The organism is Pseudarthrobacter sp. YAF2 (assembly GCF_052113345.1).
Lineage (GTDB): Bacteria > Actinomycetota > Actinomycetes > Actinomycetales > Micrococcaceae > Arthrobacter.
The window spans coordinates 282,142-338,384 of record NZ_JBFRDA010000001.1 but is presented as its reverse complement, the minus strand read 5'-3'; the positions used below and the strand labels follow the sequence as shown (position 1 = coordinate 338,384).

General features: G+C 66.3%; 52 protein-coding genes (1 of these 52 running past the window's edge). 33 read left to right on the top strand and 19 right to left on the bottom strand.

The features are described from left to right. The first annotated feature begins 269 nt into the window (after positions 1-269). Positions 270-611: a hypothetical protein gene (locus AB4Y79_RS01595; protein ID WP_308930137.1), complete on the top strand. Its 342-nt coding sequence runs from the start codon at positions 270-272 to the stop codon at positions 609-611. Between the two features lie 29 nt (positions 612-640). Here AB4Y79_RS01595 and trxB read toward each other — a convergent pair whose 3' ends face one another. Next, positions 641-1,618: a thioredoxin-disulfide reductase gene (trxB, locus tag AB4Y79_RS01590; RefSeq protein ID WP_441858143.1), complete on the bottom strand. Its 978-nt coding sequence runs from the start codon at positions 1,616-1,618 to the stop codon at positions 641-643. Between the two features lie 205 nt (positions 1,619-1,823). Here trxB and AB4Y79_RS01585 point away from each other — a divergent pair, with 205 nt between their 5' ends. After that, positions 1,824-2,147 (top strand): hypothetical protein, encoded by a 324-nt coding sequence (locus tag AB4Y79_RS01585; protein ID WP_441858141.1) that lies wholly within the window; start codon positions 1,824-1,826, stop codon positions 2,145-2,147. Between the two features lie 180 nt (positions 2,148-2,327). On the opposite strand, the gene AB4Y79_RS01580 is transcribed toward AB4Y79_RS01585, so the two are convergent. Both AB4Y79_RS01580 and AB4Y79_RS01575 read right to left on the bottom strand, forming a co-directional pair. Further along, positions 2,328-2,777, bottom strand: coding sequence for a hypothetical protein (locus tag AB4Y79_RS01580; protein WP_441858140.1), 450 nt, complete (start codon positions 2,775-2,777; stop codon positions 2,328-2,330). 62 nt (positions 2,778-2,839) lie between these two features. Beyond that, positions 2,840-3,358: a MarR family winged helix-turn-helix transcriptional regulator gene (locus AB4Y79_RS01575; RefSeq protein ID WP_441858138.1), complete on the bottom strand. Its 519-nt coding sequence runs from the start codon at positions 3,356-3,358 to the stop codon at positions 2,840-2,842. A 217-nt stretch (positions 3,359-3,575) separates the two neighbouring features. Here AB4Y79_RS01575 and AB4Y79_RS01570 point away from each other — a divergent pair, with 217 nt between their 5' ends. After that, positions 3,576-4,334, top strand: a complete 759-nt coding sequence (locus AB4Y79_RS01570; RefSeq protein ID WP_441858136.1) for an ANTAR domain-containing protein — start codon at positions 3,576-3,578, stop codon at positions 4,332-4,334. A 328-nt stretch (positions 4,335-4,662) separates the two neighbouring features. Next, on the top strand, positions 4,663-4,809 hold the full coding sequence (locus AB4Y79_RS01565; RefSeq protein WP_308930133.1) for a hypothetical protein: 147 nt from the start codon (positions 4,663-4,665) through the stop codon (positions 4,807-4,809). Between the two features lie 27 nt (positions 4,810-4,836). Here AB4Y79_RS01565 and AB4Y79_RS01560 read toward each other — a convergent pair whose 3' ends face one another. Together AB4Y79_RS01560 and ftsW are read right to left on the bottom strand one after the other, a co-directional pair. After that, the gene (locus AB4Y79_RS01560; protein WP_441858307.1) at positions 4,837-6,036 is read right to left on the bottom strand and encodes an MFS transporter; all 1,200 of its coding nucleotides are present in this window, start codon (positions 6,034-6,036) and stop codon (positions 4,837-4,839) included. 28 nt (positions 6,037-6,064) lie between these two features. Continuing rightward, the gene (gene ftsW, locus AB4Y79_RS01555; protein WP_441858134.1) at positions 6,065-7,309 is read right to left on the bottom strand and encodes a putative lipid II flippase FtsW; all 1,245 of its coding nucleotides are present in this window, start codon (positions 7,307-7,309) and stop codon (positions 6,065-6,067) included. Between the two features lie 199 nt (positions 7,310-7,508). On the opposite strand from ftsW, the gene AB4Y79_RS01550 reads away from it, so the two are divergent. The 4 genes from AB4Y79_RS01550 to AB4Y79_RS01535 all read left to right on the top strand — a co-directional run bounded on the left by AB4Y79_RS01550 (position 7,509) and on the right by AB4Y79_RS01535 (position 11,133). After that, entirely contained in the window at positions 7,509-9,041 is a 1,533-nt protein-coding gene (locus tag AB4Y79_RS01550; RefSeq protein ID WP_441858132.1) for an LCP family protein, read from the top strand. Between the two features lie 131 nt (positions 9,042-9,172). Next, positions 9,173-9,499, top strand: coding sequence for an ArsR/SmtB family transcription factor (locus AB4Y79_RS01545; protein ID WP_441858130.1), 327 nt, complete (start codon positions 9,173-9,175; stop codon positions 9,497-9,499). Continuing rightward, a complete protein-coding gene (locus AB4Y79_RS01540; RefSeq protein ID WP_441858305.1) occupies positions 9,499-10,206 on the top strand; it encodes a cation diffusion facilitator family transporter in 708 nt (235 codons plus the stop codon). The genes AB4Y79_RS01545 and AB4Y79_RS01540 overlap by 1 nt, the downstream gene beginning before the upstream one ends. A 3-nt stretch (positions 10,207-10,209) precedes the next feature. Further along, entirely contained in the window at positions 10,210-11,133 is a 924-nt protein-coding gene (locus tag AB4Y79_RS01535; protein WP_441858128.1) for a cation diffusion facilitator family transporter, read from the top strand. 58 nt (positions 11,134-11,191) lie between these two features. Here AB4Y79_RS01535 and AB4Y79_RS01530 read toward each other — a convergent pair whose 3' ends face one another. After that, positions 11,192-12,364 (bottom strand): acyltransferase family protein, encoded by a 1,173-nt coding sequence (locus AB4Y79_RS01530; RefSeq protein ID WP_441858126.1) that lies wholly within the window; start codon positions 12,362-12,364, stop codon positions 11,192-11,194. A gap of 139 nt (positions 12,365-12,503) precedes the next feature. Here AB4Y79_RS01530 and AB4Y79_RS01525 point away from each other — a divergent pair, with 139 nt between their 5' ends. Beyond that, positions 12,504-13,241, top strand: a complete 738-nt coding sequence (locus tag AB4Y79_RS01525) for an ANTAR domain-containing protein (RefSeq protein WP_441858124.1) — start codon at positions 12,504-12,506, stop codon at positions 13,239-13,241. Positions 13,242-13,552: 311 nt separating this feature from the next. On the opposite strand, the gene AB4Y79_RS01520 is transcribed toward AB4Y79_RS01525, so the two are convergent. Beyond that, positions 13,553-15,025: an FAD-dependent monooxygenase gene (locus AB4Y79_RS01520; protein ID WP_441858122.1), complete on the bottom strand. Its 1,473-nt coding sequence runs from the start codon at positions 15,023-15,025 to the stop codon at positions 13,553-13,555. A 453-nt stretch (positions 15,026-15,478) separates the two neighbouring features. Between AB4Y79_RS01520 and AB4Y79_RS01515 the strand changes: the two genes are divergently transcribed. The 4 genes from AB4Y79_RS01515 to AB4Y79_RS01500 all read left to right on the top strand — a co-directional run bounded on the left by AB4Y79_RS01515 (position 15,479) and on the right by AB4Y79_RS01500 (position 18,633). After that, on the top strand, positions 15,479-15,973 hold the full coding sequence (locus AB4Y79_RS01515; RefSeq protein WP_441858120.1) for a hypothetical protein: 495 nt from the start codon (positions 15,479-15,481) through the stop codon (positions 15,971-15,973). A 145-nt stretch (positions 15,974-16,118) separates the two neighbouring features. After that, positions 16,119-16,454: a YciI family protein gene (locus tag AB4Y79_RS01510; protein WP_308930123.1), complete on the top strand. Its 336-nt coding sequence runs from the start codon at positions 16,119-16,121 to the stop codon at positions 16,452-16,454. Then, the gene (locus AB4Y79_RS01505) at positions 16,454-17,701 is read left to right on the top strand and encodes an RNA polymerase sigma factor (protein WP_441858118.1); all 1,248 of its coding nucleotides are present in this window, start codon (positions 16,454-16,456) and stop codon (positions 17,699-17,701) included. Before AB4Y79_RS01510 ends, AB4Y79_RS01505 begins: the two co-directional genes overlap by 1 nt. Positions 17,702-18,003: 302 nt before the next feature. Continuing rightward, the gene (locus tag AB4Y79_RS01500) at positions 18,004-18,633 is read left to right on the top strand and encodes a TMEM175 family protein (protein ID WP_441858116.1); all 630 of its coding nucleotides are present in this window, start codon (positions 18,004-18,006) and stop codon (positions 18,631-18,633) included. Between the two features lie 12 nt (positions 18,634-18,645). Here the strand turns inward: AB4Y79_RS01500 and AB4Y79_RS01495 are convergent, their stop codons facing one another. Genes AB4Y79_RS01495 through pdhA form a run of 3 tightly spaced genes read right to left on the bottom strand, consistent with a single transcriptional unit; the run spans position 18,646 to position 22,477 of the window. Beyond that, the gene (locus AB4Y79_RS01495) at positions 18,646-20,139 is read right to left on the bottom strand and encodes a dihydrolipoamide acetyltransferase family protein (RefSeq protein ID WP_441858114.1); all 1,494 of its coding nucleotides are present in this window, start codon (positions 20,137-20,139) and stop codon (positions 18,646-18,648) included. A 2-nt stretch (positions 20,140-20,141) separates the two neighbouring features. After that, complete coding sequence (locus tag AB4Y79_RS01490; protein ID WP_441858112.1) at positions 20,142-21,254, bottom strand: alpha-ketoacid dehydrogenase subunit beta; 1,113 nt, start codon at positions 21,252-21,254, stop codon at positions 20,142-20,144. Next, positions 21,251-22,477, bottom strand: coding sequence for a pyruvate dehydrogenase (acetyl-transferring) E1 component subunit alpha (pdhA, locus tag AB4Y79_RS01485; RefSeq protein ID WP_441858111.1), 1,227 nt, complete (start codon positions 22,475-22,477; stop codon positions 21,251-21,253). Before pdhA ends, AB4Y79_RS01490 begins: the two co-directional genes overlap by 4 nt. A 159-nt stretch (positions 22,478-22,636) precedes the next feature. Here pdhA and AB4Y79_RS01480 point away from each other — a divergent pair, with 159 nt between their 5' ends. The 5 genes from AB4Y79_RS01480 (at position 22,637) to AB4Y79_RS01460 (ending at position 27,759) form a co-directional block, all read left to right on the top strand. After that, entirely contained in the window at positions 22,637-23,098 is a 462-nt protein-coding gene (locus AB4Y79_RS01480) for an Lrp/AsnC family transcriptional regulator (protein WP_441858304.1), read from the top strand. A 399-nt stretch (positions 23,099-23,497) separates the two neighbouring features. After that, positions 23,498-23,944 (top strand): hypothetical protein, encoded by a 447-nt coding sequence (locus tag AB4Y79_RS01475; RefSeq protein WP_441858303.1) that lies wholly within the window; start codon positions 23,498-23,500, stop codon positions 23,942-23,944. 77 nt (positions 23,945-24,021) lie between these two features. Further along, a complete protein-coding gene (locus AB4Y79_RS01470) occupies positions 24,022-25,158 on the top strand; it encodes a COG1470 family protein (protein ID WP_441858109.1) in 1,137 nt (378 codons plus the stop codon). A 1-nt stretch (position 25,159) separates the two neighbouring features. Then, positions 25,160-25,648, top strand: a complete 489-nt coding sequence (locus AB4Y79_RS01465) for a hypothetical protein (protein WP_441858107.1) — start codon at positions 25,160-25,162, stop codon at positions 25,646-25,648. Then, entirely contained in the window at positions 25,645-27,759 is a 2,115-nt protein-coding gene (locus AB4Y79_RS01460) for a beta strand repeat-containing protein (protein ID WP_441858105.1), read from the top strand. Before AB4Y79_RS01465 ends, AB4Y79_RS01460 begins: the two co-directional genes overlap by 4 nt. Before the next feature lie 307 nt (positions 27,760-28,066). On the opposite strand, the gene AB4Y79_RS01455 is transcribed toward AB4Y79_RS01460, so the two are convergent. Then, entirely contained in the window at positions 28,067-30,199 is a 2,133-nt protein-coding gene (locus tag AB4Y79_RS01455; protein WP_441858103.1) for a transglycosylase domain-containing protein, read from the bottom strand. A gap of 325 nt (positions 30,200-30,524) precedes the next feature. Here AB4Y79_RS01455 and AB4Y79_RS01450 point away from each other — a divergent pair, with 325 nt between their 5' ends. Both AB4Y79_RS01450 and AB4Y79_RS01445 read left to right on the top strand, forming a co-directional pair. After that, on the top strand, positions 30,525-31,598 hold the full coding sequence (locus tag AB4Y79_RS01450; protein WP_441858101.1) for a glucose 1-dehydrogenase: 1,074 nt from the start codon (positions 30,525-30,527) through the stop codon (positions 31,596-31,598). Further along, a complete protein-coding gene (locus AB4Y79_RS01445) occupies positions 31,595-32,596 on the top strand; it encodes an aldose 1-epimerase family protein (RefSeq protein ID WP_441858099.1) in 1,002 nt (333 codons plus the stop codon). The genes AB4Y79_RS01450 and AB4Y79_RS01445 overlap by 4 nt, the downstream gene beginning before the upstream one ends. Here AB4Y79_RS01445 and AB4Y79_RS01440 read toward each other — a convergent pair. Then, positions 32,574-33,056: a MarR family winged helix-turn-helix transcriptional regulator gene (locus tag AB4Y79_RS01440; RefSeq protein WP_441858097.1), complete on the bottom strand. Its 483-nt coding sequence runs from the start codon at positions 33,054-33,056 to the stop codon at positions 32,574-32,576. The genes AB4Y79_RS01445 and AB4Y79_RS01440 overlap by 23 nt on opposite strands. A gap of 87 nt (positions 33,057-33,143) precedes the next feature. Here AB4Y79_RS01440 and AB4Y79_RS01435 point away from each other — a divergent pair, with 87 nt between their 5' ends. Genes AB4Y79_RS01435 through AB4Y79_RS01405 form a run of 7 tightly spaced genes read left to right on the top strand, consistent with a single transcriptional unit; the run spans position 33,144 to position 41,218 of the window. Beyond that, complete coding sequence (locus AB4Y79_RS01435) at positions 33,144-33,611, top strand: hypothetical protein (protein WP_308930102.1); 468 nt, start codon at positions 33,144-33,146, stop codon at positions 33,609-33,611. After that, complete coding sequence (locus tag AB4Y79_RS01430) at positions 33,608-34,261, top strand: gluconate 2-dehydrogenase subunit 3 family protein (RefSeq protein ID WP_441858095.1); 654 nt, start codon at positions 33,608-33,610, stop codon at positions 34,259-34,261. The genes AB4Y79_RS01435 and AB4Y79_RS01430 overlap by 4 nt, the downstream gene beginning before the upstream one ends. Next, positions 34,258-35,910 carry a GMC family oxidoreductase gene (locus AB4Y79_RS01425; RefSeq protein WP_441858093.1) on the top strand — a complete coding sequence of 551 codons (1,653 nt, stop codon included), beginning with the start codon at positions 34,258-34,260 and terminating at the stop codon, positions 35,908-35,910. The genes AB4Y79_RS01430 and AB4Y79_RS01425 overlap by 4 nt, the downstream gene beginning before the upstream one ends. A 2-nt stretch (positions 35,911-35,912) precedes the next feature. Next, positions 35,913-37,703, top strand: a complete 1,791-nt coding sequence (locus AB4Y79_RS01420; RefSeq protein WP_441858091.1) for a thiamine pyrophosphate-requiring protein — start codon at positions 35,913-35,915, stop codon at positions 37,701-37,703. Between the two features lie 3 nt (positions 37,704-37,706). Continuing rightward, positions 37,707-38,813: an enolase C-terminal domain-like protein gene (locus AB4Y79_RS01415; RefSeq protein WP_441858089.1), complete on the top strand. Its 1,107-nt coding sequence runs from the start codon at positions 37,707-37,709 to the stop codon at positions 38,811-38,813. Between the two features lie 25 nt (positions 38,814-38,838). Beyond that, positions 38,839-39,435, top strand: a complete 597-nt coding sequence (locus AB4Y79_RS01410; RefSeq protein WP_441858087.1) for a hypothetical protein — start codon at positions 38,839-38,841, stop codon at positions 39,433-39,435. Beyond that, positions 39,422-41,218 carry a glycoside hydrolase family 15 protein gene (locus tag AB4Y79_RS01405; protein WP_441858085.1) on the top strand — a complete coding sequence of 599 codons (1,797 nt, stop codon included), beginning with the start codon at positions 39,422-39,424 and terminating at the stop codon, positions 41,216-41,218. The genes AB4Y79_RS01410 and AB4Y79_RS01405 overlap by 14 nt, the downstream gene beginning before the upstream one ends. A gap of 114 nt (positions 41,219-41,332) precedes the next feature. Here AB4Y79_RS01405 and AB4Y79_RS01400 read toward each other — a convergent pair whose 3' ends face one another. Together AB4Y79_RS01400 and AB4Y79_RS01395 are read right to left on the bottom strand one after the other, a co-directional pair. Beyond that, entirely contained in the window at positions 41,333-41,629 is a 297-nt protein-coding gene (locus AB4Y79_RS01400) for an ArsR/SmtB family transcription factor (RefSeq protein ID WP_441858083.1), read from the bottom strand. Then, on the bottom strand, positions 41,581-42,147 hold the full coding sequence (locus tag AB4Y79_RS01395) for an SRPBCC family protein (protein ID WP_441858081.1): 567 nt from the start codon (positions 42,145-42,147) through the stop codon (positions 41,581-41,583). Before AB4Y79_RS01395 ends, AB4Y79_RS01400 begins: the two co-directional genes overlap by 49 nt. Before the next feature lie 443 nt (positions 42,148-42,590). On the opposite strand from AB4Y79_RS01395, the gene AB4Y79_RS01390 reads away from it, so the two are divergent. Then, positions 42,591-43,865, top strand: a complete 1,275-nt coding sequence (locus AB4Y79_RS01390) for a S1C family serine protease (RefSeq protein WP_441858079.1) — start codon at positions 42,591-42,593, stop codon at positions 43,863-43,865. A 196-nt stretch (positions 43,866-44,061) separates the two neighbouring features. Here the strand turns inward: AB4Y79_RS01390 and AB4Y79_RS01385 are convergent, their stop codons facing one another. Further along, a complete protein-coding gene (locus AB4Y79_RS01385; protein WP_441858077.1) occupies positions 44,062-44,271 on the bottom strand; it encodes a hypothetical protein in 210 nt (69 codons plus the stop codon). A 237-nt stretch (positions 44,272-44,508) separates the two neighbouring features. On the opposite strand from AB4Y79_RS01385, the gene AB4Y79_RS01380 reads away from it, so the two are divergent. Further along, positions 44,509-46,962, top strand: coding sequence for a hypothetical protein (locus AB4Y79_RS01380; protein WP_441858076.1), 2,454 nt, complete (start codon positions 44,509-44,511; stop codon positions 46,960-46,962). A 101-nt stretch (positions 46,963-47,063) separates the two neighbouring features. Here AB4Y79_RS01380 and AB4Y79_RS01375 read toward each other — a convergent pair whose 3' ends face one another. Together AB4Y79_RS01375 and AB4Y79_RS01370 are read right to left on the bottom strand one after the other, a co-directional pair. Next, positions 47,064-49,532: a hypothetical protein gene (locus tag AB4Y79_RS01375; protein WP_441858074.1), complete on the bottom strand. Its 2,469-nt coding sequence runs from the start codon at positions 49,530-49,532 to the stop codon at positions 47,064-47,066. A 6-nt stretch (positions 49,533-49,538) separates the two neighbouring features. After that, the gene (locus tag AB4Y79_RS01370; protein WP_441858072.1) at positions 49,539-50,225 is read right to left on the bottom strand and encodes a peptidoglycan-binding protein; all 687 of its coding nucleotides are present in this window, start codon (positions 50,223-50,225) and stop codon (positions 49,539-49,541) included. 419 nt (positions 50,226-50,644) lie between these two features. Here AB4Y79_RS01370 and AB4Y79_RS01365 point away from each other — a divergent pair, with 419 nt between their 5' ends. The 4 genes from AB4Y79_RS01365 (at position 50,645) to AB4Y79_RS01350 (ending at position 55,606) form a co-directional block, all read left to right on the top strand. Continuing rightward, the gene (locus AB4Y79_RS01365; protein WP_441858070.1) at positions 50,645-51,412 is read left to right on the top strand and encodes a VOC family protein; all 768 of its coding nucleotides are present in this window, start codon (positions 50,645-50,647) and stop codon (positions 51,410-51,412) included. A 249-nt stretch (positions 51,413-51,661) separates the two neighbouring features. Beyond that, positions 51,662-52,726, top strand: coding sequence for a sodium:calcium antiporter (locus tag AB4Y79_RS01360; protein ID WP_441858068.1), 1,065 nt, complete (start codon positions 51,662-51,664; stop codon positions 52,724-52,726). A gap of 51 nt (positions 52,727-52,777) precedes the next feature. After that, positions 52,778-53,692 carry a DMT family transporter gene (locus AB4Y79_RS01355; protein WP_441858066.1) on the top strand — a complete coding sequence of 305 codons (915 nt, stop codon included), beginning with the start codon at positions 52,778-52,780 and terminating at the stop codon, positions 53,690-53,692. 117 nt (positions 53,693-53,809) lie between these two features. Then, positions 53,810-55,606, top strand: coding sequence for a molybdopterin-dependent oxidoreductase (locus AB4Y79_RS01350; protein WP_441858065.1), 1,797 nt, complete (start codon positions 53,810-53,812; stop codon positions 55,604-55,606). Positions 55,607-55,632: 26 nt separating this feature from the next. Here the strand turns inward: AB4Y79_RS01350 and AB4Y79_RS01345 are convergent, their stop codons facing one another. Together AB4Y79_RS01345 and AB4Y79_RS01340 are read right to left on the bottom strand one after the other, a co-directional pair. Beyond that, complete coding sequence (locus tag AB4Y79_RS01345) at positions 55,633-55,995, bottom strand: DUF488 domain-containing protein (protein ID WP_441858063.1); 363 nt, start codon at positions 55,993-55,995, stop codon at positions 55,633-55,635. A gap of 159 nt (positions 55,996-56,154) precedes the next feature. After that, a protein-coding gene (locus AB4Y79_RS01340) for a hemerythrin domain-containing protein (protein ID WP_441858061.1) crosses the window boundary here: on the bottom strand, positions 56,155-56,243 show its 3' portion. 424 nt of this gene lie beyond the right edge of the window; only the last 89 of its 513 coding nucleotides appear in the window; its start codon lies beyond the right edge, outside the window; it ends in the stop codon at positions 56,155-56,157.

The window sequence follows — 56,243 nt, the reverse complement described above, 5'->3', positions numbered from 1 at the left end:
TGGCAACATCAAGCTCAAACGTGCCTGACGGGCACTTTGTCCCGGGGCTGAGCGGAAAAAGGTAGCTTTCCAGCGTTGACCACATGTCTTTCTCCACGTCTGCTATCGACCCCCAGCCGGCTCTCGGCATCACAGTATCCGAACTTCTTTCCATCCGGGCCGGCAATGGTCCCGGCGGCAAAAATACAGGGGTCACAAAAGGCCCGGCGAGGAGTAGCGTTCGCCTTATGGGGCGCTGATCCGTGCCCACAGCCAAGGGGAGGTCATTCATGGGTGAAGTGTGGGTCCGCACGCTGGGCAACGGGCTGGTCCGGGCAGATCGAGTCACCGAGATTTCGTCCACCCGGGGTTCCTTGCACGAGGACCGCGGGTATTCGCTGAAGGTCATTGTGGACGGCAAGGGCCACGTGCTGGTTGACGACGCCGGGCTGCAGGGCTCCCTGCCGGAGCGGCTGGAATATGCCCGGCACATGGAGGACGCCCTGTTGCTGGCCATCGACGAAGCGCGCGAGAACGACGCGTCGATGGTGATCTCCTACGAGCCTGAACGCGAACGCTGGTCCTCGGCCCCGGTCTCTGTATTAACAGGCAGGCTCCCCGAAGTGGTCTGACCCCGGGGTTCCGGCCGCCGGACTGCCCGTCAGTTGTGCGTCGGTTCCTCCACCAGCGCAGTGGCGATACTGGCTGCGTCCTCCAGCGCGGCCAGGAAACGCTCCGCGTCCAGGGCGGCCGCGCAACCCGTGCCGGCGGCGGTGATGGCCTGCCGGTACCGGTGGTCCACAGCATCGCCGCAGGCAAAAACCCCGGAGAGGTTGGTGCAGGTGGTGGGGGCTTCCACCTTGATGTAGCCTTCCTCGTCCAGATCCACCTGGCCGGCCACGAGTTCGGTGCGGGGCAGGTGCCCGATGGCCACGAAAATGCCGGTGGCGTCATGGTGCCGGGTTTCACCGGTGCGGGTATCCGTGAGGGTGACACCGGTGACCTTGCCGTCGCCGTGGATGGCGGTGACGGCGGAGTTCCAGGCGAAGCGGATCTTGGGGTTGTCCTTTGCCCGTTGTGCCATGATGCGGGACGCCCGCAGTTCGCCCTTGCGGACGACGACGGTGACGGTCTTTCCGAAACGGGTCAGGAAGGTTGCTTCCTCCATGGCGGAGTCGCCGCCGCCAACGACGATGATGTCCTGGTCCCGGAAGAAAAACCCGTCGCAGGTGGCGCACCAGGAGACGCCGTGGCCGCTGAACTTCTTCTCCTCGGGCAGGCCGAGTTCCTTGTAGGCCGAACCGGTGGCCAGGATGACGGCCTGGGCCTCATAGGTTTCCCCGCCGCCGGTGACCACGCGCTTGACGGGACCTTTCAGGTCAACGGACGTGGCGTCGTCGTACTCAATGCGCGCGCCGAACTTTTCCGCCTGCTGCTGCAGCCCGTCCATCAGCTCCGGACCCTGGATGCCGCCCGGGAATCCGGGGAAGTTTTCCACCTCGGTGGTGTTCATCAGGGCACCGCCGGCCGTGACGGAACCGGCCAGGACCAGGGGGTTCAGCCCGGCGCGGGCGGCATAGATGGCAGCGGTGTAGCCGGACGGGCCGGAACCGATAATGATCAGCTGTTCTTTGCTCATGGAATGTCCTTAAGGGGCGGTATGTCTTGGTGCGTGCCTTGATCACATCACGGATCGGAGCGGGAGGGCCAACACTCACTTCGATGTAATAAAGGGCGCGGTGTTGCGCACATCACATTCAGTCCCTAATCTGGTTGAGGCTTAAGCAAACAGGCCATGCAAGAAGCTGCAGCGTCGCAGCCAATGCCGGGGAAGGCTCTACAACTTGAACTCCAAGCTCAACATCATGGTCCGGATTGATCTGGATCGCAGCAAGGCCCAGGTGATTGCAAAGGGGCATATCACCATCCACAGCATCAACGCACTCTACGTAGTGGCAAAACGTGCCAACTCCCTGAAGGGAGGCCTGGACCTGGAGCTCGATATCTCCGGCGCCTGGGTGGACGAGGACGCACTGGAGATGCTCCGGTCCGCGGCCCAGGCCAGGCACCTGCCCACGAAAATCGATCCCGAACAGGCGCCGTGCACCATTAGCGTCCTGGCCAGCCGGCGACATCCTTCCGCAGCGGCCGCCCGACTGGCCGCATAGCGAATTCCGGCCGCTCGCTGCGCCCCCGATTCGGGCCAGAGCCGGCCGGCCACACTCTTCTCCATCGCTTTAAACCAACGAAGTGCAGCTGCACCCGAATAGACGGGTGGCTGCACTTCGGGGCCCTCAGGGCCAACGACTCATGTCCCGGAAAAGGGTCCGGCCGGCAACAACCTGGACCTACAGCAACCGGGCGCTGCCGGCCAGGAATTCCTGGAGTTCCACTTCGGTCAAGCCCGCCGCGCCCCCAAGGGCGTCCTGCGCGGCACCGAGCCCTGCAGCGGTCCGGACGGCGTTCGCGAACCCCTCCTGCGCGGCGTCCAGTTCCCACTGCAGGCTTTCCACCCTTGCGGATGCCAGCCGCACCAATTCCAGCGGATCACCAGCGGGCTCGCCGCCCATCCTGTACCCGCAGGCACAGGACCATTCGGAAGAACCGAGCTCGAGCGGCGCCCAGCCCAGCGAAGCAATGGGGATTGGGGTGGCCGTCATTGCCACCCCACAGTGCATGGGGGCGGCGGGCTCCTTGACGTCCAGCGCAGGGCTTTTCACGGGCTTGCCGGGAATTTCGGTGTTGATCCGCACCGGGATCGAATGCCCGGCGGCTTGGGGTTCAAGTACTGCAGTCATTCGATCCACCATCCGATAGTCCACTAACAATGTAGCTAGTCTAACTAGTATTACGAGGTTGTCTACCGCGCTCCGACTTGCTGAGCCAGGTTTACGGCGTCCACCGCCTCGCGCATGCGCACGAGGAAGTGCATTACCGCCTTGATTTCGTCCGGAGACAAGGACTCGGCGGCCTCGAGCATGCGTTTGTGCATCTGATTGAGGTTGTGCCGGACTTCCTCGTCGGCGCCGGGCGAGGGCCGGAGGATGATGGCGCGACGGTCCGACGGGTGGCGTTCGCGCGTGAGGTGGCCGCCGGCAACCAGCCGGTCCACGAGGGTGGTCATGGACGCCGAGGTGATGCCCAGCCGGCCGGCCAGTTCCGTGGGGCGGACGCCCACGCCGGCGGCCTCTGCGTCGATGAGGTACCGCAGTGCCAGGAGGTCGGTCTCCCCCATCGCCGGCGAAGACCGGGTCCGTCGTCGCATTGCGGTCTCTGAGGTGCGGAACTCACGCAGGGCGTTGATCACATCAACGGGCCCGGGTTCTGCCTCTTCCAGGGTGGGGTACGAGTAGCCTTCGCTTGCACCGTGCGGGTTCATGCGAATTCCTTCGATATCCTATTTGCTTGGCTGTCTAACCAATATCGTAGCCCATGGATCGGACGTCGGCCGGAAGCGGCCGAGGGCAAGTAGCTTCGCGGGGGGCCGGGAAAAGTAGAGTACCGGCTACTCGTGCGCCGGCCCGGGCAGCCCAATAAATTTCATACAAACCTGCGGCGGCCGATGCCACTGGGTACGACTTGGATGGGGGTGCGGGGTGGCGGTTGGCCCGGCGCATAACAGGGGACCCGAACGGCAAGGGTTCCTGCTGGACCTGGTAACAGATGCCGACGACGATGCCGGGTCCCTGCAGAAACTCGCCGATGCAGGGGCCAGGTGGCTGAGTACGACGGCCGGCTCAAAGATTGAGTGCGGCGCCGTGCTGTACAGGCAGCGAACCTACGCCGCAGGTGCCGGAAGCACGCCGGACGCGGCCCACCTCGCAGCAACGGAGGAAGAGCACGGAGACGGGCCCACCGCACTGGGGGTGACGCTGTCAGGTCCCGCGGTGGTCAACCCCACGGGCTCCCCCGCCCGCTGGCAGGCGTACCGGAACCGGCTGCTGGACAGCGGATACGGAGCGGCGCTGGTCCTCCCCCTTGAGCTGCGGCCCGGATCGTCGGGAGCCCTGGTGTTCCTGGCCCAAGGCAACTACGCCTTTATCACCAGGATCACCACCGAGGCGGCCTGGTTTGCCGGGGTGGCCTCACAGAGCCTGAAGCTGGCGCTGGACGTCCATGGCGTCATCCGCTCCGGGGACAACCTGAAACAGGTCCTGGAAAGCAGGACCTCCATCGATGTGGCCTGCGGCGTGCTGATGGCCCAAAACCGGTGCTCCTATCCCGAGGCTTTCAGCAAGCTCGCCGGCGCCTCGCGCCACCGCAACCTCAAGGTCCGCAGCGTTGCGGACAGCATCCTGAGCACCATGCCCAGCGGCGCAGCAGGTACCCGGCTCGAACCCCCGGCGTTTGCCTGAGGACTGCTGCGGAAACAAGGACCGCTGCGGAAGAAGCCTAGTGGCGCGCCCGCGCCCGGATGAGCCCGGCCGCCACGAGCCCCGCACCTCCGAGTGAAGCCAACATGCCGCCAAGTGCCACGAAGTAATCGGTAATGGTCATTGCTTTGCGCTCCGTCCGTGCCGCTGTGAAACCTGCCTGATGAGCCCAAGCTACGCGCCGAATCTCAGCGTTGGCTGAAGGATCGCCAGCATGTTTGGTCAAGATCCGGTTAAGGACAGTTGCGGGCATCCACATAGTTGAGGTCCCCGATGTTCCCTTTGCCGGGGCGTTCCGTATTATTCATGCATGTGGACAAAACAAAGCCAGAGCTACTGCCCCACCTGCGGCAGGGCCACTAAACACGTCACCCATTTCCGCAAGGACGACGCCGGCTCCCTGGTTGCCGACGTCCGTTGCAGTGAATGCCCCGAGATTGAGAGTGCCGTCGCCTGAATCCCGGCGGCGCCTCGTCAGGGCGGTTCAGGGCCTGCCGGCCTGCGGACGGACGACGACGAAGATCACCATGGCAACTGCCTGCACCACGGTGATGGTCACGGCCAAAGCAAGGATCGATTGTTCGTACAGCAGGCCGATGAGGAAGCTCCCGGCAAGCCAGGCCAGGCCGTAGCAGGCGGTGAACATCCCATATGCACTCCCCCGCCGGGCTGCGGGTGCCAACCCTGCGACGCCGGCCCGCATGGTGCTTTCCTGGACCCCCATGGCGGCTCCCCACACCAGGACCCCGGCCACGGCGAGCGCTGTGTTGTTGCTGAACCCCAGCCATGGGACCGCCGCCGCCAGGACCGGCAGGACCAGGAGAACTTTCAAGCCCACCCGGTCAAAGAGCCAGCCGGAGGCCAGGGCCGCCACGGCGTCAACGCCCATGGCCACGGCGTACAGGACCGGGACCAGCGCCGGTGGCAGCAGACCGGCATCCACCAGGTGGTATGAGAGCAGCCCGAACGTCGCATAGCCAAACATGGTCAGGCTGCTGAACGCGGCATAGAGCCAGTATTGCCGGGGCAAGGGAGCAACCCGGTCAGAAGATGCCGCATGGCCCTCAGGGCCGCCGGCCCCCGCTGCCGGCGGCTGAACCGGAACGGTCTCGTACGCAGCCGGGTTGGGCACCCGCCTCTTCAGCCAGAGAAGCACCAGCATGGCGGCCACCCCGGGAACGGCAAGCAGCAGGAATCCCGGCCCGTAGCTTCCCGTCAGGGCAAGGGCCGCACCCACCAGGAGCGGCCCCACCAGTGCCCCCACCTGGTCCAGCGCTTCGTGCAGGGCAAAGGCCTTCCCCTGCCCGAGCGTGGAACCGGCCTCCGCAAGCATGGTGTCCTTTGCCGGGCTCCGCACGGCCTTGCCCAGCCGCTCGGCCAGGACAAGGAGGCAGGCGATCCACAGTGCGTTGCTGATGCCCAGGAGCGGAACGGACAAAGCGGTGAGGGCGTAGCCGGAGATGGCCAGCGCCCACCGCAGCCCTGGCCGGTCCGCGAGGCGCCCGAACACGAGGCGGAGGACCAGGGCAACGGCTTCACCCGCGCCGGTGACCACGCTGACCAGGAGGGCCGACGCGCCCAGGGCGCCAAGGTAGGGCCCGGTGACACTCCGCGCGCCCTCGTACACCATGTCCATCAGGGCACTGACAATCCCGAACGCCACGATGAAGCGGACGGCCGTCATGGGCACGGCCGGAACAGTCCTCCCGGCGCTACCGCTGGTGCGCGTGTTCCCTCACCTGCTTTGCCGGGGCCGCGGCTTTAGCCGGGGATTTAGTGCCGGGACGTTCCGGCCGGGTCACGGCCAGGATCACGCCGATGCCGGCCAGGGAGGAGACCATGGCCGAGCCGCCATAGGAAATGAAGGGCAGCGGGACACCGATTACCGGCAGCAGTCCGCTCACCATGGCGATGTTGATCACCGCCTGGCCCAGGATCCAGGTGATCACGCTGCAGGCCACGATCCGCGAGAAGGTGTCCGTGGTGCGGGCAATGGTCTTGAAGACGGTGATGGCAAGGATCGCGAACAGGCCCAGGACCAGGAGGGTTCCGGCCAGCCCGAGTTCTTCGCCCAGGATGGAGAAGATGAAGTCGTTGTGGGCTTCCGGGATCCAGTTCCATTTCTGCCGGCTCTGCCCCAGGCCCACCCCGAACCAGCCGCCGGAGGCCAGCGCGTAGGTGCCGTGCTGCGCCTGGTAGCCCATGCCCTGCGCATCCTCCTCCGACCCCATCCCCAGCCATGAGGAGATGCGCCCCATCCGGTTGCCGCTGGTGGCCGCGAGGACCAGCGCGGCAACCATGCAGATGATGCCGGCCACGGAGAACACCTTCATCCGCACGCCGCCGTAGAACATGGTGGCGGCAAGGATCATCATGATGATCATGGTGGTACCAAGGTCATGCCCCAGCGCCACAATGATCATGATCAGCCCACCGGCGGGGCCCAGCGGAACCACGGCATGTTTCCAGTTCGCCAGCAGGGCCTGCTTCCGGTCAAGGATGGCCGCGGCCCAGACAATCAGCGCCAGCTTGGCGAACTCGGAGGGCTGGGCGGTGAAACCGCCCAGGCTCAACCAGTTCCGGTTGCCGTTAACGGACATGCCCAGCGGTGTGAACACCAGGACCAGGGCAATCAGTGAGCCGATCAGCATCGGCCACCCCAGGCGCCGGATCCGGCGGACGGGCATCCGGGCCAGCAGCAGCATGATCACCACGCCTGCCACGGTCCACATGGCCTGCTTGAGAGGAAGATCGTAGGGATTGTTTCCTGCCGCCACGGATTCCACCGACGACGCCGACGCCACCTCCACGAGCCCGATCGCCGAGAGCGTGAGGACCACCGCCAGGATCAGCGGGCGGAGGCGGCCCGGCGAGTCATCCTCCAGCCAGAGGGCAAGTTGTCCCCATCCGCGCCGGGCAGGGCGGGCGGCGCCGCGTTGTTGTTGTCCTCTGTCCATCTGTCCGTTCCTCAGCTGCACCCCGGGCTTCCTCCACGGCCGGGCCCTGCTCCGGGGCGGGTACCGCCGAGAAAAAAGATTACGCCCCCGCGGGCCGGTGAGCGGACCGGCGCGGCCGGAAACCCGGCATTCTAGGGGAATTGCCAGCTTGGGCCTGTAGGGTAGCGGAAACCTGTCCCCTCCCGAAGGTCATTTCGTCGTGTTCGGTTCCAGAAAATCTCCCGGCCCGGAACAGGAAGGCTCCACTCCCGTTGCCTATCCAGGCCAAGGCGAGCTGTATGCCGCCAGTTCCCGCCACAGCAGGCCGCGCCGCCGCGCGCCGCGCTGGGTCAAAGCGGTGGTTGCCGTGGTGTCTGTCCTCCTCCTCGGCGTCCTGGCGTTCGGCGGGTATTGGGCCTGGCGCCTGCAGTCCAACATCAGCACCGCGGCGCTGACCGCCGGCGGTGAACGGACCGAAGGTGCGGTTAATGACAGCACGGACCGGATGCAGATCCTGGTCCTGGGCTCGGATACCAGGACCGGAAACAACAGCGAGTACGGCAGCCCGGACGATTCCTCCGGCTACGGACAATCGGACGTGATGATGCTGCTGGACATCTCGGCGGACAACAAGCACGTCAACGTGGTGAGCTTTCCCCGCGACCTCCTGGTGAATATTCCGGCCTGCACGGACTCGAAGACCGGCCAGAAGTATCCCGCGCAGCAGGGCGCCATGATCAACAGCGCCATGAAGCAGGCAGGAATCGGTTGCGCCGTGGATACGGTGAACAAGCTCACCGGCCTGGAGATCGACCACTTCATGATGGCCGATTTCAACGCCGTCAAGGAACTGTCCAATGCGGTGGGCGGCGTGGATGTGTGCGTCAGCGACGCCGTGGACGATCCCGATTCCGGGCTGCACCTGCCCGCCGGCACCTCCCAGGTGCAGGGCGAACAGGCCCTGGCGTTCCTGCGCACCCGGCATGGCTTCGCCAACGGCGGGGACCTGGGCCGGATCAAGGCGCAGCAGGGTTTCCTGGCTTCCCTCAGCCGCAAGCTCAAGTCGGAGGGAACGCTGGCGAATCCGGAGAAGACGCTGACCATTGCCGATACGGTCACCAAGAACCTGACCGTGGATTCGGGACTCTCTTCTGTGCCCTCGCTGTTGACCATCGCCAACCGGCTGAAGAACATCGATCCGGCGAACGTCAACTTCATCACCACACCTACCGTCCCGGCACCGCAGGACCCCAACCGGCTGGCCTTGGACGAGCCGGCAGCGTCCAACTTCTTCGCGGCGCTGCGCAGCAACCCCGACCTAAGCCAGCCGTCTGCCGCCCCCACCCCGGCGCCCACGACACCCGCCGCACCGGCCTATGACAAGGCGCTGCAGCCTGTTTCCGTTGCCAATGGCACGGGCGTGACAGCCCGCAGCAACGCCATCGCCGGCCTGTTGTCCGACGCCGGCTTCACCAAGGTGACCAAACTCCAGGCCACCGTGCGCACCCAGACCATGGTCTACTACAGCGCCGGATACGAGGACGTGGCAGCGGATGTCGCCGCCCTGTTCGGCCTGCCGGCCAGCAGCGACCAGCAGGTGGCCAACATCCAGGGCGTGCAGCTCTCTGCCGGCACGGACTTCGTTACGGGCACCAAACCCGCCGCGCCGCCGTCGTCATCTGATTCCGGAAGCGTGGTGGCGCAGACCGGAAGCGACCAGACCTGCGAGGCCACCAACACCTCCGGCTACTAGCGCGCGCTGCCAAACGTCCACCCCGGGGTTCGCGTCGACGCACCGCCGGACCTGCCCTGCTGTGCGAGGTGGCTCTGCGGGCCCCCTAGTACACAGTTGCCTGAATACAGCCAGCTATGTACTTTGGGATGATGCAGACCCTCACGCAGGCTCCCGTGCTGGCCCGGTTCGGCTACGCGGTGTCAGACCCCACCCGTGCGCGCGTCCTCCTGGCGCTGTCCGAGGCGCCGTCCTACCCCTCGGACCTGGCGGACAGCCTGGGGGTGTCGCGGCAGAGCATGTCCAACCATCTGGCGTGCCTGCGCGGCTGCGGCCTGGTGGTAGCCGTGCCTGATGGCCGGCGGACCCGCTACGAGCTCGCGGATAGCCGGATAGGCCACGCCATCCATGACCTGATCAACGTCGTGCTGGCGGTGGATCCCACCTGCTGCGGCCCCGACGGGGAGCGCGTCGCGTGATGCCGGCACTTCACATCCCCGGTACCGAACGCCGGCGCCTGCTCAGCCGGCGGATCCGGCTCTTCGCCGCGGCCACCATCACGTACAACGTCATCGAGGCCGTCGTGGCGCTGTGGGCGGGCGGCGTGGCTGATTCCTCGGCCCTGATCGGCTTCGGCCTGGACTCCGTGATCGAAGTGACGTCCGCGCTGGCGCTGTCCTGGCAGTTCTCGGCCAAGGACCCGGAGCGGCGGGAGCACCTGACGCTGCGGATCATCGCCGTCTCCTTCTTTGCCCTTGCCGCGTTCGTGGCCGTGGACGCCGTCCGTTCGCTGGCAGGCGCGGGAGAGGCCCGGCACTCGGTTCCGGGCATCGTCATTGCAGCCTTGAGCCTTGCCATCATGCCCGTCCTGTCCTGGGCCCAACGCCGCGCCGGGCGCGAACTCGGATCCAGAACAGCGGTGGCCGATTCGAAACAGACCCTGCTCTGCACCTACCTCTCCGCCGTGCTGCTGGTTGGCCTGGTCCTGAACAGCACCCTGGGCTGGTGGTGGGCGGACGCCGGCGCAGCCCTGGTGATCGCGGGAATCGCGGTTCGCGAGGGCATCAACGCGTGGCGCGGGGATGCCTGCTGCGCGGTTCCGCACGCCGCGCCGGACCAGGCCGGGGACGATTGCTGCGGGCCGGCTCCGCAATCACTGGGCATGCCCACCATGAGGAAGGGCTGACCCATGGGCAGCGGACACGACCACTCCCACGGCGCCGCGGACAACCACGGCCAGCGCGGGAAGCTGCTGCTGGTTTTTGCCATCACCTTCACCGTGATGCTTGCCGAAATCCTCGGAACCATCCTTACCGGCAGCCTTGCCCTGCTGGCCGACGCCGGGCACATGTTCACCGATTCCGCCGGGCTGCTAATTGCAGTGATTGCCGCCTCCCTGGCCCTGAAACCGGCCACCCACAAACGCACCTGGGGATACAAACGCGCCGAAATCATCGCGGCGGCCGGCCAGGCCGCACTGCTGCTGGGCGTGGGCGGATTCGTCATCGTGGAGGGTATCCGCCGGCTGTTTGCCCCTCCCGAGGTTGGCGGCTCCCTCATGCTGTGGTTCGGCGTCATCGGCCTGGCAGGCAATGCCCTGGGGCTGCTGGTCCTCGCCTCCGGCCGGCACCACAACTTCAACGTGAAGGCCGCGTTCCTCGAGGTGCTCAACGACGCCCTCGGTTCCATCGCGGTGATCGTGGCGGCGCTGGTCATTGCCCTGACAGGTTGGACCCGTGCGGACGCCGTCGTCTCCCTGCTGATCGGTGCGCTGATCATCCCCCGCACCCTCAGCCTGCTCCGGGACACCGTGAACGTCCTGATGGAGAGCACTCCCCCGGGCCTGGACCTGGCCAAAGTCCGGGAACACATCCTGGCCCTGCCGCACGTCATCGACGTCCACGACCTGCACGCCTCCCTGGTGGCCTCCGGCGTGCCGGTCCTGTCCGCCCACGTCACCGTGCAGGATCAATGCATGCGCGACGGGCACTCCGCCAGCATCCTGGCCGACCTGCAGCGCTGCGTGGCCAAGGATTTCGACGTCAGCATCGAGCACTCGACCTTCCAGATTGAACCCGCAGCGCACCGCGACCAGGAAAGCATCCAGCACTGATGACACAGCCCGGACGCTGACCACGCTCTGGACCGGTTGGGATGCGGGGCCGGCCCGCTCAGGCAGCCACCGGCTCCTTGGAGCGCTCCGGGGGTGAAGGCTCGACGGCGGGCTCCAGCTTTGCGTTCGCCCATCGCCGGAGCGGCCGCTCCACGAAGCGGAAGGACGCACACGCCACCAGAACGGTGAGGACCGCGGTCAGTGCGATGCGGAGGGGCAGTGCCGGGATCAGGCGCATCAGGAGCAGATAGACCGGCAAGTGCCAGAGGTACATCGCATACGAAAGGTCGCGGCCGGGCTTGGCTAGCCACGGGTGGCTCAGTATGCGCGCCAGGAAACCCGCCGGCTGGAGCACCAGGGCGCCTATCAGCACTGCGGACAGCAGGGCGAGCACTGCGGGCCCGGCCGTCCAGAAAGCGGTGAACCACGCACCGGGAGTGTCCGGTTCCTTCAGCAGGAACAGGGCGGCCGCCAGCGTGATGGCCGCCAGTGGGGCTCCCCAACGGGCCACAGACACCAACGCACCGTGCAGCCGGGAGCCGTGCCGCAGGGAGGTGAACAGCAGGGCGAGTGCGCAGCCAATCAGCAGCTCGTCGGCGCGGGTGTCCGGGCCGTTGTAGATCCGGGCAAGCGGTTGGCCCGCGCTGACCAGCAGGAACCGGTTCAGCAGGAAGGCGCCGGCCACCGCCAAGGTGGCGAAGGCAACGGTGCGGACCTTCCAGAACCGGAGCATCGCCAGCAGCAGCAGGGGCCACACCAGGTAGAACTGCTCTTCGACGGCCAGGGTCCAGGTGGGGCCGAGGGTTTCACCGGCGATGGAGTCGCCGAACATGCCGAAGTGCGCCAGGTTCATCACGTAGGCTGCGGCCGGCAGGACGAAACCGGCCTGGCCGCCCCAGCCGGAGGCCGGGAAAAGGAAGCCGGCCACGAGGATCACGGCGCAGAGCGCCAGCAAAGCCGGCCAGAGCCGGGCCAGGCGCTTGGCGTAGAAGATTCCCAGGTGGAGCCGGCCGGTGGCGCTCCACTCCTTCATGATCAGCAGCGTGATCACGAAGCCGCTGAGCGTGAAGAAGACGTCCACTCCGATGGATCCCCCGGGGACCTCATCGGTGGCCGTATGGAAGAAGAACACTCCTGCCACGGCGATGGTGCGGAGCCCGTCCAAGGCATGCTTCCGCCCGGCGATGAGCCCTGCTCCGGGCACTGCCGGGCGCTCCGCGACTGACAACATTCCACTGTTTGACCTAAAAACCACTAAGCAAGCATATATAACGTTTCCATAACTGCCCTGAATGGAAGCTGGGCGGACGCTGACAACGGGGCATTGCTCATGGCTTGTGGCAGGGCGCCGCGCCTTCTACATTGAACAGATGGTGGACCAGGATATGGCAGAGGATTTCGAGCGGCTCGTAGACCTGATCGGTGCCACGGAGGACATCAAATCCGTCCTGGACGCCATCACCACGTTCGCGGCGGCCACCATGACCGAGACCACGGGCACATCGATTGACTGCGCCGTCACGCTGCGACGGCGCAAACATACAGCCACCATTGGCGGCAGCAGCAGCAATGCCGTGGTGCTGGACAGGATTGAACAATCCCTGGGGGACGGGCCCTGTGTGGACGCATTGGAGACCGGTGCTCCCGTCCTCCTCGGCGACGTCGACTCCGACCCGCGGTGGCCGGAGTACCGCGAGGCCCTCTCGGCCGCGGGCATCGCCAGCGCACTGGGGGTCCCCATGGCACTCCAGGACGACGCCGGCGCCGTCCTGGATTTTTTTGCTCCCGCCACTGGACTCTTCAGTGAGCGCGCAGTGTCCGAGGCAGTGAGGTTCGCGGACATGGCAGGCATGGCCCTGCGCCTGGCCATCCGCATAGCATCCGCGGACCAGCGTGCCGAGCACCTGAAGGCCGCAATGGACACCCGGACAGCCATTGACGTGGCCTGCGGGATCATCATGGCGCAGAGCCAGTGCAGCAAAGACCAGGCTTTTGAACTGCTCCGCCGCGCCTCCAACACACGGAACCAAAAGCTCAACGACCTTGCCCAATCGCTGGTGGACAGGTTTACGGGTTCACAGCCCACGGCCGCCTACTTCGATGACTGAGGCTGCACGACGGCGGGTGTTTTGTGTTGGACCCCGACCCGGGAGCCAGCCACGCTGCTGACTCCCGGAGTGTAAGACGTGGATGTGGCCCACCCCCGAACCATGGATTTCCCTTGGGCCACATCCGCGCCAGCTATGTGGGAGGCGGATGCGCGCCCGGAAGCGGCCTGGGTGCGGTGGGAAGAGCGGTCATAGATAGTCCTCAGACGTACATCGCTGGCCGTCTGCCTGACCTTGGGCCAGCCTACAATCGTTCCGCGCCGGGCAACAGCGCCGAACCACACAATTTTGGGTCAAGATCAACCAAGGAATCAGCCGGCAGCGCCAAACCACAATGCCAGCGCTTCCGGCAGGCCGGCGGCTGTGTGCTGGCCAACCCAGGCCGCGTAGCCGTCCGGACGCACCAGCACCGCCGTGGGCGCAGCCACCACGCCCAGCACCGGAAGCTCCCACGCGCCGTCGTACGTCCCGGCAACCTGCTGCACCCGCCCGGCCCACGCACCCGCGTCCAGGGCGGGACCGCCGAGTTCCAGCAGGACGGGCCGGGCCTGGTGCAACAGTTGGTACACCCGCGTGGATCCCTCAGCGGTGGCGATGTCCAGGTCCGGCATCCGGCGCCCCAAGAGGGGGTGGCCCGTGCCGGGCCCGTAGTCAACGTCGAGCCCGGTGACCAATCCCGCAATCGGATCCCCGGCACCATCCCGGCGGAGGACCTCGTCCAGGAGGTCCCGCAGCGCCTCCTGCCGCGGATCGGCCTTCTGGAAAAGGGACTGCGCCATGGTGTATTTGAGCGCCCGGGCGGCTGCCGGGTGGCGCTCCGCCTGGTAGGTGTCGAGCAGCTCCTCCCCGGACATCCCGCGGACCACCTGCGCCAGCTTCCAGCCGAGATTCACGGCGTCCTGGAGGCCCAGGCCGATGCCCTGGCCGCCCGTTGGGGAATGGACGTGCGCGGCGTCGCCGGCCAGCAGCACACGGCCTTTCCGGTAGGACTCCGCCTGCCGGGTGGCGTCCGTGAAACGCGAGAGCCACGCAGGGCTGTGAACGCCGAAGTCCGTGCCGAACACGTCGTTCAAGGCACGCCGCAGATCGTCCATGGCGGGCTCGGTGGGAGGGCCGAGTTCCGCTTCGGTCACCACCACCCGGACCATGCCGTCCCCCATCGGGTACAGTCCGTGGATGCCGCGGGCGTCCACTTTGCCCTGCTGCACGGGTTCGCCGGCCACCTTCACTTCGGCAATCAAGCTGCTGCGCGTGGCGTCCGGGCCGGTGAAACTGATCCCGGCCGAGCGCCGCACCACGCTGCGCCCGCCGTCGGCGCCCACAACAAACCCGGCCCGCACGGGTCCGCCGGCGGCGAGCCGTACGTCCACGCCGTCGTCGTCCGCTGCTACCCCGGCGACCTCCACGCCGCGCCTGACCTGCACGCCCAGTTCCTCTGCCCAGCCAAGCAGCAGCCGTTCGATGTGGTTCTGGAACAGGGCCAGCGTATAAGGATGGCGGGTGGGCAGGCTGCCCAGGTCCAGCTGCGTAGCGCCAAACGTTGCCGCCTGCACAGTCTTGCCCTCGGCGAGGAACCGCTCCGCGATGCCGCGCTGGTCCAGCAGCTCGATGGTTCGCGCATGGATTCCACCGCCGCGGGATCCAGCCAGTTCCTGGGAGGGCCGCCGTTCCAGGACGATGGCATCCACCCCCGCCAGCCGCAGCTCACCCGCGAGCATCAACCCTGTGGGCCCGCTCCCCACAATCGCCACATCATGCATGTTGTCCCCGTTCTGTGCCTGCATTGGACCGCTCGTATGCGGCACCCAGTATGCGTCAGCCCGGGGGCCTTGCGGCAAGGCCCCCGCGGCGGGGTACTTTATAAATAGATGGAAGATTGCCCATGACGCAGGCGTGCCGCCTTCTCCAGGTTGGGGGTCCCTGAGAAGGCGGCACTGCATCCAAAATACTGGCGGGTGATGGCCGTCGGGGCCGCTATCCGTTCGTCCGGCCGAAACTTTAACGATTCTTTTACGCCTGGCGGGATTAACCCGGGCACCTGTCAAGACCTGTTCACACCGGAAGGCCTCTCCGTACGCTGGTGCGTGGGCCGCACTGCGGCCAAAGACACTACACAGCCCCGTTCCGGGGCTGCACACAGGGCACAGCCCCGACTTTGCGCGGCGAACGGTCTCCTCCCCGTCTTGGTGGTGCGCCAACCATATTGCTCGATTCAGGCAAAAATGGAGAAACCTAAAATGAGGAAAATACTTACGCGCCTGCTGCTGATGGCGCTCCTGGGAACGATGGCGCTCATCGCTCCACAATCGGTTCAGGCCGCCCCGCCCGTCCCCGCTTATCCTGCTTGCCCCGGTTTTGACGTCACCCTCAGTTGGACCGGTGGAACCCAGGACGTTCGCATGACACGGATCAAGGACGGCATCATCTACACCATCGTTGCAGGCCGCGGAACGACCATCACCGTGACCAATGCCGAATCCGGAACGTCCGTGACGTTTGGCACGAAGGGTTCCGTCACCAGGAGTGCCACCGACACCGCCACCGGTGACATCACGTGGTCGCTGTCGGGCGCAAACCTGGTCCTGCTGTTCGACAAGGTTGACTTGGGCGGCCCGTCCACCATCCTGTACATGGGTGTGGTCAAGTACACCACCGACAGCAACTACACCCTGACGCAGCCGTTCGATCAGCAGTCAGGTACAGAACGGGATATCTGTTCAGAGCTGAGCTAGGCGGATATTCGCCTGGGCGGCGGGAGAAGTCCCGCTGCCCAGGCGATTTTTCTTGCAAACCATTGTCGATCCGGGCTTGCCCTGCGCGTCGTATGGGTAGGGGCTCCAACAGTGGGCTCATATTGAAAAGCGAAGGGAGTTCAAAATGTCCAAGTATCTGATCCTGATCTACCAGGACGAAGCGGTGACCAGGCAGGCTGAAGGCGAGTCGATCAGCGCCAGCTACCAGGAGTTCATGGAGCGCCGCGGAGCATCGCTGATCAGCGGGGCCGCCCTGCATCCGTCCTCGACGGCCACCTCCATCCGGCGCGACGGGGCGGGCGGGTTCCTGGTCACGGATGGGCCATTCGCCGAGTCCAAAGAGACCGTGGGCGGTTACTATCTGATCGAGGCGGCCGACCTCGACGAGGCGCTGCAGATCGGCAAAGAGGTGCCCGCCGGCGTCGGGGTTGAGGTGTGGCCCGTCCGGGTGGTCAGCTGATGGCGCGGGCCGCCGGCTCGGAGGTTGCTGCCGCGGTTGCCGAAGCGCACCGCCGGGAGTGGGCCTTCGTGCTGGCGGCCACAGTGCGGGTTGCCGGCGACATCGACACCGCGGAGGAGGCGGTCCAGGACGCGTACGCCAGCGCCTTGTCCACGTGGGGCGGGAACGGCATCCCGCACAATCCCGGGGCCTGGCTGACCGTGACGGCACGACGACGGGCCCTGGACATGCGCCGCCGCGCGGCAACCGCGCAAAAGGCGCTGCCCAAGCTCCTCGGCCGTGAAGACGACGACGGTGACGGCTTCGAGGGTGACGAAATTCCGGACGACCGGCTGCGGCTGATCTTTACCTGCTGCCACCCGGCCCTGCCCCTCGAGGCGCGGGTGGCCCTGACGTTGCGGCTTCTGTGCGGACTCTCCACTGCCGAGGTGGCGCGGGCCTTTCTGGTCCCGGAGGCAACCATGGCCGCACGCATCACCCGGGCCAAGAAGAAGATTGCCGCCGCGCGCATCCCGTACCGGGTGCCGTCCTCGGATGAACTGCACGAGCGCATGGACGGCGTGCTGTCCGTGGTGTACCTCGTTTACACCACCGGGCACACGGCGCCCTCGGGGGCGGACCTGGTGCGCCGGGACCTCGCCGAGCGGGGCGTGGAGCTTGCCCGGCTGCTGCGGGAACTGCTTCCCGGCGACCCCGACGTGGCCGGGCTCCTGGCCCTGGTCCTGCTCACCGAAGCGCGCAGGGACGCCAGGATGGATGGGAACCAGGACCTCATCCTGCTGGAGAGCCAGGACAGGTCAAAGTGGGACAAGCATGCCGTCACGGAGGGAGTGGCATTGCTGCACGAGGCCCTGGCGTACCGGCCGCCGGGCCGCTTTGCCCTCATGGCAGCGATCGCGGCCGTGCACGACGAGAGCGGGTCCTGGTCCGGCACCGACTGGCAGGAGATCCTGGGCCTTTACGACCTGCTCATGGAGCGGTGGCCCTCCCCCGTGGTCCGGCTCAACCGGGCCATTGCCCTGGGCTTCGCGGCGGGGCCGGCCGAAGGCCTGGCAGAGCTCAATGCGCTGGGCGCCGAGCCGCAGCTTGCCCGGTACCCGTACCTGGCCGCGGCGCGCGGTGACTTCCTGGTCCGGCTGGGCCGCGAGGATGAGGCGCGGGTGGCGTTCGAAGAGGCATTGATCCTCACCGACAACGAAGCCGAGCAGCGTTTCCTCCGGGCCCGCCTGGGCGGCCTGGCCGGCTGACACCTGGGCTCCGGTCCGTCGGAGTCCGGGGCAAAGGGAAAGCCCCTCCTAGGAGGGGCTTTCAACGTAGTGGTTGTCATTTGGCTTCCGATAATGGTCGGTGTTGATGCACTCCCCCTCTCCGGACGCCCCCGGGCGCCCATCCGGACTATGACCTAAATCACTTTAGTGACCTGCGGCCAGGGCGTAAAGACCCTGGTTCAAAAAAAGTAAGGCGTTCGACGGCGGCGCGTGGCCGCCGTCGAACGCCCGGTGCCCCGGTCAGGGGACGGCGCATTATGCTTCTGAAGGAGGGCAGAACTGTGAACAAGAACCGACTCGAGGCGTTCAGCGATGGCGTGCTGGCAATCATCATCACCATCATGGTGCTGGAGCTGCGCGTACCGGAGGAACCCACCTGGCATGGGATCGCCGGGGTCCTGCCGACGTTGCTCAGCTACCTGCTCAGCTTCGTCTATGTCGGGATCTACTGGAACAACCACCACCACCTGATCCAGCTGGCAGACCGGGTGAACGGCGCCATCCTCTGGGCCAACCTGCACCTGCTGTTCTGGCTCTCGCTGTTTCCCTTCACCACGCGATGGATGGATGAGTCCGGGTTCGTGGAAGTCCCGGTGCTGGTCTACGGCATCAACCTGCTCTGTGCTGCCATCGCTTTCTACATCCTGGAGCAGGCACTCATTCGCAAGCAGGGCACGGCCGGGGCCGTTGCCCAGGCCCTGGGCCGGGACTGGAAGGGCAAGGCCTCGCCGCTGATCTACCTGCTGGGCATCGCGCTGACACTCGCCCAGCCACTCCTGGGAATCGCTGTCTACACCGTGGTGGCGCTGATCTGGCTGGTCCCCGACCGCCGGGTGGAGCACTTCGTGTACCGCGCCCACGAGCCCGGCGACGTCACCGACCAGGACGTTCCCGGCCCCACCGCGCCCTAGATTTCCTCCGGTTTAGATGTCTGCCAGTAGGGACGTGGGGTTCTCGATGGCGTCCGCCACGAAGCGGAGGAAACCGCCGGCCGTACCGCCGTCGCACACCCGGTGGTCGAAGGTGAGGGTGAGCTCCGTGACCTTGCGGACCGCCAGCTCGCCATTGACCACCCATGGCTTGTCGATGATGCGGCCCACCCCGAGGATGCCCACCTCCGGGTGGTTGATGATCGCGGCGGATCCGTCCACGCCGAACACGCCGTAGTTGTTCAACGTAAAGGTGCCGCTGCCGAGCTCGGCCGGCGTCGCCTTGCCGTCGCGGGCCACCTGCGTGAGCCGGCGGATTTCCGCGTCCAGTTCCCGGGCACTGAGTTTCTCAGCGCCGCGGACGGATGGCACCACCAGGCCACGCTCGGTCTGGGCTGCGAAGCCGAGGTTGATGCCGTCGAATCCGACGATCTCCTGGGAGCCGTCCTCCACCGTTTCGATCCGCGTGTTCAGCTCCGGGTATTTCTTCAGCCCTGCGGTGACGAACCGCGCGATGAAGGCGAGCAGGCCGGGCGCCTCCGCGCCGTTGGCTTTGAGTCCCTCACGCAGCTCCACCAGCGCGGTGGCATCCACATCCACCCAGACCGTTGCTTCCGGGATTTCCGAGCGGCTGCGCGCCATGTTCGCAGCCACGGCCTTCCGGACGCCGCGGACAGGCGTGCGGGCGGAGATGGCAAGTCCGGTGCGGGCATCGCGGGTCTCCGGTGATCGAGCTTGTCGAGATCCATGGGTTTCGACAGGCTCGGCTTCCGGTATGGGCTTGGCTTCGGGAGCTTTCGCGGGCGCCGTTGTCCGAAGCGCTGCCTCGACGTCGCGGCGCATGATCAGGCCACTGTCGCCGGAGCCGGAAATGTCGCCAAGGTCCACGCCGTGCTCCCGGGCCATCCGCCGGACCAGCGGCGAGATCACGGCCCCAAGCTTCCCGGGCACGCGGGTGCGCAGGAGGGTGAGGTCGTCCTCGGTGGTTTCGACAGGCTTGGTTTCGACAGGCTCAACCACCGAGAGGGAGGCCTTCGGGGCGCGGGTCCGCCGGGCTTGGCCATGACCGCCAGGGGTTCCATACCCGATCAGAAGATTGCCCGACCCAGCCTTTTCCTCTTCCCGATAGGTCTCCGCCTCCGGTTTGGCCGGTTCGGGCTCGGCGAACTCCGTCCCGGTGGGCTCAACCTCGGGCTGGGCCGGCGAAGGGGCGGGGGCGGCATCATCCGCGGCGACACCAGTGGAGACCGGCGTCACCGAGATCAGCGGCTTCCCCACGTCCAGGGTCTCCCCCGGTTTTCCGTGCAGCTCGGTGACGATCCCCGCATAAGGGGACGGCACCTCCACCGCGGACTTGGCCGTTTCCACCTCGGCGATGGGCTGGTCCACAACAATCGTGTCCCCAACCGAAACATGCCAGGCAACGAGTTCGGCTTCGGTGAGGCCTTCGCCGAGGTCCGGCAACAAAAACACGCGTGGTTCGCTCATGGTCAGTTCTCCCACTGAAGGTCGTCGACGGCGTCGAGGATGCGGTCCACGCCGGGCAGGTAGTACTTCTCGAGTTTCGGTGCCGGGTACGGGACGTCGAACCCGGTGACGCGGCGGATGGGGGCGGCCAGGTAGTGGAAGCAGCGCTCCTGCACCCGGGCCACGATCTCGGAGGACACGGAGGCGAAGCCATGCGCCTCGGCGATCACCACGGCCCGGCCGGTCTTGCGGACCGACGCGCACACGGTGGCATCGTCGAACGGCACAATGGTCCGCACGTCAATCACCTCCAGCGAGCGCCCCTCCAGCGCAGCTGCCTCGGCGGCGGCGAGCGCGGTGGGGACGGACGGCCCGTACGCGATCAGCGTCGCGTCCGTCCCGGGACGGGCGACGGCGGCCCGGCCCTCGGAGGTGCGTCCCGTCGTCGCGCCTTCCGCGTGAAGGCGACGCAGCTCGCCCAGGTCCACCTGGTCCTTGGTCCAGTACATCTTCTTGGGCTCCATAAAGATGACGGGGTCGTCGGAGTCGATCGCTTCGCGGAGCATCCGGTAGCCGTCCGCCACGGTGGCGGGGGTGTAGACCTTCAGGCCGGCAGTGTGCGCGTAGTAGGACTCGGAGGAATCGCAGTGGTGCTCCACTCCCCCGATGCCGCCGCCGTACGGGATGCGGATGACCAGGGGCAGTTTCACGGCCCCCTTGGTGCGGTTGTGCATCTTGGCTACGTGGCTGACAATCTGCTCGAACGCGGGGTACGCGAACGCGTCGAACTGCATCTCGATCACCGGGCGCATCCCGTTGATCGCCATGCCGACGGCCATGCCCACAATGCCGGATTCGGCCAGCGGAGTGTCGAAGCAGCGCTGTTCGCCGAAGGTGGCGGTGAGGCCGTCGGTGATGCGGAAGACGCCGCCCAGCAGGCCCACGTCCTCGCCGAAGACCAGGACGGAGGAGTCGGCGTGCATGGCGTCGGCGAGCGCGGTGTTGAGGGCCTTGGCCATGGTGACGGGCTGAGGTCCGGCGGCTTCGGCGGACGCGGCGGCCGAGGCTGCTGCCCGGGCGGTGGCGGCGGAGACGTTGCCGTTGGCCTCGGACGAGGTGGTGATGGTGGGGCTCACTTGCCGGCCTCCTTCGAATCAGTAGCTCCGGCGTCGCGGGCGAGTTCGTCGGCGAGCAGGGCGGATTCTTCCTTCAGCTGCGGCGTCTGCCGGGCGAAAACGTGGCGGAAGAGTTCCTGCGGATCCACCGGCACGTCCTCACTGAGGCCCTCGCGGAGCTGCGCGGCAACCGCCTCGGCGTGCTCGCTGATCCGGGCCTCGCCGTCGTCGTCCAACAGCCCGCGGTCCGTGAGGTAGGTGCGCATCCTGTTGACCGGGTCCTTGGCCCGCCACTCGGCAACCTCGCTGTTTTCCCGGTAGCGGGTGTCGTCGTCGGCGTTGGTGTGGGCCTGCATGCGGTACGTGTTGGCTTCCACCAGCAGCGGGCCGGAGCCTTCGCGGGCGAGTTTCACGGCGCGGTCCAGCACGGCGAGGAGGGCAACGACGTCGTTGCCGTCCACGCGTTCCCCCGCCATGCCGTAGCCCACGGCTTTGTGCGCGAGCGACGGCGCCACGGACTGGTGTGCCAGCGGCACCGAGATGGCGTACTTGTTGTTCTGGACGAAAAAGATGACCGGCAGGTGGAAGACGGCGGCGAAGTTCAGGGCCTCGTGGAAGTCGCCTTCGCTGGTGGCGCCGTCGCCGCACATGGCCAGCACCACGGTGTCCTCGCCGCGGAGCTTGGCCGCGTGGGCCACCCCGACGGCGTGCAGCAGCTGGGTGGTCAGCGGGGTGCACTGGATGCCCACCTTGTATTCGAGGGGGTCGTAGCCGCCGTGCCAGTCGCCGCGGAAGATGGTCATCACCTGTACCGGGTCCACGCCGCGGGTCATCACGGCGACGGCGTCACGGTAGGTGGGGAACATCCAGTCACCCTCGGAGAGGCACAGCGCGGCGGCCACCTGGCAGGCTTCCTGGCCATGGCTGGAGGGGTAGACTGCCATGCGGCCCTGCCGGACCAGGGCGGAGTTCTGGTCGTTGACGCGGCGGCCGACGACGAGCTGCCCGTACGCAGCCAGCAGTTCCTTGTCGCCGGGCACGGGGTACTCGTGGCCGGGCTGGGTGCCCTGCTCACCTTCGGGGATGAGCCGGCCGTCCGGGTCCACCATTTGGATCTGGTGCCGGGCGGGGAGCATGTAGTCCTCCACCGTGATGCCGAACTTCTTCACAGCATCGGTCAGCGCGTTTTCTGCTGGCTCGGTGCTGGTGGTGTCCGGCGCGGTGTGGTCTGCGGAGATCGTCATTGGTCCGTCCTTCGATAGCCACTATTCCATCCCAGTATTGCCCTGGGGGAGGTTTCGTATCCAGCACCTGCGCAAATCGTGGAGAACCTGCTCCGAACTGCCTATTATGGGAGACGATTTGTAACTGTGACGTGGATTACCGACGGGGACGTGGACGATTTGACGGGCAAAGATGGAGCGGCCGAAGTTTCCCTCGACGACATCGACCGGCGCATCCTCGGTGAGCTCACCCGGGACGGCCGGATGTCAGTGACCCAGGTGGCGGAAAACGTCCACATCTCCCGGGCGCACGCCTACTCCCGGATCGCCCGGCTGACCGGAGATGGCGTGCTGACCCGGTTCACGGCCCTGGTGGATCCCATCAAGGCAGGGCTGAAGTCCTCGGCCTACGTCACGCTGAAGCTTCGGCAGGACGCCTGGCGCGAACTCCGTGACCAGTTGGGCGCCATCCCGGAGGTGCACCACATTGCCCTGGTGGGCGGCGACTTCGACGTGATCCTCCTGGTCCGGGCCGTGGATAACATCGACCTCCGGCGGGTGATCTTCGACCAGCTGCAGACCATGCCGGGCGTCCTGGATACGCAGACGTTCCTGGTTTTCGAGGACGTGGATACCCGGTAGAAGCCGGTTATGTCGATGCGCACATTCGCTGCCGACGCCGATATTTGACGCCGACCCTCATGTTCCATTTCGCGCCCCAAATAACGTGCGCGGCTGGGAAACTTTGCGTCGAAACTGCGTTTGCGCGTCGCCAGTTGTTCGTAGGCAGAGGGTTGAAGCGATAGAAGCACGACGGCGGCGATTAGGCCAGGCCGGCGCTCACGCATGCGAGTAATCGCTGACCCAAACCAGGTAGTGGAGACCTCAAGTCGCTGGAAACTCGGGTACCGCTACGTGTTGTTGCGGCCTTTTGCGTTCGCGAATATTGGGTCATCGATCCACCGGAAGGCACCTCGATGGAGCCACCTATGGGGGAACGGGTTCTCAATCACACACACAAGGAGACTTTCCGTGCGCAAAATGACCAAGAAGAACAAGATCGCCGCCGTCGCAATGTCCGCAGCCCTGGTAGCTGTTGGTGGCGGTGCCGCATATGCCTACTGGAGCACCAATGGAGCCGGCACCGGGTCTGCGGTTGCATCGTCTGGCACGCAGGACGTAGTTCTGCACACTTCTTTCGCCGATGGCATTGCTCCCGGCGAAACAAGGGCTGTAACTTACACGGCCGATAACTCGAACACTTCCAGCACTGTGGTGGGTTCCCTGGCTCCGACGGTCGTGACAAGCGACCCGACGAACTGCCCTGCAAGCTGGTTCACAGTCGACGCGTCAAACACACCGACGACCGTATTGGCAAAGACGACCGGAACGACCGTTGGCACCGGCACCCTGACCTTCACCGACACTGCCACCAACCAGGATGCTTGCAAGGCAGCCACCATCACGGTGAACGTAACCAGCAAGTAAATAAACAGCTGGCCGGGGGCGGTGCAATCCGCCCCCGGCTTGCCGTCATTTCGCACCAAAGAACAAGGGGGCACAGGGTGCACGAGCAGGACGGACAGCCGCGGCGTCGCACGCGGACCGGTATCAAGGCAGCGTTGATCGCGCTGTTATTGCTGCTGGCCAGTGCGGGAGCGCTGATCGCGGCGGCAAACAATCCCAAGCCGGGCATCACTGTGCAGGTCTCCCCTGCCAGCCAGTCCGTCCAACAGGGCCAGTCGGCCGCCTATACGGTGACCCTGACGTCCACCGGCGGCTTCAGCGGAGCGGTTAGCCTGGCCACTGCGGGACTGCCGGCCGGCGCGGCAGGCGCCTTCACGCCGTCGTCCGTCACCCTCAACTCCGGCAGCACCGCAACGGCAACGTTGAACGCCACCACCAGCGCCACCACCCCGGCAGGCACCAGCACCGTGACCATCACGGGAACCAGCGGCAAGGTTTCCGGCAGCGTTGCCGCGAGCCTCACCGTGAACTACAGGATGTCCACCGCGTTTTCGGTGGCGGCCACGCCGGATTCCGTCACCGTCCCGCCGGGCGCCACCGCCGTCTACACCCTGCAGCTGACCCGGAACAACCTCCCCGGCTCCGTCTCGTTCAGCGTCCTGGGCGGGCTTCCGGCGGGTGCTACGGCGTCGTTCTCGCCCACACCGACAACCGGCAACTCGAGCACGCTCCAGGTGGCAACCACGGCCGCCTCACCAACCGCCAGCTACAACCTGTACCTGGTGGGGACCGGAAAAGACTCTGCCGGGAAGTCGCAGTACGCCTACGCGAACGTCCAACTGGTCCTGGATTCAACCATCAAGCAGTTCGCCCTCTCCGGGAACGTCCCCGGGACGCTGTCGCCCGGGTCCTCGGCCGGATTGGACCTGCAGATCAGCAACCCGAACAACAAGTCCCTGTCCCTGACCAACCTGTCCGTAGCTATCGCGGGGGTTACCAGGAGCGCGGATGCCGCGGCGAAGAACCTGGCCTGCACGGCGGCCGACTTCACCCTCACCCAGTACAGCGGGCCGTACCCCTTGGTGGCGCCGCCCGGAAGCAGTTCACTGTCCGGACTCCGCGTCGCTGTTTCGGCGTGGCCACGCGTGGGGATGCTGGACAGCTCCAGGAACCAGGACGGTTGCAAAGGCGCAACCCTCCAGCTCACGTACTCGGGATCAGGACAGGGGAACTGAGATGACCAGCATTAGCAGGAGCCGCGCCGTCAAGGCGGCCGCCCTCGCCGGCCTCCTGGCCACGGCGGGCGCCGGAACCGCCTACGCCTACTGGTCTGTGACCGGCGGCGGCTCCGGGTCCGCCGTGGCGGCCACCATGCAGGCCGTCACGGTGGACGCCCTGGTAGCCGGCGACAACCCGAAGACGGCGCTCTACCCGGGCGGCAGCGCCGACGTCGTCCTCCGCCTGACCAACCCCAACCCCTACTCCGTGCAGGTCTACAGCGTCACTGCCAACGGCCCCGCCGCCGCTGATGCCACGCATCCGGGCTGCACCACCACCGGCGTCACCTTCACCGGTGCTGCGCCGCTCACCCCCGCAACCTACGTTGCCGCGAACTCGTCAGCCCTCATCACCCTCCCCGGAGCGGCCACCATGGACACCACTTCCCTCGCGGCCTGCCAGGGCGCAACCTTCAGCGTCCCCGTGACGGCGGAGGTGCGGAAATGAGCTTCTTCTTCCTCCGGCGCCCGTCCCGCCGGCTGCCCTGGATTGTCACCGCCCTGCTGCTCCTGCTGGGCACGGGAACCGCCGCCTACGCGTTCTGGGCATCCACCACCAGCAGCAGCAACGCAGCCGCCGCCGCCGACGCGCTCTCCCCCGGATCCAAGCCTGCGGTCACCGCCACCGGCGCCGCTTTGACGGTCAGCTGGGCCGGCGGGACCACCGTCAACGGACGGGCAGCCACGGCCTACATCGTGACCCGTTACTCCGCGGCCACCGGCGGTACGGCCACTCCCGCCAGCGGCGGCTGTGCCGGGACCGTCATCACGCTGACCTGCACGGAGCAGTCTGTTCCCGGCGGCGTCTGGTACTACACGGTGACGCCTGCGATCGCCCTCTGGACCGGCGCCGAGAGCCCGCGAAGCAACGGCATCAGCAGCGATTCCACCGCGCCCGTGGCCACCGTTTCGGGGATCTCGCCCACGCCCAACGCGGCGGGGTGGAACAACGCCAGCCCCGTCAGCGTGACCATCACGGCAGATGACGGGACCGCCGGGTCCGGCGTCGCCTCCATTTCCTACGTGCTCGACGGCGGCGCGCAGCAGACAGTCAGCGGCGCTTTGGCCGTGGTCCCCGTCAGCGGCGACGGAACGCACACGCTCACGTACTTCGCCACGGACAAGGTGGGCAATGCCGGGTCCGCGCAGAGCCAGACGGTGCGGATCGACACGCAGGCGCCGGCCGCGCCCGGGCTCAGCGTTCCGGCGTACGTGTTTTCCGGAAACGTTTCTTCTGTTCCTGTCAGCGGTACCGCCGAGGCGGGCGCCAAGATTACCCTCGTTGCCAGCGACGCCGGTTCCGCGCACTCCGTGCCGGTCACCGTTACGGCCTCCGGTACGGGTACTTGGTCTGCCAGCCTGGACTTGAGCAGCCTGAACCAGGGCACCGTCACGTACTCGGCCACGGCTACGGACGCCGCAGGCAACACCGGCCCGGCCAGGACGGCTACTTCCACGAAAGACACTCTGGCTCCGGCCGCGGCGCAGGGCGTAAGCGTGCCGACTTATGTGAACAGTGCCGGGGTTGGTGCGGTGCCGGTCTCCGGTACGGCTGAAGCCGGTGCCGGCGTGACCGTTTCGGCCACGAGCCCAGGTTCCGCCACTCCGGTCACTGGCACGGCCACATCTGTTGGAGGCACCTGGTCGATGAACCTGAATCTTGGGTCCCTGGGCGACGGGACCGTCACCTACAACGTCACGGTGAAGGACGCCGCGGGCAATACCAGTGGCCCTGCCACGGCTACGGACACGAAGGACACCGTGGCACCCGTGCTGACGCTCGACACGCTGCCCAACGTCCTCAAGGGAAATCTCACCAGTTACCAAGTCAGCGGGACCAACGATTCCGGTCTACGTGTAAATCTCACAGTCAGCGACGCTTCCACGAGCATCCCGGCAACGGCGTCCGGATCCAACTGGAATACGGGCAACCTGAACCTGTCAACTCTCCAAGACAGCAGCCCCATGAACGTCCCGAACATCACAATCGTGGCCATCACCGCTGACGCGGCAGGCAACACAACTACGGTCACGACCAAGGTCATCAAGGACATCGCGGCTCCCACGGTTACCGGTGTCACGCTGGTGAACGGCGGCGGTGCGCAAGGCCTGGGGAAAGCCGAGCAGGGAGACTCGCTCACAATTCAGTTCTCCGAACAGATCGACGCAACGAAGATCTGCTCTAACTGGACCAACAACGGAACTCAAACTTTGAGTGGCAACAACAATGTCACGGTGAATATCAGCGCCACTAATCAGTTGACGGTGACGAGCAGCACCTGCCCCGGGCTAAACCTGGGCTCCGTCTATCTGGGCTCCAACGCCAAGTACGCGTCAGCCGGCGCCCTAAGCTTCGGTGCCAACGGCAATGCAAGCAACTGGAGCACTGTCACCTGGGACGGTTCCACCACTCTGACCATCAGGCTTGGAAAAATCAGCGGAAGCTCCGGAAACACCACCACCCCGGACGCTCCCACCTACACCCCCGGGGCCGGCTTTGCCGACCCGGCGGGCAACCCGCTCGGTTCATTCGCACTCACGGCAACATCTCGTTTCTAAAGGCAACTGCGCAGGCAACGGCTCCCCGTCGATCCATTGGCGGGGAGCCGTTGCACGTTTTCGACGCTGTTGTTCCCCTGCGCAGCCCAAATTTCGTGCGCGTCAAAGGAATTTAAACCGCGTGGATCTGCCCGTCACTTCCGGCGGCGCACCACCAGCACGATATACAGGGCCACGGCCACAGCCACCAATGCGCCGACGCTGGGTCCCAAACTTTGACCGTTGAGCACTCCGGAACTCCTCTGCGGCTTCACCTGGCTATCGGGAATACAGGATAACCCTCATCCACGGAGCGGCGCCGACCGTGTCAGTTGCCCTGTGCCCGCTGCGTCGAAGGAGCGCTGATGAGGTTCTGCGGCGGCGCGTCGAAGTTTCCGTGATCGTAGAGGCCCACAGCGCCCTGCATGTACTGCGCCCATTGCGGGCCGGCGATGTACGCTCCGTCCACGGCGGGATAATACTTGCCGTTGATGGTGACGTTGCGTCCCAACCGGCTCGGCCCCCCATTGAAGGGGTCACCGAAGAAGGACGCGGTGGCCAGGCCCTTCGTGTATCCCACCACCCAGGTCTGGTTGTTCCATTCGTTCGTACCGGTCTTGGCAGCGTCCGGGACCCCCAGCTTTTGGGGAATCAGGAGGCCGGAGCCTTTGGTGAGGACGTCCTGGAGGACGTTGGTGACTGTCTTGGCGACGTCCGGTTTCAGGGCTCCTGCCTGGCAGGAGGAGGTTTGTCCGCCGATCTTGTTCCCCTGGGCGTCGTCGACTTCCGTGATGGAAATGGGCGCGCAGTAGGTTCCGTTCGCGGCGAATGTGGCAAACGCGTTCGCCATGGTCAAGGGAGCCACGTTTTGGCTGCCCAGGATGTTTCCGAGGGTGGAGAGGTCGATCTTCTCGTCCTTGCCGCTGCCCAGGTGCAGGCCGATGGCATCGGCTGCGCGCTGGACGTCACACACATCGTTGAGCCCGGCGAGGGAGGCGAAAGTGGCCGTGTTGATCGATTGGTAAATGCCTTCGCGGACAGTCATGGGCCGGTACCAGTTGGGCTCATCGTTTTGAAGATCCGAAGATTGCGGCACCGTACTGTCGAACCAGCCCTGAACGGGATGGCAGGTTGTCTTCCAGGGGTAGTTGATGCCATAGCGCCGCCTTGAGGCGTCGACGATCTGGTTGGTCGATTTGCCCTCCCCAACCCAGGCGGCGAGGGTGACAGGCTTCATGGTTGAACCGGGCTGCATGCCTCCCACGCCGCCCAGGCTGTTCCCCGCAGCATCACTGCCGTCCACGTTGAAGTTGTAGTCAGAAACGAATCCGGTGCCTTCGCCGGGCAGCTTCCGTGAATTCTGCGCCATGGCCAGGACTTTTCCGGTGCCGGGTTCGATGGTCACCAGCGAGGCGCCCCACTTGTCCGGGTTTGTGCCCGTGGTGGAGTCCACCTGGGCCTGGGCCGGACCTTGCAGTCGCGGGTCCAGGGTGGTCTTGATGGTCAGGCCACCGGCCATGATCTTCTGGTCCCGTTCATCCTGGGTGGCTCCATAGGCCGGGTCATTCTGGATCTGGTGGAGGACGTAGTCGCAGAAGTACTGTGCCTGGGACGCGTAGGCGCAGCCTTGTTTGGGTGGATTAACCTTCAACTGGATCGGAGTGTTGACGGCGTCATCGTGTTGTTGCTGGTTGATGTAGCCATGTTCCAGCATCGCGTCCAGGACCAGGTCGCGCCGGGCTTTGGCCGCTTCGGGGTGGACCGTGGGGTCATAGAGTGAGGGGCCGTTGACCAGTCCGGCAAGCAGCGCACCTTCGGGCAGTGTCAGGTCCTTGGCATCAACGGAGAAGAAATACTGGCTCGCGGCCTGGATCCCGTACGCGTTGGCATTGAACCCGACGACGTTCAGATATCCGGCGAGGATCTGGTCCTTGGAATACTGTTCCTCCAGGCCGATGGCCAGCTTCATCTCCTGAAGCTTCTGGTTCACCCCTTTTTGTCCGTTGAGCACTACCTGGGTGTCTTTGCCCTGGGCGATCAGGTTCTCGTTGAGCATGTTGGTGACGTACTGCTGCGTCAGCGTGGAAGCGCCCTGGTGCCCACCGCCGGCGTCGATCATCACGGCGCGAAGGATGCCTTGCGGGTCAATGCCGCCGTGCTGGTAAAAGCGGTAGTCCTCGATCGCCACAATCGCATCCTTGATGTTGGAGGACATCTGATCCAGGGAAATGCGGGTCCGGTTCTCATTGAAGAGGGTGGCAATCTGTGACCCGTCGGCTGCGAGGACGCGTGTCATTTGGGGCGGCGGCGCGGCAAACACGTCATTGGGGAGGTTGGTGGTCAGCGCCTTCGAGCCGCCTGCCACCACCGTCTCCGTCAGTGCGGCCGCCGGCACCATCAAACCGGCCAGGAGGGCGCCGCACAGTGCACTGACACCAAGGAACCCCAAGAACCAGCCCACCGTGATTCCCGTCGCGCGGAACAGGTTCCTGCCCGGGAGCGCTTCTGGGGAAGGTCGGAAAGGTGCTCCCTTGGACATGTACGTCTCCGGTTCTCTGCGTCGTATTCCTGCAGCAGTTGCCTGCCGGGACAGCCACTCGTCCACCGCCGAATGGAGGCAACCGTACTTTTTACCCTACTCGTTCAACTTCCCGCGTTACGGCCTGGCACGCCCGTCCACGGCAACTCCCGGGTTATTCAGATCCTATTCCCAGCAAAAATCCGTTGCGTCAACGCAATTATCGCGGGAGACTGACGATACGTGACCCTGCGCTTGAGGAGAGGCAATGCAAGCATTGACAGTTACTCCGGGGGAAAAGGACTCACTGAGGCTTCGCGGCATTCCCGAACCACCGGCCGGCCAGGGGCCGGTGCTGGTTGAAGGCCTGGCGGTGGGCCTCTGCGGGACTGACACCGAGATCATCGCGGCAGAGTACGGCGAGGCTCCCCCCGGGCAGGACTACTTGGTTCTTGGCCATGAAAACCTGGGCCGGGTCCGGGAAGCCCCACAGGGTTCCGGACTGGCGGAAGGGGACCTGGTGGTGGGCATTGTCCGCAGGCCGGACCCCGAACCCTGCAAGGCGTGCGCCGGCGGCGAGTGGGACATGTGCCTGAACGGAAAGTACACCGAGCATGGCATCAAAGGCCAGGACGGGTTTGCCCGGGAGCTGTGGCGCGCCGCCCCCGAGGCCATGGTGAAACTGGACGCAGGACTGGAGGACGTCGGCGTGCTGCTGGAGCCCACCACCATTGTGGCCAAGGCCTGGGAGCAGATGGACCGGATCGGCCGCCGCGCCTTCTTTGACCCCCATCTGGCTGTGGTGACCGGAGCCGGACCCGTTGGCCTGCTCGCGGCCCTCCTGGGTGTCCAGCAGGGCCTGGAGGTACACGTTTTCGACGTGGTCAAGGACGGCCCAAAACCGGACCTGGTCCGCGACCTGGGCGCCACCTACCATAGCGAGTCCCTGCCGGATTCCGGCCTCAAGCCTGATCTCCTGGTCGAATGCACAGGAGTTACCCCCGTGGTGCTGGACGCCCTCCGCTGCCGCGCCCAGGACGCGATCACCTGTTTGACCGGCGTCTCCGGTACCGGGAAGCAAACGGGGGTGGACGTGGGGGCCCTGAACCGCGAGGAAGTGCTGATGAACGGCGTGGTGTTTGGCAGTGTCAACGCCAACCGGCGGCACTACCACGCCGGCGCCAAGGCACTGGCGGCCGCTGACACCGATTGGTTGCGGCGGCTCATCAGCCGCCGGGTGCCCCTTGGGAACTTCGCCGAAGCCTTTGACCGCCGCCCCGATGACGTGAAGGTGGTCCTCGACCTGCAGGCTGCGGGCGACGGCGGAACGCGGCAGCCATGAGCCCGGCAGCCGCGCGATCCGGCCAGAAAAAACCGGACCTGGAGACGCCTCCGGAACCCAGCGGCGGCCACCGGCTCCCGTCAGGGCGCCAGTACGAAATCCGGCACGGCCGGCAGAGCGTCCACCTCACTGAGGCAGGCGGAGCGTTGCGCGACTACCGGATGGACGGCCGCCCCCTGGTGGACGGATACGGGCCGGAGGAGATGTGCACCGGGGCACGCGGACAGTCCCTGATCCCGTGGCCCAACCGGGTCAAAGGCGGCAGGTACGCATGGGAGGGCAACACCTTCCACCTTGACCTGAGCGAGCCGGACAAGGGCGGGGCGATCCATGGGCTGACCCGCTGGCGGAACTGGGAGGTCGAGGAACAGGCGGAGGACAGTATCTCCTTCACCTATACCCTTCATGCCTGCCAGGGCTGGCCATGGGTGCTTGACTGCCGGCTGGACTACACGCTCGACGACGACGGGCTGGCCGTCCGGACCACGGTCACCAACCGCAGCCCCGGGCCGTGCCCGTTTGGGACAGGTGCCCACCCGTACCTCAGCCTGGGACACCCGGGCCGGGTCATCGACGCAGGCCTGGTCCAGGTCCCCGGGCGGACGTACCTGCCGGTGGACAATCTCGGCATCCCCACCGGCCACGAGCGGGTGGACGGCACGGAGTACGACCTGCGAGAACTCCAGCAGCTCGGCAGCCGGCGCATCGACGTTGCCTACACGGATCTGATCCGTGACGCGGACGGACGCGCCCGGGTAAGACTGCTGCGGCCGGACCGCTCCGGAGGAGTTGAACTGTGGGCGGATCAGTCCTATCCGTACCTGGAAATCTTCACCGGGGATACCCTCCCCCAGACCGACCGCCGGCGCACAGGCCTTGGCGTCGAACCAATGACCTGCGCCCCGGACGCCTTCAACTCCGGCGAAGGCCTCATCACCCTCCACCCCGGGCAGTCGCACACCGGGCAGTGGGGCATCACTCCGGGGAGCCCAAGGTGAAACGGCCGTCGGATGTGCCCTGGCCCCCGGCGGCGGCCGCGAAGGCCTCCATCGCTGCGGCCAGTGCCGGGCGGCGCCCGGCCGGCATCCTCGAAATGACCCCGGCGATGGCCTGCCGCCGGTGCTCGAGCACGGTGTTGACCAGGTCATCGCCTTTACCGGTGAGTTCCAGCACGACGTACCGGCGGTCGGCAGGATCCTCCCGGCGCTCAATCAGGCCTGCCGCCACCAGGCGGTCGCAGATGCGGGTGGCGTTGGAGGCGTGGACACCCAGTTCGGCGGCCACCCCGCCCAGATTCTGCGGCCCCCGGGAGTGGATGCGGACCAGCACCCGCAACTGCGGGGTGTTGACGATGTCTTCCACCTCGGCCACCGAGCCGGCCACCACCCGCAGCAGCACATCCGCGGCCGCCAGCACGGCGTCGACTTCCCGGCGTGCCGTCCCCCCAGGCATCTCCATTGCAGCAGGTTTGTCCATACCCACCAGTTTCCCCGGTTAGTTACCAGACTGCAAAGGTTGCGCAGCACCAGGACAATAAGGAGAACCATGAAGACCCACCAGCAGACAGACCCGGTGACAAGCACGGTCCACGGCATCGACCGGCTCATCCGGAACGTGCAGACCGGCCGGTTTGAACGCTCCCTGTCCGGCCTGACCGCGGCCGGCGCCCTGGTCACGGCGGCGGAAATCTACTTTGAGCATGACAAGGCCAGCTTCGGCAACAAGTGGATGTGGGTCCCGGTGGCGTTGGGACCGGTGGGAGCAGCCGCCGGGGTGGCAGGTGTTTTCAGCCGGCGGATGGCCAAGACCGCGCTGCCGCTGGCCAGTGCCGCCATCATCGCCAACGGGCTGCAGGGAACCTGGCTGCACCTGCGGGGCATCCGGCAGAAGCCCGGCGGTCTGTCCAACCTGCGCTACAACCTGGAGATGGGCCCGCCCTTGTTGGCACCGCTGCTGGTCACCCTGGTGGGCGGAATGGGCGTGCTGGCCTCGGTGCTCAGGCGGGAACCATGAGCAGGCTGCCCCTGGAACTGTCCGGCGGCGGCGGCCGGTACCCCGGCTTCAGCACCCTCGCCCAAGCCGGGCATTGGGACCGGACCACTGCCGCCGTCGTCGAATCCCGCCTGGGTATGCCGCCTGACATCCGTTTCTTCACCCCCGCGGAAGAGGCCGCCGCGCGGGCCCTCTTCGACCAACTGCTGGCCCAACACGGCGAACCCCGCGTGCCGGTGGTGAACTTCGTGGACGCCCGACTGGCCGAGGAGCAAACCGATGGCTGGCACTATGACAACATGCCGGGCGACGGCGAAGCGTGGCGCGTGACGCTCGCCGCCCTGGACCGCGAAGCCTGCACCGGGGGAGGCCGCACCTTCGCCCTGCTGGATCCGGAGCAGCAGGGCGCGCTCCTGCAGCACGTCTGCGATCTGCACCAGGAGCTGTGGCACGGCCTGCCGGCAGACCGGGTGTGGAGCCTGTGGACCCGGTACGCCTGCACCGCCTTCTACTCCCATCCCCTGGCATGGGACGAGATCGGCTTCGCCGGCCCGGCTTATCCGCGGGGTTACAAGAACCTGGGCGTGGACCGGCTGGAGCCGTTCGAAGTACGGGACGTCCGCCCGGATGCAGACCCGACACACGATCCAGCGCATGGGGCTGGCCGATGAACCGGGTGCGGGAGCGCAACGAATCGGCGTGGCTGCTTCCCGCCGGGCCGGGCAGCAACCCGCGCCTGCGGGAGGACATGCGGCAGTACGGCGAAACCGATGAAGTGGACATCGTCATCGTGGGCTGCGGAGCAGGCGGCGCCACATTGTTGCAGCGCCTGGCACGCGTGGGCTGGCGTGCCGTCGCGCTGGAGGCCGGCCCGTTCTGGGAACCGGAGCGCGACTGGGTCAGCGACGAAGCCGGGTCCCACCACCTGTACTGGACCGAACCGAGGGTGATCACCGGGTCAGATCCCGTGCCCCTGGGTTCGAACAACTCGGGCCGCGGCGTGGGCGGATCCATGGTCCACTTCGCCGGCTACACGCCGCGTTTCCATCCCAGCGACTTCCGGACCTTCAGTGCCGACGGGGTGGGTGCCGACTGGCCCTTGGACTACGCGGAGCTGCGGCCGTACTACGAGGACATCGAAGGGGAACTGCCTGTCGCCGGGGAAAACTGGCCCTGGGGCGATCCACATGGCTACCCGCACCGGCCGCATCCGGTATCAGGCAACGGCGAACTGTTCCTGCGCGGCGCCAACGCCTGCGGCATCACGGCGAAGGTGGGTCCGGTGGCCATTGCCAACGGCAGGTTCGGGAACCGGCCGCACTGCATCTACCGCGGCTTCTGCCTCCAGGGCTGCAAGGTCAACGCCAAGGCATCCCCGCTGATCACCCATGTGCCGGATGCCCTCGCGCACGGCGCGGAGATCCGGGCCGACTCCATGGCCACCCGCATCGGTTTTGACGAACGCACGGGGCGCGCCACCGGCGTCGAATACGTCCACGGGGGCGTCGCGAAGTTCCAGCGGGCCCGGATGGTGGCCGTCGCCGGATACTCGATCGAAACGCCGCGGCTGCTGCTGAACTCCACGTCATCCCGGTTCCGGGACGGAATGTGCAATGACTTCGACCAGGTGGGCCGGTACCTGATGGTCCAGGGCGCGCCGCAAACGGCGGGACGTTTCCAGTCCGAGGTGCGGATGTGGAAGGCCCCTCCCCCGGAGGTCAGCACGGAGGAGTTCTACGAAACCGACCGGACCAAGCCCTACAAGCGGGGATTCTCCATCCAGAGCGTGTCTCCGCTGCCGATTACCTGGGCGGAGCACGTTGCCGCCCAGGGGCACTGGGGCCCTGCCCTCCGCCGCTACATGAGCGACTACCCGCACTGGGCCTGCCTGGGCGCGCTGTGCGAGTTCCTCCCCCTCGAGGAGAACCGGGTGACCCTGGCGGATGAGACGGACCGCCACGGTATCCCGGTGGCCCGGTTCAGCTACAGCCAGTGCAGCAACGACCGGCAGCTGATGTCCGCCGCACAGCAGGTCATGGAGGAAATCCTGACGGCGGCAGGGGCGGAGGAGGTCATCACCATCAACCGCTACGCGCACCTGGTGGGCGGAGCACGGATGGCCGCCACCGAGGATGCGGGCGTGGTGGACAGGAACCTCCGCAGTTTCGCTGTACCCAACCTCCTGGTCACCGACGGCAGCGTCCTGCCCACCCAGGGCAGCGCCAACCCGGCCCTGACCATCATGGCGCTGGCGGCCCGCGCCGCCCGCGTCCTGGTCCAAGGCGCCCGCAGCGGCGCCCCGAGCGCAAAGGAAGACTGATCATGGCAACCACAGTGGCCGACTACCTGCTCTCCCGCCTGGGTGAGTGGGGCGTGGACAAAGTCTTCGGGTTCCCCGGAGACGGCATCAACGGCATCCTCGCCGCCTTTGGCAAGGCGGACAACCAGCCGAAATTCATCCAGGCCCGGCACGAGGAGATGGCGGCGTTCGAGGCCGTGGGCTACGCCAAGTTCGGCGGCCGGGTGGCGGTCTGCATGGCCACCTCCGGGCCGGGGGCGATCCACCTGCTCAACGGCCTCTACGACGCCAAGCTGGACCACGTCCCGGTGGTGGCCGTCGTCGGCCAGACCGCCCGCAGTGCCATGGGCGGCTCCTACCAGCAGGAGGTTGACCTGCTGACCCTCTTCAAGGATGTGGCTTCCGACTACGTCCAGATGGTCACCGTTCCGCAGCAGCTGCCCAACGTCATCGACCGCGCCATCCGGATCGCCGTCGCCCAGCAGGCGCCCACCGCCGTGATCATTCCGGCCGACGTGCAGGAACTCGAATACGCCGGCCCCACCCATGAGTTCAAGATGGTCCCCTCCAGCGTCGGCGTCCAGTGGCCGGACATCCAGCCGCACAGTGCGGCGATCCGCGGCGCGGCCCAGCTCCTGAACGAAGGCTCCAAGGTGGCCATCCTGATCGGACAGGGTGCCCGCGGCGCAGCGGCAGAGGTCAAGGAGGTGGCCGAACTGCTCGGCGCGGGCGTGGCCAAGGCCCTGCTCGGCAAGGACTCCCTTCCGGATGACCTGCCCTACGTCACCGGGTCCATCGGGCTGTTGGGCACCCGGCCCAGCTACGAGATGATGCGGGACTGCGACACCCTGCTCACGGTGGGGTCCAGCTTCCCCTACACGCAGTTCCTGCCCGAACCGGGGCAGGCCCGCGGCGTGCAGATCGACGTAGACCCCAAAATGATCGGCCTGCGCTACGGCAACGAATTCAACATCGTGGCCGACGCCGGCACCGCCCTGCGCGCCCTGATCCCGCACCTGGACCGCAAGCAGGACCGGTCCTGGCGGGAGAATTTGGAGTCAAACATCAGCCGCTGGTGGGAAACCATGCATGACGAGGCCATGGTCAGCGCCAACCCTGTCAACCCCATGCGGCTGTTCGCGGAGCTCTCCACCCGGCTGCCCGCGGACGCTATGCTGAGCGCCGATTCGGGCTCGTCAGCGAACTGGTACGCCCGGCAGCTGAAGTTCCGGGACGGCGTCCGGGGTTCGCTGTCCGGCAACCTGGCCACCATGGGTCCTGGCGTCCCGTACGCGATCGGCGCCAAATTCGCCCACCCCGGCCGGCCCGCCATCGCGTTCGCCGGTGATGGTGCGATGCAGATGAACGGGCTGGCGGAGCTCATCACAGTGAAGCACTACTGGCGCGAGTGGGAGGACCCGCGGCTGGTGGTGGCCGTCCTGCACAACAACGACCTGAACCAGGTCACCTGGGAAATGCGCGCCATGGGCGGGGTGCCTGCCTTCCGCGAGTCCCAGGCCCTGCCCGACGTCGACTACGCAGGTTTCGCGGAAAGCCTGGGGCTGCAGGGCATCCACGTGGAAGATCCCGACGACGTCGGGCCGGCCTGGGAGAAGGCCCTCGCCGCTGACCGGCCCACACTTTTGGACGTCCGCACCGATCCCGATATTCCGCCGATCCCGCCGCACGCCACCTTTGAGCAGGCCCGGAAGACGGCAGAGGCAATGGTCAAGGGCGACGACAGCGCCTGGGGCGTGGTGAAGGAAGGGGTCAAGACCAAGATCCAGGAATTCCTGCCACACAAGGAGGGCTGACCCGTGTCCCCCGGCCCTGCCCCCGTCACCGCGATCAGGGCAAGTGCCTACACAGTCCCCACCGACGCACCGGAAGCGGACGGCACCTACGGCTGGGACTCCACCACCCTCGTCCTGGTGGAAGCGGACGGCGGCGGGAAGACGGGCCTGGGCTGGACCTACGCCCCGGCAGCAGCTGCAGCCCTGGTGGAGGACCTGCTGGGCCCGGCCGTCCACGGCACCGATGTCCTGGACGTGCCGGCCGCTGCTGCGGCGATGGCCCGGGCGGTGCGCAACCCGGGCCGGACCGGGCTGGCCTCCTACGCCGTGTCCGCCGTCGACTGCGCCCTCTGGGACCTGAAGGCCCGGCTGCTGGAGGTGCCGCTGCACAAACTCTTGGGCGCTGTGCGGGACAGCGTGGCGGTCTACGGCAGCGGCGGGTTCACCACCTACAACGAGGACCAGTTAAGGGGCCAACTCCAAGGCTGGGCCCTGGAACAGCACATCCCCCGCGTGAAGATAAAGATCGGCCAGGACGGCGGAACCAACGTGGCGCGGGACCTGGAGCGGATCCGCCAGGCGCGCACCGCCGTCGGGCCCGGTACCGAACTGTTCGTGGACGCCAACGGTGGCTACACCGCCAAGCAGGCAGTTCGGGTGATGCGGGAGGTGGAAGCTGAGCACGTCACCTGGTTCGAAGAGCCCGTCTCCAGTGACGACCTCGCCGGGCTGCGGGCCGTCCGTGCCGCAGTCGACGCCGACGTGGCGGCCGGCGAGTACGGCACCGGCTTGCCCTACTTCCAGCGGATGTGCGGTGCGGACGCGGTGGACTGCCTGCAGGCGGATGTCAGCCGGTGCGGCGGGATCAGCGAATGGCTGCGGATCGCCGCCGTCGCCGCGGCCCACGGCCTGGAGCTCTCGGGCCACTGCGCACCCCACCTGAGTGCCGCCGTCGCCGCCGCGACGCCCAACTTCCGGCACCTGGAATGGTTCCACGACCACGTCCGGATCGAGGACCTGTTCTTTGACGGGACGCTTGACCCCGACGGCGGGCAGGTGCGGCCGCCGGACGCGCCCGGCAACGGACTGGCTTTCCGCGCCGCGGACGCCGCCCCTTACCGGGTCCGGTGACAGATGACCACGATGAAAGGAAGCCATGAGCAGCAGCCACGGCAACGTGAATCCGGCCAACGCAAAGCCGCTTGACCCGGACCCCGCAGGCCGGGATCCAAGCGCCGAGGACCCTGGCGGGAGACAGAAGGCGCTGCTGCAGTCGGTGATCTTCGAGGTCGCGCGGGGGGCCGAAGGCCGGAGCCTGGCGGACATCCGGGACATGCTGCAGTCGGGTTTCGCACGCGCCGGTGTGGCGGCACCCACCAATGCATGGCTGGACTCGGTGGCATCTGCAGCGTTCTATGGCGAGCCGTACATCATCGACCTTCCCGCCGCATTGGCAGCAGATGCGGCGGTGGCTGCACCAACTGCCGGGGTACGGGATCGCCTGGCCGCGCGGCGGGAACTGCGGAAAGAGAAGCTGCCGGCCGGGATCTTTCCGCCCGCTTCCGCGTGGGAGCTGGCTGACAGCGAGGTCACCACCCGCGCGCCGGGGCCGGCCCGAGAACCGGATAACCGCACGCCGGCCAGGCCGGGCCGCCGCCGGCTACTGCTGCCTGCGGCGGCATTGGGCGCCGCCGTCCTCCTGGCCTATTGGCGGAGGACGCGTAAACCGGGAGGTACAGATGGCAGGAATTGAAGACTATGCAATCATCGGCGACCTGCACACCGCGGCCCTGGTGGCGCGCAACGGGTCCATTGACTGGATGTGCCTGCCCAATTTCGATTCACCGGCCTGCTTTGCGGCCCTGCTCGACTCCCACGAAGCGGGGCGTTGGCGGCTGGCCCCGGCAGGGGCAGGCAACTGCACCCGGCGGCAGTACCGGCCCGGCACGCTGATCCTCGAGACGGAATGGGACACCCCGGACGGAAGCGTCAGGGTCACGGACTTCATGCCGGCACGTGGTGATTCCGTGGACGTGGTGCGGATCGTGGAAGGCCTCAAGGGACGCGTCCCCATGGAAGGGGAACTGCTGTTGCGCTTCGACTACGGCCACATTGTCCCCTGGGTCCGCCGCATGGACCACGGCATCAGTGCCATTGCCGGCCCTGACGCCGCATACCTGAGGACTCCGGCCCCGCTGAAGGGCCACCACATGCGGACCACCAGCGAGTTCACGGTCAATGCCGGAGACCGGATCCCGTTCGTCCTGCATTGGGCGCACAGCTACAAGCCCGTCCCGGACCGGACCGACCCCGAACGCGCGCTCGCCTCCACGCAGGCGTTCTGGGAGCAATGGACCGGCCGCAACACCGTCACCGGCGACTACCGGGACGCCGTTGAACGCTCCCTGATCACGCTCAAGGCTCTCACCTATGCCCCCACCGGCGGCATCGTGGCCGCTGCCACCACTTCCCTGCCCGAAGACCCCGGCGGCACCCGCAACTGGGACTACCGCTTCTGCTGGCTGCGGGACGCCACCCTGACGCTGCAGTCGCTGCTGGCCTGCGGCTACAACGAGGAAGCCGCCGCCTGGCGGGAGTGGCTGCTGCGCGCCGTCGCCGGGGATCCCGCGGACCTCCAAATCATGTACGGGCTGGACGGCACCCGCCGCCTGCCCGAGGCCGAACTTCCGTGGCTGGCCGGCTACGAGGGATCCAAACCGGTCCGCACGGGCAACGCCGCGGCGGCGCAGCTGCAGCTGGACGTTTATGGCGAGGTGCTGGACGGGCTGGCCATCACCCGTGCCGCGGACCCTGGTACCAAGGACGATTCCTGGGATATCCAGGTGGCCCTGATGGAATTCCTCGAAGGCGCGTGGGACCAGCCGGACAACGGGCTCTGGGAAATGCGCGGCCCCCGCCGAAAATTCACCCACTCCCGGGTGATGGCCTGGGTCGCGGCGGACCGGATGGTCAAAGCGGTCAGGGAATCCGGGCTTCCCGGACCCGGCGATCGCTGGGCCGCGCTGCGGAAGACGATCCACGACGACGTCATGACCAACGGCTTCGACGAACAACGCAACACATTCGTCCAGTCCTACGGGAGCACTGAACTTGACGCAAGCCTGCTGCTGATCCCCCGCGTCGGGTTCCTGCCCCGCGACCACCCCCGCGTGGCAGGAACGGTGGAGGCAATTCGACAAGGCCTCACGCAGGACGGCTTCGTCCTGCGTTACCGCCCGCACGCGAGCGACGACGGCCTGCCGGGAGGTGAGGGCGTCTTCCTTGCCTGCTCCTTCTGGCTTGCCGACGCCCTGGGGGGCATCGGGCGCCGGGACGAGGCCGTGGAGTTGTTTGAACGCCTGCTCTCGCTGCGCAACGATGTGGGGCTGCTCAGTGAGGAATGGGACCCCCGCAACAAGCGCCAGCTCGGCAATACGCCCCAGGCCTTCAGCCATTTCCCGCTCATCCACTGCGCCCTGCAGCTGCAGCACGGCCCGCACCACAGCGACACCCCCGTCCGGGCTCAGCACGCCTAAACTACTCTGAACGAGCCCCGGGTGCCACACCCGGCCCGCGTCCCGCGCCGGTCACAGCATGCACAGGAGCTGCAAAGCCAACACCTAAACCGTGGACGTCCGACGTCGGCGCCGTCAGTCCCGGGGCGCCGCGCCTTCGTCGGCACCGCGTTGGATCGCCTCGGCAATCCGCTTGATGCGCTGCAGCCTGGCGTCCCAAACGGCTGTTACGGAAGAAAGTTGCGCCACAGCCCGTTCAAGCTGGGCCCGGCTCACTTGGTAGATGCGCTCCCGGCCGGACGGCCTGGCATCCACCATCCCGGCCCGGTGCAGCACTTCAAGATGTTTGGCCACTGCCTGCCGCGTAACCGGCAGGTCCCTGCTCAGGGTGGTTGCCGTGCCGCCGCCCTCGGCAAGAAGAAGGTCGAGCATCCGCCTGCGGGTGGGGTCCCCCAACGCGGACCAAAGCTCGTCGTCGACCGCGACGCTCGTCGCACCGAGACCAGCCGTGCCACATAGGTGACCAGCCGCGGCAGGAAGAAGTCCCAGCCCCGCTCGTGGTCACGGTAATTCTGCTCGAGGACGGCCGCCTCCCAGCCTTTCTCCCGGAACCCGGTCTCAGTGAAACGCAGCAGCGTTCCAGCGCCCCGGGGCTCCAGGTCAAAGGTCACCAGAAGCGAGTTGTCCGGCGTCGCCAGGTCATCGTCGTAGACCCAGCGGAAGGAGAAGCGCCGTGACGGGTGGGCTTCCACTATGGTGAGGGCCACCACCTTCGCGTCCGGTGCGGACCTGTCACCAAAAGCGATTTCGCCGCGTGAACCCGGAGTCGCTTCAAAGTCTGCTTCGTCGGGCCACCACTGGCGCAGGTGCTCGGGGTCGCTGACCACCCGGTAGACCACCTCGGGCGCCGCGTCGATGTGGATTTCCCGCTCGATAATGCCGTGTTCCATAATGTTCCCGATCTATTAGCAACCAATGGTTGCTAATAGATCGGAGGTTGCCGCCGCTTAACGCAACAAATGGTTGCTCAACTCGAAGAGGAACCAACCGGAGACGGGGCTGGCTCCCGATGATCTATGAGACCAGGAGCCAGCCCCTTTTGCGGTGCCCCCCACAAAGACCAAGGGTCCTTCCCAGCAAGGCAATAACACCGCCACTGCATATGATTCGCTATCCTGCCCACCGAAACAAGAATAAGTTCGGGCGCGCGTCACATTGAGCGCAGCCCACGACAACTGGGCCGGTTCCGCAGGACATCCCGCCGATAGGGGTAGCATCCGGGCCAGATTAGGTAGTTGATGTGCTTGTGGCCCGGTCCTGCCGTGGCTAGCGTGGGCCTACTGGACCGGTAACTGGGGGCTGGACAGGGACCACCTTGGGGGAAGGAAGCCCGATGTTCACAGCCGCCCACCGGATTATCCGCTTCGCTCCGTCGCTTGCCGTCCTGCTGTTGGCCACGGCCTGCCAGCCCCAGGCATCCCCGGGCAGTTCGTCCCCAGCCTCTGCTCCCCCGCCCGTCTCCTCCCCCTCGGCTTCCCCTGCCGCATCAACGCCCATTGCCACGGCCTCGCCGTCGCCCTCCTCGTCTCCCTCGCATGCCCCGGGTGCCGCACCACCCAGGGACTGGGCGGAAACTGTTGAGCTGGTCCATTCAGGGGTGGCGCGCCTTGCCGTAACGCTCTGCGACGGCGGCGGCGTGGGCACGGGCTTCCTGGTGGGACCCGATCTCATCATGACGGCGGCCCACGTGGCCAAGAATGAGGCAGCCATCAATGTCTCCGTTGGCGGCCAATACACATCGGCGACAGTCCTGGGCATCAACGACAACCTTGACCTGGCCCTGCTGCGGACACCGACCGCACTCACGGGGTTCAGGTTCAGCTTCGCCCGGGACCTTCCCGCACAGGGTGTTGAAGTGGCAGCACTCGGTTTCCCCTTGGACCGGGGCCTCGCCTTCACTTCGGGCCGGGTCAGCGCCCTCAACCAGGAGGTCAACCTTCCCGCCGGGACAGTCGGCGGCCTGATCCAGACGGACACGGCCATCAACCCGGGCAACAGCGGCGGCCCACTGCTCCTGATGGACGGCAGCGTTGTGGGCGTGGTCAGTTCCAAACGGGAGTGGGTCCTGGGAACACATGACCAGAATGATTACGGCGCCGAAGGCGTGGGTTACGCCGCTCCGGCACCGTCGGCAGAAGCGGCACTTTCAGATTGGGGCCGCCGCACCACGCCGCTGCCGCAGGCAAGCTGCGACAACCAGGCGCAAACGTCCAGCGGCAACATCATCACCACCAACCATTCGGACCACGAGCAGGCAGCCAAAGTCATCCAAAGCCTGCTCACCCATGGCCAGGCGATCAACCGGGCCGCCTACGACACCGCGTTTGCGGTTCTGACCCCGGAGCTGCAGGCCAGCGAGGGTGGACTGGCCAAGTGGAGCTCCGGGCTGGGAACATCCTTCTGGCGCGCCCTGACCGTCAACAGCATCAGCGGTTCCGGCAACGAATTGAACGTGGAAACAGTCCTCCGCACAGAGCAATCCGCGGCGGACGGCCCCGGCGGCCAAACGTGTTCAGACTGGGGACTCCGTTACAAGATGTCCTGGGATGGAACCATCTGGCGGATCGCGGCGGCATCCACGCCCGCAGGAGCACCCAAGGCCTGCTGACCGCGTCCGCCATTAGCTGTACTTCCGGCCAGCCGCCATGGCTGTTCGCCGCCGGATACTGACGGTACGTATTTCTGCTCGGATATCCAGGTGGGAGCCCGGCGCCTTGGGAATGGCCGCGACGATGTAAGGCCCGGTAGCCGGAACCCTCCACCGTGCCAAGCAACTGCACGCCGTGGGTTTGGGTCATCCTGGCTTACTGCTGCAGGTTGGACTGCTGGCCGGCTGTGGCGTTGGCCGCGCCGTCGGTGTGCTGCGAAATGGTGGCAAGGGCGGCCACCAAGCCAATGGCATCACGGAGACGCTCCTGACCGGCGACACCGCAACCAAGGTGACGGACGCAGCCCTGGCGACCCGACCCCGGTGCCACCATCCAGCGCGTGGAGAACGACGCAGAGGGCGCCACCTAGGTACTAACTGGGGACATCTGCCGGTCAGCACAGAGTACCCGCTACAAAACTTCGAGTACTTACTACTCATGACGGGTCAGGAATCCTGCCAATAGGCTCTGCAGACCGGCCACGACCTGTGTGCTGATAGACGCTGGGGTTTGTGCCCGGAACGCGACCGGATAAGAACTGCTGCCGGCCTGCTCTTACGTGACCGGCTTTGGGGTAATCCGATCAAGCGCGGGAGAGCTGTGATGAAGATTAAGCGTTCTGTTAGTTGGCTGGCCCAGTTACTGGCCCTGGCCGCCGTCCTTACCGCAACGGTCCTGGCCGCTCCAGGCAATGCGGCGGCGGACAGCACTTACGGGCATCCGAGTATCAACTACGCGGGTGCGGGAAACCCTCCTACCGCGGACAAGCCCCAGAGCAAGCTGTGGTGGAATGACGGGTCCTGGTGGGCGGATATGTGGACCACCGGCAGCGGATGGCATATCTACCGCCTGGATCGCGGCACAGAGACCTGGGTTGACACCGGCCTGCTGAATGACAGCCGCACCAATACCCTGGCCGACACCCTATGGGACGGCACCCACCTGTACATTGCCTCCCATGTGGTCACGGTAGCCACAGAGGCGGTGCCGCAGGCTTCGGTTCCCAATAAGCCTGCATACCTCTACCGGTACAGCTACGCCGGCGGCAAGTACACGCTGGACAGTGGGTTCCCGTCAGTTATCGCCGCCAACAGCAGCGAGTCCATGACAATCGATCGGGACAGCACCGGTACCATTTGGGCTACCTGGACGGAGGTGGCCGGTGATTCAACCAACGGCTTCACCAGCACGGTGTACGTCAACAACTCAGCTCCCGGGGGAAACAGCTGGTCCACGCCGTTTGTGTTGCCCGTGGCCAACCCGCACCCGGCAGCCGATGACATTTCCTCGGTGGTCGCTTACGGGAACAAGAAGATCGGGGTGATGTGGACCGATCAGCTCACCGGGTCCGTCTGGTGGGCTACGCGTACCGACGGAACTGCTCCGGCAGCGTCGTCTTCATGGAAGGTGCAGTCGGCCGCCAAGGGCAACGGCCTGGCCGATGACCACCTGAACCTGAAGTCACTGCAGGCAGACTCGACCGGGCGCGTGTTCGCGGCAGTGAAGACCAGCCTCGACCAGGTTTCGTCCGATCCCAAGCTTCCACAACTCCTGATGCTCGTCTTCAAGCCGGGCACCGGGGCCTTCACGCAGACCACCATTGCCACCCTGGGCGATTGCGTGACGCGCCCGCAAGTGGTGCTGGACCCGGAAAACAACCTCGTGCATGTCTTTCAAACAGCACCGGCCGCCTCCGTCAGCGGATGCTCCTTCACAGGGGAAGCGGGCAGCATTTACGAAAAGACCGCGTCCATGGACAATCCAGTGTTCGGGGCAGGCCGCGGTACTCCCGTTATCCAGGACCCTACGTCTCCCAACATGAACAACGTGACCACGAGCAAGCAGCCGGTCACCAGTGCATCAGGCCTGGTAATCCTGGCCAGCGATGACGTGGCCAAACGCTACTGGTTCGCCGACAGGCCGCTCACCGTTGCTCCTGCCCCCACTGTCCCCGGAGCGTTCGTCCCCGTTGCCCCCGCCCGGCTCCTGGACACGCGCAACACCGCACCTGTGGGCTCGTTCTCCTCGGTATCGTTCCAGGCCGCTGGTGTGGCGGGGGTACCCGCAAAAGTCTCGGCGGTGGTCTTCAACCTCACCGTGACCCGGCCGACGTCGTTCGGGCACATCATCGCCTACGCCTCCGGCACCCCGGTCCCGGTCACCTCCAACGAAAACTTCAACGCCGGAGACACCATCCCGAACAATGTCACCGTCCCCGTCGGGGCCGACGGCAAGGTCACCCTGCAGAACAACTCGCCGGGTACTACCGACCTGATCGCCGACATCGCCGGCTACTACATCGCTGGAAGTCCGACAGTTCCGGGAGCGTTCGTCCCCGTTGCCCCCACCCGGCTCCTGGACACCCGCAGCACCGCTCCGGTGGGCTCATTCTCAACGATCTCGTTCCAGGCCGCTGGTGTGGCAGGGGTACCCGCGAAGGTGTCGGCGGTGGTCTTCAACCTCACCGTGACCCGGCCGACGTCCTATGGACACATCATCGCCTATGCCTCCGGCACCCCCGTCCCGGTCACATCCAACGAAAACTTCAACGCCGGAGACACCATCCCGAACAGCATCACCGTCCCCGTCGGGGCTGACGGCAAGATCACCTTGCGGAACAACTCACCCGGCACCACGGACCTGATCGCCGACATTGCCGGCTACTACATTGCCGGAACCCCGACAGTTCCGGGCGCGTTCGTACCCGTTGCCCCCACCCGGCTCCTGGACACCCGCAACACCGCCCCGGCGGGCTCGTTCTCCCCGGTTTCCTTCCAAGCCTCGGGAGTTGCCGGAGTCCCTGCGAAAGTTTCGGCGATCGTCTTCAACCTCACGGTGACCCGCCCACAGTCCTACGGACACATCATTGCCTGGGCGTCCGGAACTCCAGTCCCGGTGACGTCCAACGTGAACTTCAGCGCCGGGCAGACCATCCCGAACAACGTCACCGTCCCCGTCGGGGCCGATAACAAGATCGCCCTGCAGAACAACTCACCCGGCACCACGGACCTGATCGCCGATATCTCGGGCTACTTCATCGCCGGGGCCACGCAGTAGGGCCGGCTGACCCGGGCGCGCAGTAACCCAACAGGAAACCCATTGAGCCCGGCACCCTTTTCACAAGGGTGCCGGGCTCAAAGGTGCAACCGGCCCAGTGGTCAGCCCGCGCTGGAGGTGGGCGCCGGAACAGGCGTGGTGCCAACCCCGGAATCCGCGGTGGGTGCCGGCGTCCCATAGTCAACGGACGACGTCGGCTGCCCGCCTTCCACGTACTGGCCCGCCGGCGCGGTGGCCGCCCCGGCCCCTGCCGGGGCAGGTGCGAAGGTTTCGCCAGGTGCCGTCGCGGGAACTGCTGTCGGACCGCCCTGCACCGCTGAGGTGGTGGGGCCTGGAGTCGGGCCACCGCCCGTGCCCGCGGTGGCCGGGGATGTTGCCACCGAGGTCCCTCCGGCTACTGAATTCCCTTTGACGATGGCAGTGATCTGCTCCTTGTACCCGTTCAGCGTCGCCTGGATCTCAGAGAGCGGCACGTCCTGGATATGCTTCCCATACTCCGCGATCTGCGCCCACAAGGCCTCGAGTTGCTGCTTGCCGGCCGCGTCCAGCGGACCGTCGAGCGTGAGGACCAACTGGCTCGCCAGCGCATAGGTCAGGCAGTCCAGGCAGTTGTAGTTGGCGGCCGCGGAGAGGTTCTGCGGCACGATGACATCGGCCTGGCCCACCACCAACACCACTTGGAAACCGACGGCCACCGCCGCGCACCCCGTGCAGTTGGCGAACGCGTACGCCTCGTTGGTGCTGGTCACGGGCTCCCCGTCCTCGGCCCACACCAGCGCGAACGCCACACTGTAGGCCACGGAGCCGTCGGTGGTGTTGACGGCGAGCGCCTGGTTTCCGTCGGCGGCCGGCGCTGCGGGCCGGTCGAACGGGAAGACCCAGGACGGTGCGGACGCGGGAGTGGCCCAGCCGGAAGCGCCGCTGGAAGATGCACCGGGCAAGGATGCGGCAACGGGTACCAGCACCATGCTCAGCTGCGGGTTGTCCCGCGTGGGCTTGGCGGCTCCGGCCGGCCACAACGCAATGGTCCGTCCGGCACCGCCCTGCCGCAACGCCCCGTCGTCGCGAACGGGAAGAATGACCCGGGCGGCGTCGCCCAACGTCCCGCGTTCGTACGCCTGCACCGGACGGTACGTCCCGCCGTCGGGCCACCATGCCCAGGCCAGCCCGGCAAGCAGGACGGCCACGGCACCCATGGCGACGGTCCGCTGGACCAGCTTGCCGCGGGTCTTCTGCCACAGGCCCGTCACCAGCTGCCGCAGCAGCCGGACCACGATGTACAGCACGCCCAGGACCGGGACGGCCACCACCACCATGGCCAGCGCCCGCACGGCCACGCCCGCGAAATCCCCGGCGGACAGGCTCGCGGCCAGCTGTTCCTGCTGCTTGCCGGCGCTGGCCCATCCCGTGGCCAGCAGCCGCGGCAGGGACAGCACCATCATCACCATGCTGAAGAGCAGCACCGGCACGGTGACCAGGACCCAGACAGTGACGACGGCGCGCGCCCAAGGCTTGAGCACTTTGCTCTCCGGGTTGCCCCACCGCCACGGCAGGATCCCCAGGAGGGTGGGTTTGATCCGCTGGAAGAGGTCGGGCACACCCGTGGCGTCCGCGAGGATGTGGTAGCCGTCGTACTTGACCAGCGGGATCAGCTGGCGGACCATCTGCAGGATCTGGGTGACCACCACCAGCAGCAGCGCGTCGAAGCCGGTGGCCCACCACAGTGCCATGATGGCCACCGCCACGATCGCGTTGAAGTATAGGCCGCCCAGGTCGGTGCGTATCCTGCCGCCGCGGCCCAGCCGGTAGGAGTCGGTGACGTCGGTGAAGAACGCCGGCCACAAGAGGTACAGCCCGGCGCCCATGGCCCCGGGGGTTGCGCCGCCCTTGCGGGTGGCCGCGGCGTGGCCGAATTCATGGAAGCCGGCGGAGAGGATGGTGACGGCGAGGATCAGCAACAGGAGGGCGGGCTGGGCAAACGCCTCGTGGGTGGCCGAGCCCAGGCCCTTGACCATGAGCACCCACCAGCAGGCCGCCAGGAACGCCGCGGTCACGGCCACCACGATCAGCGGGTTGAACAGGACAGCGAACGGCGCGGTGATCCTGCGGGTCCGTTCGGGATCCGTCACGATGTAGCGGAACCGCAGGCCCAGCAGCGGGTTGGACTTCTTGACCTCGGGCTGGCTGCCGTCGGCAAGCCGGAGCAGGCCCATCGGGAGCAGCTGCGAATCCATCAGGGTGCGGACGTTCTCCGCGCTCACCAGCCGCCCGGACCCCTCACTGGCATGCCGGGCGATTCCTTTAAGGTCCCGCGTCCCGTCCGCCGCTTCCAGCACCAGGTACAGCAACCGGGTGAGCTGGAGGGTCTGGCCGTCGCCGCGGCGCACCAGGGCGGGCGGCTCCCGGTAGCCGGAGCCCTCCGCCGTGCCAAGCAGCTGCACGCCGTCGGCCCGGGCTGGAAGGTGGGCTCCCGGCGTCGTAATTCCGTGGCCGGTCGCTTCCTGGGCGAAAGTGGCGCGTGACGACGGCGGGCCCGCCTCGGGAGGCGGCCCGCCGTGGGTTTGGGTCATCTTCGCTTACTGCTGCAGGTTGGACGTCTGGCCGGCTGTGGCGTCCGCGGCGCCGTCGATGTGCTGCGAAATGGTGGCGCTCTGGTCCGAGATGGCGTAGGCCTGGCTGTCGATGGAACCGATGTTCGCGGCAACGGCTGCATCGATGGGGGCGGCCACGTTGGCGTTCGCGGCCACGGCACCGTTGATCGGTGCGGCGATGGCGGCGTCTGCATCCAGGTTCACGTCCACGTTCAACAGGTTGCCGTTCAGCGCGCCCGCGGCGTCGGTGACGCCACCGGTGCTCGTGGGGGCCGGTGCTGTTCCGGTGGTTCCATCCGTGGTGCCGGTGCCCGTGTCGGTGGTGCCGGTGTCGGTGGTGCCGGTGCTGCCGTCGCCCTGGCCGATCACGCTGTCCTGGGCGGAGTTGGCATTGGCATCGGCCACGATGCCCTGGTCAATCGCAGCATCCTGGTGCGAGAGTGCCTGCGCGTCAGAGCCGAAGGAGAGGATATTGGCCGAGGCCGCTGCGTCAATGGGAGCCGCAACGTTCGCGTTGGCGGCGACGGCCAGGTCGATGGGAGCCGCTGCGTTGATGCCCAGGTCCAGGTCCGCGTTCAGGTCCAGGACGGATGCCACTTCCTTGTCCGGCAGGGCGGTGGCCTGCTCCGACATCAGTTCTTCATCGGTAAGGGGACGCATTTCGTTGTCCATGCTTGAGAGACCTCCGGTGCGGCGCGGGTGCTCTGCCCCCAGCGGGCAGCCCGCGCCCCACAATAGTAAGCATGATTAGCAGTTTTGCGAAGACTGCGGGCACAGATCTGGGTGCACGCTGGGGACGCTCAAATTACCCTTCGACGCCCAAGCACATTTAGGCGACAGATATTCAGTACGCGGCAGGGAATGTGGGCAGCGGTATTGACGGGATGCGTCGACAATGAAGATTGGCGTCGATAATCACAGAGCATGGCCACGCCAGTTCAATGGAATGCCACCGATTTTCCTCCGCTTTTCGCAGACTGGACCGCTAGGGTGGGCCTTGCTTCCGGATGTCCCCGCTTGTACGCCAACCCGGCGGTGCAGCGGGCGGGAGTTGACGGATCAACATATTCGGAACAAGCCTTAGGAGCCCCATGCCAAAGCCCACGATTGCCCCGGGTGATCCCTGCTGGATTGACCTCATGGCCTCGGCTCCCGAACGGTCACGCGAGTTCTACACGCGACTGTTCGGCTGGACGTACGAGGAGGGCGACCAGGAGAAATACGGCGGTTACGTCACGGCGTTCGCCAATGGTATGCCCGTGGCCGGGATGATGAAGAACAGCGACGAATCCGGCTATCCCGATGTGTGGACGACGTATCTGCGCGTGGAGGACATCAACGCGACCGCCGAGGCCACCGTGGCAGCGGGTGGCCAGGTGCTCATGCCGCCCATGGAGGTTCCCGAGCAGGGGCACATGGCCATGTTCGGGGACACGGGCGGCGCGGCGGTGGGGGCCTGGCAGTTCGGCGGCCACACCGGCTTCCAGGCCGTGGGCGAACCCGGCACCCCCTACTGGCACGAACTCCACACGCGGGAATACGCGGCGTCAGTGAAGTTCTACCAGGACGTATTCGGCTGGGAGACCGACGTCATGAGCGACACCGAGGACTTTCGCTACACCACGCTCGGATCCGGCGAGTCGTCCCGCGCCGGCATCATGGACGCTTCGCATTACCTGCCGGAGGGTGTGCCGTCGAATTGGCAGGTGTACTTTGCGATCGAGAACACCGATGCGGGAGTGGACATTGCCACGTCATTGGGCGGCCAGGTGATCCATCCTGCCGAAGATACGCCGTTTGGCCGCATTGCAGCCCTGACCGATCCCACCGGCGCACTGTTCAGGATCGCCCAGCGGTAGGTTCCCGGGCTCCCACATTTGGTCCCGCCCGCTCATCGGCGACGCGCAGATTACCCTTCGACGCGCAGGTTCATTAACGCGACAAATATTCAGTACGCGTCAGGGAACCTGCGCGTCGAAAATGCGGGTCAGCGTCGCTGTTGGGTCTGCGCGTCGGAAATGCAGGTGAGCGGCGGAAATGTGGGTACGCATCAAAGATGGGGGTTTGCGTCAATCGGTTGAACGTAGCCAAGAGGAAAGGAAACCGGGTTGGAATCACTGCCCCTAGCAGTCCTCCTGTTGATATTTGCCGCCGCAGCGGCAGTGATCTGGGTGGCGGGGGTCCAGTTATCCAAACAGACCGACGTCCTCGATGACCGCCTGCACCTGGGGTCCGCCCTGGGCGGCCTCATCCTCCTGGCGATTGCCACAAACCTGCCCGAGATAGCCATCACGGTCTCCGCTGCCCTCTCCAACAACATCGGAGTGGCGGTGGGAAACATCCTGGGCGGCATCGCCATCCAGACCGTCGTACTGGTGGTCCTCGACGCCCTGGGCACCAAAGGCGGCGAACCGCTCAGCTACAGGGCGGCGTCCCTGACACTCGTCATCGAAGCCGTTACCGTCGTCGCCGTCCTGGGCGTGGTGATCGCGGGCAGCCAGATGCCCGGCAGCCTGGTGGCCTTCCGGCTCACGCCCGCGGCAGTGCTCATCGCGGTGATCTGGATCCTTGGCCTGATCCTTGTCCAACGCTCGCAAAAGGGCCTCCCTTGGCACGAACAGGGTGATGCCCCGGGCGCCCAGGACAAGCCCCGAGGCCACTCCAAGAAGCAGAACAGCGAGAAGAACAAGCACCTGGGCACCGGCAAGTCGGTGCTGATCTTCAGTATTGCGGCGCTGGCCACGCTGGGGTCCGGTGTGGTGCTGGAGCGCAGTGGAGATGCGATCGCCGGCCACATCGGGCTGTCGGGCGTGCTGTTCGGGGCCACGTTCCTGGCGCTGGCCACCTCTTTGCCGGAGATCTCCACAGGGCTGACGTCGGTGAAGCAGGGCGACTACAAACTCGCGTTCAGCGATATCTTCGGCGGCAACGCGTTCCTGCCTGTGCTGTTCCTGGTGGCGGTGCTGATCACCGGAAAGCCGGTGCTCCCCCAGGCCCACGCGACGGACATCTACCTCACCGCGCTGGCCATTTTGCTGACCCTCGTCTACCTGCTGGGGCTCCTCTTCCGGCCCAAAAAGAAGGTGCTGGCCATGGGGGTGGACTCCCTGGTGGTGCTGGGGCTGTACCTGCTCGGCATCGCCGGACTGTTCGCCGTCGCCACAACCTCGTAAGACCCGGTCCGGCAACCGCTCGGACGTGCGCGCTTTGGGTAATGTCGGATCATGATCCAGGCATCGGCCGTATCGGCACTGACGTCTTATCACTGGCTCGGGATTCCGATCGCCACAGTCGGTGCGGTCCTGCTCGCGCTGGGGACGCTGTTCCAGCACCGGGCCGTGGAAGACCAGCCGGCCGCATCCGGCCGTGCGGCGGGCAGCATGGGCGGCGGACGCCTGCAGGCGTTGATCCGCAAGCCGGTGTGGCTTGCCGGGACGGGGATGCTGGGCGCTGCGATCCTCCTCCAGCTCACCAGCCTCCGGTTCTCGCCCCTGATCGTGGTGCAGCCCATCGGTGCCGTGGCCCTGGTGGTCACCACGCTGGCCACCGCCCGGATGACCCGCAGGTCGCCCGGCCGCCGCGCCCTCACCGCCGTCGCTCTCTGCGTCGGCGGGGTAGGTGTGTTCGTCGCAGTGGCGGCGTTCACGGCGGAGGACGTGGAGATCAGCGACCGGCAGCTGGTCACCATCCTGATCGTGCTCGCCGTCGTCCTGGCCTGTGTGGGCATGGCTTTCGCCCTGTGGCGCCACCGCTCGGGCGCCGTGGTGTTCACCGCCGGCGCCGGGATCCTGTTCGGGTTCGTCGCAGCCCTGGCCAAGACCGTCATTGCCCGGTTGTTCCAGGGCGATTTCGAATGGCTGTCCCTGACTTGCCTGGCGGGGTTGCTCATTGCGGCTTTGGCCGGCAGCTTCCTGGTCCAGAATGCCCACAGCAGGGGAACACCCGAACTGGTGGTCGCCGGCCTGACAGTCATTGACCCTCTGGTCGCCGTCGCCGTCGGCATCATTATCCTCGGCGAAGCGGCCGCAGCACCCCCGCTGGCAATCGTCCTGTTCCTGCTGTCCGGAGCCACCGCCGTCGCCGGTGTCTTCCTGCTGGCCACGGTCAAAAAATCTGTCCAGACAAGGGTCAAACGATGAACGCCACGCCGTACCCGACCAAGGGCTGGGCACCGCTGTCCGTCGTGGGAGCGTAGTCTGGGGAACAGGAACATTCCTCCCGAAAACGGCACGGGAACCAACGGCTGAAGGCACATCGTGACGCGTGAGGATCAGCAGGGCACCCGGGACGGTTCCCAGCCTGCTGTCCCTGGCACGGGCCGGGCAACGCGGGCCAGCTTCCGGGAGGAACTCTCAACCGAAGCGACCACCGTCGTCGATGGTTCCTGGGCAGGGTCTGTCCCTGCGCAGTACGGGGTGGCGCCGCGGGTGCGCATTGGGAGCAGCAAATGGTTCAACCTGCTGTGGCTGCTGCCGATCGGCTTCGTTTTGCTGCTCACTGCAGTGGCGGTTGCGAGGGGACTGCGTGGTGTCCCCGGCGTGGCGGAGTTCATCAGGGAATATCCAGGCCTGGTTGTTCCGCCGGGAGCCGAAGACCGCGCCGGGTTCCCGGCCTGGATCGGGTGGCAGCATTTCTTCAACATGGTGCTCCTGATCCCCATCATCCGTTCCGGGGTAACCATCCTTGCCGATCATCCCAGGCTGTACTGGACCCGGCATTCAACCCCGGGCAAGGCGTGGTTCAGGATCCAGAAGCCGGTGCCCCCGGACCCGCTGTACACGGCAAAGCAGGACTCCATTACCCTCCCTGACGGCGTGGGTCTGCCGGGCCGGCGGCACTCGATCGGGCTGGCCCGGTGGTGGCACCTGGGCATGGACACGCTCTGGCTGCTCAACGGCCTGATCTTTTACCTACTGATCTTCACCACGGGTCAGTGGCTCCGCCTGGTGCCCACCAGTTGGGACATCATCCCCAATGCCCTCTCGATGTCCATCCAGTACGCCTCCCTGGACTGGCCAACCGACGACAGCTGGGTCGCCTACAACAGTCTCCAGGTCCTGGCCTACTTCATCACGGTCTTCATCGCCGCACCGCTGGCGTTCATCACCGGGTTGGGCATGTCCCCGGCGTTGTCCACAAAATTCCGGTGGATCAGCAGGGTCCTCAGCATCCAGGCCGCCCGGTCCCTGCATTTCCTGGTCCTTGTCTGGTTCCTCTTGTTCATCGTGATGCACGTCTCCCTCGTGGTTGCGACGGATGCCTTGCGGAACTTCAACTACATGTATGCGGGCCGCAACTCCGGCGACTGGTACGGGTTCTGGATTTTCGCCGCGTCCCTGGCCGTAATGATCGTGATCTGGGTGGGCGTCACCCCGCTCACCTACCGGCATCCCCGGATGGTCCAGCGGATCGGGTTTGCACTCATTGGCCCGGCGCAACGTTTGTTCGAGCACCTCGATTCAAAACCCGGCCGGTACACCGAGAGCGACATTTCCCCGTATATGTGGCACAACGGCAAGTATCCCGAATCCACCGAATACAAAGCGCTCCTGGCAACAGGCTTCGCCGACTACCGCCTCCGGGTCTCCGGCCTGGTAAAGAACCCGTTGGAACTCGACCTGGCCCAGCTTCACGGCCTGGCGTACCACGAGCAGATCACCCAGCACTTCTGCATCCAGGGCTGGTCCGGAGTGGCCAAATGGGGCGGCGTCTCCATGCAAACCATCATCGATCTGGTGCAGCCGGACCCCGAGGCGAAGTGGGTGGTCTTCTACTCCTTCGCCGAAGGATCCGACGGCGGCATCTACTACGACGCCCAGCCGATCGAACAGATGAGCTACCACCTCACCATGCTCGCCTACGACATGAACAACGCGCCGCTGACTTACGGACACGGCGCCCCGCTCCGCCTGCGCAATGAGGTCCAGCTCGGCTTCAAACTCGTCAAATGGGTCAAAGGCATCGAATTCGTCAAAGACTTCTCCCACATCGGCGGCGGCGAAGGCGGATACAACAACGACCACGAATTCTTCGGCTACCGCCAATCGATTTAGCGCCACGATCCTCGCGCCGGGGGTGGCTACCGCCCGATCAGCTCGGCCAGGACTTGGGCCTCACTGATGTCGGCGGCTTTGGTTGCCGTCAGCAACGTTAGCTGTTGGCCCTTGGCGAGTTCGCGCAGATGGTCAAGCGCCTGCGCCCGGACCGGGTCTTTGAGCTCGGCTTTGTAGCGCTTGGCGAACTCGTCGAACTTGGCGGGGTCGTGGCCATACCACTTGCGCAGCTCCGTTGATGGGGAGACGTCTTTGCACCACTCGTCCAGTGCTGCCTTGGCCTTGGTCAGCCCGCGCGGCCACATGCGGTCTACCAGAACCCGTACGCCGTCGTCATCCCTGGTCCCGTCATAGACCCGGCGTACCTGGACTTCCGCTGCACTCGGCATTCCCCGGCTCCTCGCTGATTGCCCACTGCGGGCAAGGCAAAAGTACGACGGCGGCACGCGCCAAAGTGCCGGCGTGCACCGGAGCAGGGCCCGGCAGCGACGCGCCAATTCGCCCCCGACGCACGTCAGCGATTTCGAGCCACACGGTTATTCCATGCCCTATTCGTTCTCGCGGACGTACTCTTCGGGGCTGACGTCCCGGGCTTTGATGCCTCCGGCGTGTTTCGATTCGAAAATGGCGAACGACA

Bases quoted from the DNA above. Each gene is read 5' to 3' on its own strand.
- ftsW (WP_441858134.1), bottom strand. From the start codon at position 7,309: ATGGACAGAGGACAACAACAACGCGGCGCCGCCCGCCCTGCCCGGCGC.
- AB4Y79_RS01560 (WP_441858307.1), bottom strand. From the start codon at position 6,036: ATGACGGCCGTCCGCTTCATCGTGGCGTTCGGGATTGTCAGTGCCCTG.
- AB4Y79_RS01345 (WP_441858063.1), bottom strand. From the start codon at position 55,995: ATGCCGAGTGCAGCGGAAGTCCAGGTACGCCGGGTCTATGACGGGACC.
- AB4Y79_RS01430 (WP_441858095.1), top strand. From the start codon at position 33,608: ATGAGCAGGCTGCCCCTGGAACTGTCCGGCGGCGGCGGCCGGTACCCC.
- AB4Y79_RS01575 (WP_441858138.1), bottom strand. From the start codon at position 3,358: ATGAACCCGCACGGTGCAAGCGAAGGCTACTCGTACCCCACCCTGGAA.
- AB4Y79_RS01475 (WP_441858303.1), top strand. From the start codon at position 23,498: ATGACCAAGAAGAACAAGATCGCCGCCGTCGCAATGTCCGCAGCCCTG.
- AB4Y79_RS01515 (WP_441858120.1), top strand. From the start codon at position 15,479: ATGAGGAAAATACTTACGCGCCTGCTGCTGATGGCGCTCCTGGGAACG.
- AB4Y79_RS01380 (WP_441858076.1), top strand. From the start codon at position 44,509: ATGAAGATTAAGCGTTCTGTTAGTTGGCTGGCCCAGTTACTGGCCCTG.
- AB4Y79_RS01595 (WP_308930137.1), top strand. From the start codon at position 270: ATGGGTGAAGTGTGGGTCCGCACGCTGGGCAACGGGCTGGTCCGGGCA.
- AB4Y79_RS01545 (WP_441858130.1), top strand. From the start codon at position 9,173: ATGCAGACCCTCACGCAGGCTCCCGTGCTGGCCCGGTTCGGCTACGCG.
- AB4Y79_RS01525 (WP_441858124.1), top strand. From the start codon at position 12,504: ATGGTGGACCAGGATATGGCAGAGGATTTCGAGCGGCTCGTAGACCTG.
- AB4Y79_RS01580 (WP_441858140.1), bottom strand. From the start codon at position 2,777: ATGACTGCAGTACTTGAACCCCAAGCCGCCGGGCATTCGATCCCGGTG.
- AB4Y79_RS01565 (WP_308930133.1), top strand. From the start codon at position 4,663: ATGTGGACAAAACAAAGCCAGAGCTACTGCCCCACCTGCGGCAGGGCC.
- AB4Y79_RS01370 (WP_441858072.1), bottom strand. From the start codon at position 50,225: ATGGACAACGAAATGCGTCCCCTTACCGATGAAGAACTGATGTCGGAG.
- AB4Y79_RS01450 (WP_441858101.1), top strand. From the start codon at position 30,525: ATGCAAGCATTGACAGTTACTCCGGGGGAAAAGGACTCACTGAGGCTT.
- AB4Y79_RS01465 (WP_441858107.1), top strand. From the start codon at position 25,160: ATGACCAGCATTAGCAGGAGCCGCGCCGTCAAGGCGGCCGCCCTCGCC.
- AB4Y79_RS01445 (WP_441858099.1), top strand. From the start codon at position 31,595: ATGAGCCCGGCAGCCGCGCGATCCGGCCAGAAAAAACCGGACCTGGAG.
- AB4Y79_RS01405 (WP_441858085.1), top strand. From the start codon at position 39,422: ATGGCAGGAATTGAAGACTATGCAATCATCGGCGACCTGCACACCGCG.
- AB4Y79_RS01510 (WP_308930123.1), top strand. From the start codon at position 16,119: ATGTCCAAGTATCTGATCCTGATCTACCAGGACGAAGCGGTGACCAGG.
- AB4Y79_RS01390 (WP_441858079.1), top strand. From the start codon at position 42,591: ATGTTCACAGCCGCCCACCGGATTATCCGCTTCGCTCCGTCGCTTGCC.
- AB4Y79_RS01395 (WP_441858081.1), bottom strand. From the start codon at position 42,147: ATGGAACACGGCATTATCGAGCGGGAAATCCACATCGACGCGGCGCCC.
- AB4Y79_RS01535 (WP_441858128.1), top strand. From the start codon at position 10,210: ATGGGCAGCGGACACGACCACTCCCACGGCGCCGCGGACAACCACGGC.
- pdhA (WP_441858111.1), bottom strand. From the start codon at position 22,477: ATGACGATCTCCGCAGACCACACCGCGCCGGACACCACCAGCACCGAG.
- AB4Y79_RS01495 (WP_441858114.1), bottom strand. From the start codon at position 20,139: ATGAGCGAACCACGCGTGTTTTTGTTGCCGGACCTCGGCGAAGGCCTC.
- AB4Y79_RS01420 (WP_441858091.1), top strand. From the start codon at position 35,913: ATGGCAACCACAGTGGCCGACTACCTGCTCTCCCGCCTGGGTGAGTGG.
- AB4Y79_RS01530 (WP_441858126.1), bottom strand. From the start codon at position 12,364: ATGTTGTCAGTCGCGGAGCGCCCGGCAGTGCCCGGAGCAGGGCTCATC.
- AB4Y79_RS01435 (WP_308930102.1), top strand. From the start codon at position 33,144: ATGAAGACCCACCAGCAGACAGACCCGGTGACAAGCACGGTCCACGGC.
- trxB (WP_441858143.1), bottom strand. From the start codon at position 1,618: ATGAGCAAAGAACAGCTGATCATTATCGGTTCCGGCCCGTCCGGCTAC.
- AB4Y79_RS01410 (WP_441858087.1), top strand. From the start codon at position 38,839: ATGAGCAGCAGCCACGGCAACGTGAATCCGGCCAACGCAAAGCCGCTT.
- AB4Y79_RS01460 (WP_441858105.1), top strand. From the start codon at position 25,645: ATGAGCTTCTTCTTCCTCCGGCGCCCGTCCCGCCGGCTGCCCTGGATT.
- AB4Y79_RS01440 (WP_441858097.1), bottom strand. From the start codon at position 33,056: ATGGAGATGCCTGGGGGGACGGCACGCCGGGAAGTCGACGCCGTGCTG.
- AB4Y79_RS01365 (WP_441858070.1), top strand. From the start codon at position 50,645: ATGCCAAAGCCCACGATTGCCCCGGGTGATCCCTGCTGGATTGACCTC.
- AB4Y79_RS01400 (WP_441858083.1), bottom strand. From the start codon at position 41,629: ATGCTCGACCTTCTTCTTGCCGAGGGCGGCGGCACGGCAACCACCCTG.
- AB4Y79_RS01540 (WP_441858305.1), top strand. From the start codon at position 9,499: ATGCCGGCACTTCACATCCCCGGTACCGAACGCCGGCGCCTGCTCAGC.
- AB4Y79_RS01520 (WP_441858122.1), bottom strand. From the start codon at position 15,025: ATGCAGGCACAGAACGGGGACAACATGCATGATGTGGCGATTGTGGGG.
- AB4Y79_RS01425 (WP_441858093.1), top strand. From the start codon at position 34,258: ATGAACCGGGTGCGGGAGCGCAACGAATCGGCGTGGCTGCTTCCCGCC.
- AB4Y79_RS01505 (WP_441858118.1), top strand. From the start codon at position 16,454: ATGGCGCGGGCCGCCGGCTCGGAGGTTGCTGCCGCGGTTGCCGAAGCG.
- AB4Y79_RS01375 (WP_441858074.1), bottom strand. From the start codon at position 49,532: ATGACCCAAACCCACGGCGGGCCGCCTCCCGAGGCGGGCCCGCCGTCG.
- AB4Y79_RS01355 (WP_441858066.1), top strand. From the start codon at position 52,778: ATGATCCAGGCATCGGCCGTATCGGCACTGACGTCTTATCACTGGCTC.